53 protein-coding genes (2 of these 53 running past the window's edge) are annotated in these 56570 nt (G+C 62.9%); 44 read left to right on the top strand and 9 right to left on the bottom strand.

Annotated elements, in window-relative coordinates; translation table 11 throughout:
* The 32 genes from FSY59_RS19405 to FSY59_RS19250 form a co-directional block, all read left to right on the top strand.
* Window positions 1-626: the 3' portion of an SDR family NAD(P)-dependent oxidoreductase gene (locus tag FSY59_RS19405; protein WP_043375176.1), read on the top strand. 142 nt of this gene lie to the left of the window's left edge; only the last 626 of its 768 coding nucleotides appear in the window; its start codon lies off the left edge, out of view; the stop codon is at window positions 624-626.
* Window positions 627-722: 96 nt separating this feature from the next.
* The gene (locus FSY59_RS19400; protein ID WP_148729096.1) at window positions 723-1730 is read left to right on the top strand and encodes a Bug family tripartite tricarboxylate transporter substrate binding protein; all 1008 of its coding nucleotides are present in this window, start codon (window positions 723-725) and stop codon (window positions 1728-1730) included.
* An 89-nt stretch (window positions 1731-1819) separates the two neighbouring features.
* Window positions 1820-2827, top strand: a complete 1008-nt coding sequence (locus tag FSY59_RS19395; protein WP_003051215.1) for a Bug family tripartite tricarboxylate transporter substrate binding protein — start codon at window positions 1820-1822, stop codon at window positions 2825-2827.
* A gap of 168 nt (window positions 2828-2995) precedes the next feature.
* On the top strand, window positions 2996-4759 hold the full coding sequence (locus FSY59_RS19385) for an acyl-CoA dehydrogenase family protein (RefSeq protein ID WP_003051218.1): 1764 nt from the start codon (window positions 2996-2998) through the stop codon (window positions 4757-4759).
* Between the two features lie 96 nt (window positions 4760-4855).
* Window positions 4856-5416, top strand: a complete 561-nt coding sequence (locus FSY59_RS19380) for a MarR family winged helix-turn-helix transcriptional regulator (protein WP_148729095.1) — start codon at window positions 4856-4858, stop codon at window positions 5414-5416.
* 50 nt (window positions 5417-5466) lie between these two features.
* Window positions 5467-6345, top strand: coding sequence for a diaminopimelate epimerase (gene dapF / locus FSY59_RS19375; RefSeq protein WP_029158376.1), 879 nt, complete (start codon window positions 5467-5469; stop codon window positions 6343-6345).
* Window positions 6342-7055, top strand: coding sequence for a DUF484 family protein (locus FSY59_RS19370; protein WP_003051227.1), 714 nt, complete (start codon window positions 6342-6344; stop codon window positions 7053-7055). The genes dapF and FSY59_RS19370 overlap by 4 nt, the downstream gene beginning before the upstream one ends.
* Before the next feature lie 24 nt (window positions 7056-7079).
* Window positions 7080-8126: a tyrosine recombinase XerC gene (locus tag FSY59_RS19365; RefSeq protein WP_003051230.1), complete on the top strand. Its 1047-nt coding sequence runs from the start codon at window positions 7080-7082 to the stop codon at window positions 8124-8126.
* Window positions 8127-8338: 212 nt separating this feature from the next.
* Complete coding sequence (locus tag FSY59_RS19360; RefSeq protein ID WP_043375167.1) at window positions 8339-9460, top strand: GTP-binding protein; 1122 nt, start codon at window positions 8339-8341, stop codon at window positions 9458-9460.
* 254 nt (window positions 9461-9714) lie between these two features.
* The gene (gene dksA, locus FSY59_RS27415; RefSeq protein WP_003051237.1) at window positions 9715-10458 is read left to right on the top strand and encodes an RNA polymerase-binding protein DksA; all 744 of its coding nucleotides are present in this window, start codon (window positions 9715-9717) and stop codon (window positions 10456-10458) included.
* A 46-nt stretch (window positions 10459-10504) separates the two neighbouring features.
* Window positions 10505-12232, top strand: coding sequence for an STAS domain-containing protein (locus FSY59_RS19350; RefSeq protein WP_148729094.1), 1728 nt, complete (start codon window positions 10505-10507; stop codon window positions 12230-12232).
* Window positions 12233-12331: 99 nt separating this feature from the next.
* Window positions 12332-12877 carry an ATP-dependent protease subunit HslV gene (gene hslV / locus FSY59_RS19345; RefSeq protein WP_003051248.1) on the top strand — a complete coding sequence of 182 codons (546 nt, stop codon included), beginning with the start codon at window positions 12332-12334 and terminating at the stop codon, window positions 12875-12877.
* A gap of 77 nt (window positions 12878-12954) precedes the next feature.
* Window positions 12955-14274, top strand: a complete 1320-nt coding sequence (hslU, locus tag FSY59_RS19340) for an ATP-dependent protease ATPase subunit HslU (RefSeq protein ID WP_003051251.1) — start codon at window positions 12955-12957, stop codon at window positions 14272-14274.
* A gap of 354 nt (window positions 14275-14628) precedes the next feature.
* On the top strand, window positions 14629-15057 hold the full coding sequence (mraZ, locus tag FSY59_RS19335; RefSeq protein ID WP_003051254.1) for a division/cell wall cluster transcriptional repressor MraZ: 429 nt from the start codon (window positions 14629-14631) through the stop codon (window positions 15055-15057).
* 9 nt (window positions 15058-15066) lie between these two features.
* Window positions 15067-15996 carry a 16S rRNA (cytosine(1402)-N(4))-methyltransferase RsmH gene (gene rsmH, locus FSY59_RS19330; RefSeq protein ID WP_003051257.1) on the top strand — a complete coding sequence of 310 codons (930 nt, stop codon included), beginning with the start codon at window positions 15067-15069 and terminating at the stop codon, window positions 15994-15996.
* Window positions 15997-16039: 43 nt separating this feature from the next.
* Window positions 16040-16321: a cell division protein FtsL gene (gene ftsL, locus FSY59_RS19325; RefSeq protein WP_003051263.1), complete on the top strand. Its 282-nt coding sequence runs from the start codon at window positions 16040-16042 to the stop codon at window positions 16319-16321.
* Complete coding sequence (locus FSY59_RS19320; RefSeq protein ID WP_003051266.1) at window positions 16318-18066, top strand: penicillin-binding protein 2; 1749 nt, start codon at window positions 16318-16320, stop codon at window positions 18064-18066. Before ftsL ends, FSY59_RS19320 begins: the two co-directional genes overlap by 4 nt.
* A complete protein-coding gene (locus FSY59_RS19315) occupies window positions 18063-19568 on the top strand; it encodes a UDP-N-acetylmuramoyl-L-alanyl-D-glutamate--2,6-diaminopimelate ligase (RefSeq protein WP_148729093.1) in 1506 nt (501 codons plus the stop codon). Before FSY59_RS19320 ends, FSY59_RS19315 begins: the two co-directional genes overlap by 4 nt.
* The gene (gene murF / locus FSY59_RS19310) at window positions 19565-20992 is read left to right on the top strand and encodes a UDP-N-acetylmuramoyl-tripeptide--D-alanyl-D-alanine ligase (protein WP_050873880.1); all 1428 of its coding nucleotides are present in this window, start codon (window positions 19565-19567) and stop codon (window positions 20990-20992) included. Before FSY59_RS19315 ends, murF begins: the two co-directional genes overlap by 4 nt.
* A complete protein-coding gene (mraY, locus tag FSY59_RS19305) occupies window positions 20983-22161 on the top strand; it encodes a phospho-N-acetylmuramoyl-pentapeptide-transferase (protein WP_043006060.1) in 1179 nt (392 codons plus the stop codon). The genes murF and mraY overlap by 10 nt, the downstream gene beginning before the upstream one ends.
* 5 nt (window positions 22162-22166) lie before the next feature.
* Window positions 22167-24065: a UDP-N-acetylmuramoyl-L-alanine--D-glutamate ligase gene (gene murD / locus FSY59_RS19300; RefSeq protein ID WP_148729092.1), complete on the top strand. Its 1899-nt coding sequence runs from the start codon at window positions 22167-22169 to the stop codon at window positions 24063-24065.
* A complete protein-coding gene (gene ftsW / locus FSY59_RS19295) occupies window positions 24062-25333 on the top strand; it encodes a putative lipid II flippase FtsW (protein WP_003051279.1) in 1272 nt (423 codons plus the stop codon). Before murD ends, ftsW begins: the two co-directional genes overlap by 4 nt.
* Window positions 25330-26415, top strand: a complete 1086-nt coding sequence (murG, locus tag FSY59_RS19290) for an undecaprenyldiphospho-muramoylpentapeptide beta-N-acetylglucosaminyltransferase (RefSeq protein WP_148729091.1) — start codon at window positions 25330-25332, stop codon at window positions 26413-26415. Before ftsW ends, murG begins: the two co-directional genes overlap by 4 nt.
* Complete coding sequence (gene murC, locus FSY59_RS19285) at window positions 26412-27845, top strand: UDP-N-acetylmuramate--L-alanine ligase (protein ID WP_148729090.1); 1434 nt, start codon at window positions 26412-26414, stop codon at window positions 27843-27845. Before murG ends, murC begins: the two co-directional genes overlap by 4 nt.
* Window positions 27842-28813, top strand: coding sequence for a D-alanine--D-alanine ligase (locus FSY59_RS19280; RefSeq protein ID WP_003051287.1), 972 nt, complete (start codon window positions 27842-27844; stop codon window positions 28811-28813). The genes murC and FSY59_RS19280 overlap by 4 nt, the downstream gene beginning before the upstream one ends.
* Window positions 28810-29619, top strand: a complete 810-nt coding sequence (locus tag FSY59_RS19275; protein ID WP_003051290.1) for a cell division protein FtsQ/DivIB — start codon at window positions 28810-28812, stop codon at window positions 29617-29619. Before FSY59_RS19280 ends, FSY59_RS19275 begins: the two co-directional genes overlap by 4 nt.
* 72 nt (window positions 29620-29691) lie before the next feature.
* Window positions 29692-30921: a cell division protein FtsA gene (ftsA, locus tag FSY59_RS19270; RefSeq protein WP_003051293.1), complete on the top strand. Its 1230-nt coding sequence runs from the start codon at window positions 29692-29694 to the stop codon at window positions 30919-30921.
* A 146-nt stretch (window positions 30922-31067) separates the two neighbouring features.
* Window positions 31068-32261, top strand: coding sequence for a cell division protein FtsZ (ftsZ, locus tag FSY59_RS19265; RefSeq protein ID WP_003051295.1), 1194 nt, complete (start codon window positions 31068-31070; stop codon window positions 32259-32261).
* Window positions 32262-32522: 261 nt separating this feature from the next.
* A complete protein-coding gene (gene lpxC, locus FSY59_RS19260; protein WP_003051298.1) occupies window positions 32523-33446 on the top strand; it encodes a UDP-3-O-acyl-N-acetylglucosamine deacetylase in 924 nt (307 codons plus the stop codon).
* Between the two features lie 10 nt (window positions 33447-33456).
* Window positions 33457-33633 carry a hypothetical protein gene (locus FSY59_RS27410; protein ID WP_003051301.1) on the top strand — a complete coding sequence of 59 codons (177 nt, stop codon included), beginning with the start codon at window positions 33457-33459 and terminating at the stop codon, window positions 33631-33633.
* A 202-nt stretch (window positions 33634-33835) separates the two neighbouring features.
* Entirely contained in the window at window positions 33836-34264 is a 429-nt protein-coding gene (locus FSY59_RS19255; protein ID WP_003051303.1) for an RcnB family protein, read from the top strand.
* Between the two features lie 170 nt (window positions 34265-34434).
* The gene (locus FSY59_RS19250; protein WP_148729089.1) at window positions 34435-35286 is read left to right on the top strand and encodes an alpha/beta fold hydrolase; all 852 of its coding nucleotides are present in this window, start codon (window positions 34435-34437) and stop codon (window positions 35284-35286) included.
* Here FSY59_RS19250 and ruvC read toward each other — a convergent pair.
* The 6 genes from ruvC to FSY59_RS19220 form a co-directional block, all read right to left on the bottom strand.
* Entirely contained in the window at window positions 35280-35828 is a 549-nt protein-coding gene (gene ruvC, locus FSY59_RS19245; RefSeq protein WP_003051309.1) for a crossover junction endodeoxyribonuclease RuvC, read from the bottom strand. The two genes, FSY59_RS19250 and ruvC, sit on opposite strands and share 7 nt — an antisense overlap.
* A gap of 111 nt (window positions 35829-35939) precedes the next feature.
* Complete coding sequence (mtgA, locus tag FSY59_RS19240; RefSeq protein WP_148729088.1) at window positions 35940-36653, bottom strand: monofunctional biosynthetic peptidoglycan transglycosylase; 714 nt, start codon at window positions 36651-36653, stop codon at window positions 35940-35942.
* Window positions 36650-37519: a shikimate dehydrogenase gene (aroE, locus tag FSY59_RS19235; protein WP_148729087.1), complete on the bottom strand. Its 870-nt coding sequence runs from the start codon at window positions 37517-37519 to the stop codon at window positions 36650-36652. Before aroE ends, mtgA begins: the two co-directional genes overlap by 4 nt.
* A 165-nt stretch (window positions 37520-37684) precedes the next feature.
* Entirely contained in the window at window positions 37685-38545 is an 861-nt protein-coding gene (locus FSY59_RS19230) for an energy transducer TonB (protein ID WP_003051317.1), read from the bottom strand.
* 29 nt (window positions 38546-38574) lie between these two features.
* On the bottom strand, window positions 38575-40644 hold the full coding sequence (locus FSY59_RS19225) for a ribonuclease catalytic domain-containing protein (protein ID WP_043375147.1): 2070 nt from the start codon (window positions 40642-40644) through the stop codon (window positions 38575-38577).
* A gap of 159 nt (window positions 40645-40803) precedes the next feature.
* Window positions 40804-41388, bottom strand: coding sequence for a YqiA/YcfP family alpha/beta fold hydrolase (locus FSY59_RS19220; protein WP_003051324.1), 585 nt, complete (start codon window positions 41386-41388; stop codon window positions 40804-40806).
* A 178-nt stretch (window positions 41389-41566) separates the two neighbouring features.
* Here FSY59_RS19220 and rodA point away from each other — a divergent pair, with 178 nt between their 5' ends.
* From rodA to FSY59_RS19205, 3 genes are all read left to right on the top strand, one after another.
* Entirely contained in the window at window positions 41567-42748 is a 1182-nt protein-coding gene (rodA, locus tag FSY59_RS19215) for a rod shape-determining protein RodA (protein ID WP_003051327.1), read from the top strand.
* A 383-nt stretch (window positions 42749-43131) separates the two neighbouring features.
* Window positions 43132-44592, top strand: coding sequence for a metalloprotease TldD (tldD, locus tag FSY59_RS19210; RefSeq protein WP_003051333.1), 1461 nt, complete (start codon window positions 43132-43134; stop codon window positions 44590-44592).
* A 535-nt stretch (window positions 44593-45127) separates the two neighbouring features.
* On the top strand, window positions 45128-46288 hold the full coding sequence (locus FSY59_RS19205; protein WP_148729086.1) for a 3-deoxy-7-phosphoheptulonate synthase: 1161 nt from the start codon (window positions 45128-45130) through the stop codon (window positions 46286-46288).
* Window positions 46289-46382: 94 nt separating this feature from the next.
* Here the strand turns inward: FSY59_RS19205 and FSY59_RS19200 are convergent, their stop codons facing one another.
* Window positions 46383-46754, bottom strand: coding sequence for a YqcC family protein (locus FSY59_RS19200; protein WP_003051340.1), 372 nt, complete (start codon window positions 46752-46754; stop codon window positions 46383-46385).
* A 398-nt stretch (window positions 46755-47152) separates the two neighbouring features.
* On the opposite strand from FSY59_RS19200, the gene FSY59_RS19195 reads away from it, so the two are divergent.
* A complete protein-coding gene (locus FSY59_RS19195) occupies window positions 47153-47470 on the top strand; it encodes a hypothetical protein (RefSeq protein WP_003051343.1) in 318 nt (105 codons plus the stop codon).
* A 143-nt stretch (window positions 47471-47613) separates the two neighbouring features.
* On the opposite strand, the gene mpl is transcribed toward FSY59_RS19195, so the two are convergent.
* Window positions 47614-49032, bottom strand: coding sequence for a UDP-N-acetylmuramate:L-alanyl-gamma-D-glutamyl-meso-diaminopimelate ligase (gene mpl, locus FSY59_RS19190; protein WP_043376917.1), 1419 nt, complete (start codon window positions 49030-49032; stop codon window positions 47614-47616).
* A 43-nt stretch (window positions 49033-49075) separates the two neighbouring features.
* Between mpl and FSY59_RS19185 the strand changes: the two genes are divergently transcribed.
* The 8 genes from FSY59_RS19185 to FSY59_RS19150 all read left to right on the top strand — a co-directional run bounded on the left by FSY59_RS19185 (window position 49076) and on the right by FSY59_RS19150 (window position 55905).
* A complete protein-coding gene (locus FSY59_RS19185; protein WP_148729085.1) occupies window positions 49076-49261 on the top strand; it encodes a hypothetical protein in 186 nt (61 codons plus the stop codon).
* Window positions 49262-49305: 44 nt separating this feature from the next.
* On the top strand, window positions 49306-49908 hold the full coding sequence (locus tag FSY59_RS19180) for a hypothetical protein (protein WP_019043383.1): 603 nt from the start codon (window positions 49306-49308) through the stop codon (window positions 49906-49908).
* Window positions 49901-50452: a TlpA disulfide reductase family protein gene (locus FSY59_RS19175; RefSeq protein WP_003051354.1), complete on the top strand. Its 552-nt coding sequence runs from the start codon at window positions 49901-49903 to the stop codon at window positions 50450-50452. Before FSY59_RS19180 ends, FSY59_RS19175 begins: the two co-directional genes overlap by 8 nt.
* A gap of 147 nt (window positions 50453-50599) precedes the next feature.
* Window positions 50600-51049 carry an acetyl-CoA carboxylase biotin carboxyl carrier protein gene (gene accB, locus FSY59_RS19170; RefSeq protein WP_003051356.1) on the top strand — a complete coding sequence of 150 codons (450 nt, stop codon included), beginning with the start codon at window positions 50600-50602 and terminating at the stop codon, window positions 51047-51049.
* A 124-nt stretch (window positions 51050-51173) separates the two neighbouring features.
* A complete protein-coding gene (gene accC, locus FSY59_RS19165; RefSeq protein WP_003051359.1) occupies window positions 51174-52532 on the top strand; it encodes an acetyl-CoA carboxylase biotin carboxylase subunit in 1359 nt (452 codons plus the stop codon).
* 144 nt (window positions 52533-52676) lie between these two features.
* Window positions 52677-53567: a 50S ribosomal protein L11 methyltransferase gene (gene prmA / locus FSY59_RS19160; RefSeq protein ID WP_003051362.1), complete on the top strand. Its 891-nt coding sequence runs from the start codon at window positions 52677-52679 to the stop codon at window positions 53565-53567.
* Window positions 53568-53628: 61 nt separating this feature from the next.
* Window positions 53629-54894 (top strand): zinc-ribbon and DUF3426 domain-containing protein, encoded by a 1266-nt coding sequence (locus tag FSY59_RS19155; protein WP_148729084.1) that lies wholly within the window; start codon window positions 53629-53631, stop codon window positions 54892-54894.
* A 111-nt stretch (window positions 54895-55005) separates the two neighbouring features.
* On the top strand, window positions 55006-55905 hold the full coding sequence (locus tag FSY59_RS19150; protein ID WP_003051368.1) for a carbohydrate kinase family protein: 900 nt from the start codon (window positions 55006-55008) through the stop codon (window positions 55903-55905).
* A 104-nt stretch (window positions 55906-56009) separates the two neighbouring features.
* Here the strand turns inward: FSY59_RS19150 and FSY59_RS19145 are convergent, their stop codons facing one another.
* On the bottom strand, window positions 56010-56570 hold the 3' portion of the coding sequence (locus FSY59_RS19145; protein ID WP_148729485.1) for a hypothetical protein. 459 nt of this gene lie beyond the right edge of the window; only the last 561 of its 1020 coding nucleotides appear in the window; its start codon lies beyond the right edge, outside the window; its stop codon occupies window positions 56010-56012.

The following is a 56570-nucleotide window of genomic DNA, read 5'->3' as shown; positions in this document are numbered from 1 at the left end:
ATATCGGCGGACTGGCGCTGGAGTGCGATATCTGCGATGCGGCCAGCGTCACGGCTGCGCTGGATTCCGTTCGCGAGCAATGGGGCGGCGATGCACGCATTCTCATGAATGTGGCCGGCATCGGGACGGCCAAGCGCGTGATCGGCCGCGATGGCGAGCCCGCACCGCTGGAAGACTTTGAGCGCGTGATTCGCGTCAACCTCATTGGCAGCTACAACATGACGCGGCTGTTTGCCGCACGCTGCGCCAAGTTGGCGGCGCTGGAGGATGGCGCCCGTGGCGTGATTCTCTATACCGCCTCGGTGGCAGCCTTTGACGGTCAGGTGGGCCAGCAGGCCTACAGCGCATCCAAGGGCGGACTGGTCGGCATGACGCTGCCCATGGCGCGTGATCTGGCCCAGCATGGCATTCGCGTCTGTACCGTGGCGCCAGGCTTGTTCGCCACGCCGTTGATGAAGGAACTGCCCGAGCCGGTCCAGCAGTCGCTGGCGGCGTCCATTCCCTTTCCTTCGCGCCTGGGCAAGCCTTCGGAGTTTGCCGATCTGGCCGTGCATATCGTGCACAACGATCATCTCAATGGCGAGGTGATTCGCCTGGATGGTGCACTGCGCATGGCTCCGCGCTGAGACAGGGTGGGCTGGTGACAGCCCGTTTGTTTGCTATCGAGACGTGTATTGATTCCACAGGACCGAAGAGTCCGTATTTCAAGCAGGAGACAAGTCATGCAAGGTCGTCGCAATTTCGTCAAAGGCATGGGCGCTGGCGCAGCGCTGGCCGCATTCGGCGGCATCGCCAGCCGCGGCGCCTATGCCCAGGGCAGCGGGCCGCTGGAGCAGGTGCGCATTCTGTACGGTTTTCCCGCAGGCAGTGCTGGTGACTCGGTGGCCCGCCGTGTGGCCGAAAAAATGGGCGGCAGCAGCTACACCAGAAATATGGGCGTGGTGGAAAACAAGCCCGGTGCCGGTGGCCGCATCGCGCTGGAGAATCTGCGCAACTCCGTGGGCGATGGCTCGGTGATTGCGCTGTCCCAGGTCTCGGCTTTCTCCATCTACCCGCATATCTATAGCAAGCTGACCTATCAGGCCAAGGATTTCGAGCCGATCTCCATCGGAGCCATCATGCACCACGGTCTGGCCGTCGGCCCCGCCGTGCCGGCCGAGGTCAAGACGCTCAAGGATTTTCTGACCTGGTGCAAGAACAACCCCGACAAGGCCAGCTTCGGCAGCCCCGGTGCCGGCAGTCAGCCGCATCTGCTGGGGGCCCTGCTCAGCCTGCGCTCGGGCGTCAGGCTCAGCCATGCGCCTTATCGCGGCATGGCTCCCGGCGTCTCGGACGTCGTGGGCGGCCAGATTGCCGCCATCATGGGCACTTGCGGCGACTATCTGAGCTATTACAAGGCCGGCAAGCTGCGCGTGCTGGCCACCAGCGGGCCGCAGCGCAATCCCTATCTGCCCAATGTGCCCACGTTTGCCGAGCAGGGTTTTGCCGATCTGACGGCTGAAGAGTGGTTTGGCTTCTATGCCAATGCCAAGACGCCCGCCGATGTGCGCGCACGCGCCCATGCGGCCATCACGACAGCGCTCAAGAGCGATGCGCTCAAGGAAAGCCTGGGCGTGGTCGGCCTGATTGCCACCAGCTCCACGCCCGAGGAAATGGCCCGTTCGCAGCAGGCCGAGTTCGAGCGCTGGGGCCCCCTGGTCAAACAGATCGGTTTCACGGGGGACTCCTGATGGCTCGCAGTATCGAATAGCATTCGAGTCGAGATTTTTCAGACAGGCTCAAGCCTGCACATAGTGATCGAACAATAGAGGAGACAAACATGCAAGATCGTCGCAATTTCGTCAAAGGCCTGGGCGCTGGTGCCGCCCTCGCCGCATTCGGGGGCCTCACCAGTCGCAGCGCCTATGCCCAGGGCAGCGGCCCGCTGGAGCAGGTGCGCATTCTGTACGGCTTTCCCGCAGGCAGCGCCGGGGACTCGGTAGCCCGCCGCGTGGCGGAAAAGATCGGCGGCACCAGCTACTCCAAGAACATGGGCGTGGTGGAGAACAAGCCCGGTGCCGGTGGCCGCATCGCGCTGGAGAATCTGCGCAACTCCGTGGGTGATGGCTCGGTCATCGTGCTGTCCCAGGTCTCGGCCTTCTCCATCTACCCGCATATCTACAGCAAGCTGACCTATCAGGCCAAGGACTTCGAGCCGATTTCCATCGGCGCCATCATGCACCACGGTCTGGCGGTTGGCCCCGCCGTGCCGGCCGAGGTCAAGACGCTCAAGGACTTCCTGGCCTGGTGCAAGAACAACCCCGACAAGGCCAGCTTCGGCAGCCCCGGTGCGGGCACCCAGCCGCATCTGATCGGCTCCCTGCTCAGCCTGCGTTCGGGCATCAAGCTCAGCCATGTACCTTACCGCGGCACGGCCCCTGCCGTGTCCGATCTGGCCGGTGGCCAGATTGCTGCCGTGATGGGCCCCAGCGGCGACTTCCTGAGTTACTACAAGGCCGGCAAGCTGCGCGTACTGGCCACCAGCGGCCCGCAGCGCAACCCCTATCTGCCCAATGTGCCCACGTTTGCCGAGCAGGGTTTTGCCGATCTGACGGCCGAGGAATGGTTTGGCTTTTATGCCAATGCCAAGACGCCCGCCGATGTGCGTGCACGCGCCCATGCGGCCATCACGGCTGCGCTCAAGAGCGAGGCTCTCAAGGAAAGCGTGGGTGTGGTCGGCCTGATTGCCACCAGCTCCACGCCCGAGGAGATGGCCCGTTCGCAGCAGGCGGAGTTCGAGCGCTGGGGGCCGCTGGTCAAGCAGATCGGCTTTACTGCTGATACCTGATCACCCCCTGAGCCGCTTTGCGGCTTCCCCCTCTCTCGCTGCACGGGAGGGGGACGATGCCCTCGCTGCGGGGCGGCCCTTGCTTGGCATCCCTGGCTTGGGCCGCGCTCCGGCATGAATGGGGCAGCCTCTAGAGATTTTTATTTGCTGCTTGGCAGCCGGTTTTGTATGTCTTATTTGCCTGCCATTGCCGATAACGCGTTTCTTCTATTTGATGTGCTCAGGGCCGATGAGCAGTTGCAGCGCCTGCCGGCGCATGCGGCAACGGACCGGGGGCTGATGCAGCAAGTGCTGGAGGAGTCCGGCAAATGGGTGGGCGAGGTGGTGGCTCCGCTGTCACGTTCTGGCGACGAGACCGGAGCCAGGTTTGAGGGCGGTCAAGTCGCTACGCCACCCGGTTTTGCGGCGGCCTATCAGGACTTCTGGCAGGCGGGCTGGCCTGCGCTGGCCTGTGCCGAGGAGGACGGTGGTCAGGGGCTGCCCTGGGTGCTGGAAGGTGTGCTCTATGAATGGCTGAGTGCCGCCAACCATGGCTGGACCATGGCTCCGGGCTTGCTGCATGGCGCTTATGAGTGTCTCAAGCACCATGGCAGCGAGGCCTTGAAGAGTGCCTATCTGCCCAATGTGGCCAGCGGCGAATGGCTGGCAACCATGTGCCTGACGGAGGCCCATGCGGGCAGCGATCTGGGACAGGTTCGCACCCAGGCTGTGCCGGCTGGCGCGTCCGAACTGGGCGAGCGCTTCGAGATCAGTGGCAGCAAGATTTTCATTTCCGGCGGTGAGCATGACCTGAGCGCGAATATCGTGCACCTGGTGCTGGCGCGTCTGCCCGGAGCTCCGGCAGGGCCCAGGGGCCTGTCGCTGTTTCTCGTGCCCAAGCTGCTGCCGGGTGGCGAGCGCAACGGCGTGGTCTGCGAGCGTATCGAGGAGAAGATGGGCCTGCATGGCAGCCCCACCTGCGTGATGCGTTTTGAGGCGGCTCAGGGGTGGCTGATCGGTCAGCCCGGCGCGGGTCTGAACGCCATGTTCGTCATGATGAATGCCGCGCGTCTGCATGTGGCACTGCAGGGCATGGGTCTGCTGGATGCAGCATGGCAGAAGGCTCATGCCTATGCTCTGGAGCGCCGCCAGATGCGTGCTCCAGGGGCGGTGCCTGCCTCGCGTGGTGCTGGCGATGCAGCAGATTTGATCATCGAGCACCCGGCCATTCGCCGTACGCTCGATCTGCAGCGTGCCTGGGTGGATGGCGGGCGCGTGCTGGCCTACCAGACCGGTATCTATCTCGATGTGGCGCGACATGCCGAAAGCGCCCGTGAGCGCGAGCAGGCCCAGCAGTGGTGCAGCCTGATCACGCCCATACTCAAGTCCGCCTGGACCCAGCAGGCTTTCGAGGGGGCCAGCGCCTGTCTGCAGGTATTTGGCGGTCACGGCTACATCCGCGAGTGGGGCATAGAGCAGATCGTGCGCGATTCGCGCGTGGCCATGATTTACGAGGGCACCAACGAGATTCAGGCCATCGACCTGCTGGTGCGCAAGGTCTTGCCCGATGGCGGCCAGGCCATGGGGCAATGGCTGCTGGGCCTGCGCAAAAGCCTGGATGCAGGCCGGGCGCTGGATGCAGAGGTGCTGCGCTGCCTGGCCCAACTGCGCTACTTCACCACGGTGCTGGCGCAGGCTTGCAAGGAGGATGACACCCTGGCCTGGCGCGTGGCCGATGACTATCTGCGCAGTGTGGCCGTGGTGTTGCTGGGCTGGGCCTGGGCACGTATCGCGGCCACCGAGGGTGGCGACGGCGAGCGCTGGCAAGGTCCATGCAAGCAGGTGCAGCAGCGCATCCTGCCCGAGATGGACTGGCGTCTGGGTCTGATGAAGGCGCAGTGGGCGCAGGCTTCCGTCGTACACGGCAACCAGCTGTTCAGCCCTGCTCACTGACCAAAAAGGCTGCAAGATGCAGGCAAGACCGGCACAATTGCAGTCTTCTCATCGCGCTCCTGGATTGCTCTTTTGCCATCGAAGTTGACATCCCCAATGCTCGCTCACAAGACCGCCGAATCAGACTCCAAACCTGTGCGCCCTGCGCGTAGTTCTCGCTCCAGAGAGGCCGAGGCGGCGGGTTCGGTCCCGGAGAACGAGTCCAGCGGCGCTGCCGAGGTCTTTGCGGTCGATCGGGTCGACGCCAGCTTTCTGGAGTCGCTGCTGGGCTACAACGCCAGGCGTGCCTCGCTGTCGCTGGTGGGGGTCTTCATGCGCTGCATGGAGCGTTTTGACCTCAAGATCGTCGAGTTCTCCGTGCTGTCGCTGGTGGGCAGCAATCCGGGCATCACCTCGCGCCAGCTCTGCCAGCAACTGGCCGTGCTGCCGCCCAATATGGTGGGCATGATCGATGTGCTGGGCAAACGCGGTTTTCTGGAGCGGCGTCCGCATCCGCGTGACGGGCGTGCCACAGGGCTGTATCTGACCGCCGCAGGGGGCGAACTGGTGGACACCGCCGAGCCCGAACTCAAGAGCAGCGAGGCCCGCTCCATCGCGCATCTGAGTGCGACCGAGCAGGCGCAGCTCATGGAGTTGTTGCAAAAGCTGTACCGCTGATCTCGTGGCATGGCGCAGATCCTGCGCCCGGCGCGATAATGTGCGGCATCATGCAGATTCGCTTTACCAAGATGCAAGGCGCAGGCAACGACTTTGTCGTGCTCGACGAGACCCAGGCTCGTCTGGGCCTGAGTGCCGCCCAGTACCGCTACCTGGCCAACCGTCACTTTGGCGTAGGCGCCGACCAGATCCTGACCGTGCGCCCGGCGCCCTCGGAGGGCGTGGACTTTGAATATGTCATCCACAACGCCGATGGGGGAGAGGTCGAGCAATGCGGTAACGGCGCGCGCTGCTTTGCGCGCTATGTGCATGACAGGGGCCTGACCGACAAGAGCGTGATCCGCGTGCAGACGCTCTCAGGCGTCATCGCTCCAGAAATTCATGCCAATGGCCGCGTCACGGTCGATATGGGTGCGCCCCAGCTGGACCCGGTCAAGGTGCCTTTCTCGACCGAGGGTCTGCAGGCCGAAACTTTGGGTTCAGCGCAAAAATGGCCGCTCACGCTTGATACGCCTGTCCAGCCAGCTACAGTCTGGATAGCGCCTGTTTCCATGGGCAACCCGCACGCGGTGCAACTGGTGGACGACGTGAATGCCGCTGCGGTGGAGGTCCACGGACCGCTGATCGAGAGCCATGTCCGTTTCCCTCAGCGCGTGAACGCGGGCTTCATGCAGATCGTCAACCGCGGCGAAGTCAATTTGCGCGTCTATGAACGCGGTGCCGGCGAGACCCTGGCCTGCGGCACAGGGGCCTGCGCCGCTGTGGTGGCAGGCATTGGCTGGGGTCTGCTGGACCAGCGCGTGGATGTGCATACCCGAGGCGGTCTGCTGACCATTGAATGGGCCGGCGCAGCGCAGGATCGCGTGCGCATGACAGGCCCAGCCGAATTTGTTTTTGAAGGCCAGATCGACATACCTGATACCTTATGAACAGCTTGACCGACACCGCCATGACTGAAGAGTCGATTGCCGACTATCTTCAGGAAAATCCCGACTTCTTCGAGCGCCATGCCGAAATGTTGACGAGCGTGCGCTTGATCAGCGGCCACGGCCCGCGTGCCGTCAGCCTGCAGGAGCGTCAGGCAGAGATGCTGCGCGAAAAGATCAAGGGTCTGGAGCATCGCATCATGGACATGGTGCGCCATGGCAGCGAAAACGCCTCCATCGCCAACAAGATTCACCAGTGGACCCATGCCCTGGTCAAGGTGCAGGACCTGCGCGAGCTGCCCCATGCGCTCACCGCCAGCCTGCAGCACACCTTTGATGTGCCACAGGTCGCGCTGCGTCTGTGGAATGTGGCGGGCGCTCACAGCGGCACCGTCTACACCATGGGAGTGAGCGATGATGCCAAGGCCTTTGCCTCGTCGCTCACGATGCCGTTTTGCGGTCCCAATATGGGCTTCGAGCCCGTGACCTGGCTGCCCAATCCGAATGCGGTGCAGTCGGTGGCGCTGCTGACCCTGCATGACGGCGCCATGGACAGCACCTCCAATGCCTTCGGCATGCTGGTGCTGGGCTCGCCCGACCCGCTGCGCTTCGATGCCACCATGGGGCTGGAGTTTCTCTCGCGCATCTCCGAGCTGGCCAGTGCCTCGCTCTCGCGCATGCGCGCTCCGACGCTGACGCTGGCGCACGGCTGACGCGGCAAAAGGTTGCAGACATCGATGCCAGAGCGCGAGCAGCTCTCTTTTGAGGAGCAGTACGCGCAGCTGCCGGAAGTTGTCCACAGCTATCTGGAGCATGTGCGGGTGCAAAAGCGTCTGGCCGACCGCACGCATACGCTCTATGCGCTGGACCTGATCAAGCTGCAGAGCTTGGCGCAGGCCGCAGACCAGGAGCTCTTGACGCTGCAGCCGGCGCATATCCGCCGCTTTGCTGCGCAAATGCACAGTGCCGGCCGCAGCGCACGCGGCATCGCACTGATTCTTTCGGGCTGGCGCAGCTTTTTCCGCTGGGCGGCCCAGCGGGAGCTGGTGCCGTTCAATCCCGTGGAGGGGGTGCGCGGCCCCAAGGCTGCCAAGCCCCTGCCCAAGGCGCTGGCCGTGGACGACGCCGTGCAACTGGCCAGCTTTCAGATCCCCGATGCCGACCCGTGGATAGAGGCGCGCGACGTTGCCATGACCGAGCTGCTCTACAGCTGCGGGCTGCGTGTGGCCGAGCTGGTGGGGCTGGACCTGCGGCCGGACCAGCAAAGCCTGCAGCAAGGCAGAGGCTGGATCGACCTGGAGGCGGGCGACGCCCATGTGCAGGGCAAGGGCAGCAAGCGCCGCATCGTGCCCGTGGGGCGCATGGCGATCGAGGCCTTGCAGCGCTGGCTGGCGCTGCGCAGCAGCGCGCTGACGGGGGCGGCACAGTTCAAGGCGCAGGATGAGACGGCCTTGTTTATCGGTCGTCGCGGCGAGCGGCTCGGCGGCCATTCGGTCTGGTCACGGCTCAAGCAGCGCGGCCAGCGGGCGGGGCTGGCCTCGGGCGTACATCCGCATGTGCTGCGTCACTCCTTTGCCAGTCATATGCTGCAGTCCAGTGGCGATCTGCGTGCCGTGCAGGAGTTGCTCGGGCATGCCAGCATCGCCACCACGCAGATCTACACGCGCCTGGATTTTCAGCACCTGGCCCAGGCCTATGAAAAAGCCCACCCGCGTGCCCAGCGCAGCAGCGCAGCCGAGAAGCCCGGGGCGCGACGCAAGCCCGAGGACAAGGAGAAGGATTGAGTTGTCATTTTTTGATAGCTTGAAGCGGTTATTGGGGAAGCGTTTGAGTTGAATTTTTAATGAAATATATGCCGCCCCTGCTGACCGTGCGCGCTTGAAAGCGCCGCTACACTCCCCAGCTGTTATCACCGGAGCGCGCATAGGGATGCGCCGCCCAGGTGTTTTTTGGACAGCCGCATGTGGCGGCTGGCCGCAGCAAGAGGTTTCAACGCATGGCTCTCATTCCAGTCACCATCCTCACGGGCTTTCTGGGCTCGGGCAAGACCACGCTGCTCAAGCGCGTGCTGCACGAATCCCACGGCATGAAGATTGCCGTGATCGAGAACGAATTCGGTGAGGAGAACATCGACACCGATATTCTCAAGACCGAGTCGAAAGAACAGATTCTGCAGATGAGCAACGGCTGCATCTGCTGCACCATCCGTGAAGATCTGCGCGAGGCCTTGCAACTGCTGGCCGCCAAGCGCCGCAAGGGACAGGTGGACTTCGACCGCATCGTGATCGAGACCACCGGTCTGGCCGATCCCGGTCCCGTGGCCCAGACCTTCTTCATGGATGACGAGATCGCCGAGACCTATCTGATCGACTCCATCATCACTCTGGTGGATGCCAAGCATTCCAACCAGCAGCTCGACGATCGTCAGGAAGCGCGCCGCCAGGTGGGCTTTGCCGACCAGATGTTCCTGTCCAAGACCGATCTGGTGACGGACGCGGAAAAAGAGGCTCTGATCCATCGCCTCAAGCACATGAACCCGCGTGCGCCTATTCGCGCCGTACATTTTGGCGATGTGCCCCTGAGCGAAGTGTTCGACCTGCGTGGCTTCAACCTGAACGCCAAGCTGGATATCGACCCCGACTTTCTCAAGGAAGAGGGTCACGAGCACGATCATCATGACCACAGTGCCTGCGACCATGACCATGGCCAATGCGAGCACGATCACGACCATGGACACCAGCATGACGAGCATTGCGGCCACGACCACCATGACCACGAACATGGCGAACACTGCAATCACCCGCACCACCATCACCACGACGATGATGTGAAGAGCTTCGTCTACCGCGCCGATCGCGCGTTCGACCCCGCCAAGCTGGAAGACTTCCTGGGCGCCATCGTCAATATCTACGGCCCCAAGATGCTGCGCTACAAGGGCGTGCTTGACATGAAGGGCACCAGCCGCAAGGTCATCTTCCAGGGCGTGCACCAGCTCATGGGCAGCGATCTGGGCCCGGAGTGGGAAGCCGACGAAAAGCGTGTAAGCAAAATGGTCTTCATCGGTATCGATCTACCCCAGGACATCCTCCGCCAGGGACTGGACCAATGTCTGGTGTAAACCCTGAGTTTGCCTGCCGTTTTGGCGAAAGCTAACGGTTTGCTGACAATCACTGACGGCCTGCCAAGCAGGCCGTTTTTTTTGTCTGTTATTTCTCGCAAACTGCTCGAAACAGGCGCAGGCTTTGTTGCAAATTGTGGGGTATGTGCAACGGAGACGGGCAGGGGTGACTTGCGTGGCTACAATGCCGCCCCTAAAGAGGGTGTTGGAGCAATCCGGCCCGGCAAGGGCTCTGTACTGTAAGGAGACAGGACGTGACCGCTGTGAAAAGTAAACCGCCCAAGGCTGCAGTCAGGACTGCGGCAGAGGCTGTGCACACCCGCAGCGTCGAGACCTCTTTGGTGGACGCCGCGTTGGACAACCCGGTGCTGGCACCTGCAGCAACGGAAAACTCTTCCAAATCGTCCAGATCCAAGCGTTCTGCATCGCCTCCTGCGCGGCAGCCTGAAACAGATGTTCCGCTCGTGGCCGCTTCGGCAGCCAAGGCAGCGGCAACCATGAGAGATACGAAAGCAATGACCAACACAAAGCAAGCTGTGCCCAAGAAAGACCCCAAGCTGGCCAACGCCTGGAAGACCAAGTCGGTAGAGGAGCTGACCGATGCTGAAGTGCTGGCCATGTCCGATGACGATTACATGAACGACGCACAGCTGGCGTACTTCCGTCGCAAGCTGGTCGCGCTCAAGAACGACATGCATGTGAATGCCGGTGAAACCGCAGAAAACCTGCGTGAAGACACCGTGGTGGTGCCCGATCCCGCCGATCGCGCCACCATCGAGGAAGAGCATGCTCTCGAGCTGCGCACCCGCGACCGCGAGCGCAAGCTGCTCAAGAAGATCGACCAGTCCATCGCCCGCATTGATGCCGGCGACTACGGCTACTGCGATGAAACCGGCGAGCCCATCGGCGTCGGTCGACTGCTGGCGCGTCCCACGGCTACACTGTCGCTGGAAGCCCAGCAGCGCCGTGAGCTCAAGCAGAAGATGTACGGCGATTGATCTGCGTCAGGTGTTGGTGGGGCAGCAGGCAGCAAACTAGAGGACCATGGTGAAAGAAGAAAACAAATCGGGAGGGCTGCTGTCCAAGGTGGCGCGTTTTGTGCGTCACCCGACCGTGAACTGGTCCGATTTGGAGAATCTCAACCAGGACAGCGAGGAAAGCCAGTACAGCAAGCAGGCGCTCAAGGAAATGCTGGAGCGCAAGCGCCAGAACGACTTTGTGCGCAAGCGCGAGTTTGAGCAGCTGCGCAAGCTGCGTCAGGCCCAGTTGTCCAAGGCGGCGCTGAGCGCCAGGGCTCCCCTCGATACGCCCACGCCGCTGGCGGCGTCCTCTTTTTTGCATACTGCCCAAAGCTCCGTCCCCGGCGAGCGCGCGGAGACCATCAAGAAGATCGACGAGATCGAAGCGCAGATGGCCCAGCAATGGTGGCGCGGCAAGCAGGCTGCCGATGCCGCGACCATGCCGTTGCAGCTGCCCGAGGAGGGGAACACCATGCCTTCGGTGTTCAAAACCCAGCCGCCTTCGATCAGCACCCTGCCTTTGCTGCAGGATGTGTTGCCCAGCGACATCAAGCTGCCGCCGTCGGGCGGGCAGGGCCATCCGGTGGGCATGCCTGGCCTGCGTGGCGAGACGGATTTTTCCCCGGGGTTTGCGACGACCGAGGTTTCAGCCCCGACCGATATCAATATGGTGCCGCCATCCTTTGCGCGCTTCGAGCACGACGCCGCGCTGGAGGATGCCGCGATTGTGTTTGCCAGCGGTGATAACGCTGCGGCAGAGGCCTGTCTCAAGGCCTTGATTGCCGAGCGCGCCCAGGATACGCCAGCGCAGTTGCAGGTCTGGCTGGCCTTGCTGGATATGTACCGTGCGGCTGGCATGCAGGCCCATTTCGAAGACGCGGCCATGGACTTCGTGGCGCGCTTCGGGCGCTCGGCCCCGCAGTGGTTTGTGATGCCGCAGCAGGCCGGCCGACTCAGCGAAACCCCGTCGGATGCCGCTGCAGCGTCGACAGGCCTGCGCTGGCAGGCGCCGGTGCAGCTGGATGAATCCGGCTTCAAGGCCTTGCTGGCCAACAAGGCGCGCAGCGTCGGCGGTGCAGTCATGGACTGGAGCGCTCTGGAAGGCTTTGGCTCCGGCGTCCAGAAACCGCTGCTGGATGCGGCGCAGCGCTGGGCTGGCGAAAAAGGATCTCTGGTTTTTGCCGGTCACGAGAGATTGCTGGCGGTGCTCAGCAAGCACACCCCGTCCGGTGACCGCTCTGTCGATCAGGACTGGTGGTATTTGCGTCTGGCCATGCAGCGCCTGATGCATCTGCAGGACGAATTTGAGCTGACGGCGCTTGACTACTGCGTGACCTACGAGTTGTCGCCCCCCTCATGGGAAGATCCGCTGTGCGCGTATGCGAATGAAGGGCAGGCGCAGAACCAGCGCCCGCAGGACAGCCGGCTTCTGGGGCCGGATACGCTTCAGCCCGGCATGCTGTGGAAAGAGCACAAGCCACGTTTTGCGCTGCAGGGCGTGATCGACGGCGACGCCTTGCCCTGGCTGGCCGAAGTGCAGGAGAAGGCCAAGCTTGGCGAAGCCATCGCGATTGACTGTATGCGTCTGGTGCGCATGGACTTTGCGGCAGCCGGCTCGGTGCTGAACTGGTCGGCTCAGATGCAGGAGCTGGGTCATGTGCTGCAGTTCAGCCAGCTGCATCAGCTGCTGGCGGTGTTCTTCAATGTCGTGGGCATTCAGGAGCACGCCCAGGTACTTCCAAGGCGGGATTAGTCGGCTTGAGCCGCCTTGCAGCGCTCCGTGCTTGCGCGCCCTGCAATTTCTTTTGCTGACGCTCTTGAGGTTGCCGCAGGCAGCCCCCAACTGCGGCGGATGGAACAGTTTCACGGCACCACCATTTTGAGCGTGCGCCGCCAGACTCCCGAGGGCGTGCAAGTCGCCATCGGCGGTGATGGTCAGGTCACATTGGGCAACATCGTCATCAAGGGCACGGCGCGCAAGGTGCGCAAGCTCTATCACGGCAAGGTGCTGGCGGGTTTTGCGGGGGCCACCGCAGATGCCTTCACGCTGTTCGAGCGCTTCGAGGCCAAGCTGGAAAAGCACCAGGGCAATCTGACCCGCGCCGCGATCGAGCTGACCAAGGAGTGGCGTACCGACCGTGTGCTGCGCAAGCTAGAAGCCATGCTGGCAGTGGCCGATGCAACGACCTCGCTCATCATCACCGGCAATGGCGACGTTCTGGAGCCCGAGCAGGGCATCGTGGCCATCGGCTCCGGCGGTGCCTATGCGCATTCCGCCGCCAAGGCCTTGCTGAACAATACCGAGCTGTCGGCTGAGGATGTGGTGCGCAAATCCCTGGCGATTGCCGGCGAGCTGTGCATCTACACCAATATGAATCACACGATCGAGACGCTGTAAGCACCTCGACTATCCGAATTGATAGCTGCTGGCGCTTTATGGATGGGCGCTAGAGGCATATTTGACTGAGAATTCACATGTCTTCTGCCATGACTCCCCAGGAGATCGTCTCCGAGCTGGACAAGCACATCGTCGGCCAGCACGGTGCCAAGCGCGCGGTGTCGATTGCCTTGCGCAATCGCTGGCGCCGCCAGCAGGTGCCCGAGGGCCTGCGCCAGGAAATCACGCCCAAGAACATTCTGATGATCGGCCCCACGGGCGTCGGCAAGACGGAGATCGCCCGCCGCCTTGCAAAGCTCGCCGATGCGCCCTTCATCAAGGTCGAAGCAACCAAGTTCACCGAGGTGGGCTATGTGGGCAAGGATGTGGACGCGATCATCCGTGATCTGGCCGAGGTTGCCGTCAAGCAGACGCGCGAGTCGGACATGAAGAAGATGCGTGCCCGCGCTGAGGATGCCGCCGAGGAGCGCATTCTCGATGTGCTGATCCCGCAGGCCCGCACCGGCGAAGTGCCGGCCGACAACACGGCGCGCCAGGTTTTCCGCAAGAAGCTGCGCGAAGGTCAGCTTGACGACAAGGAAATCGAGATCGACATCGCCGAGCAGATGCCCCAGGTTCAGATCATGGGACCCCAGGGCATGGAGGAGATGGCCGAGCAGTTGCGCGGCATGTTCAGCCATATGGGCCAGGAAAAGCGCAAGACGCGCAAGCTCAAGATCGCCGAGGCCTTGAAGCTGCTGACCGATGAGGAGGCGGCCAAGATGGTCAACGAGGAAGACGTCAAGACCCGTGCCATCGCCAATGCCGAGCAAAACGGCATCGTCTTCATCGATGAAATCGACAAGGTGGCGACGCGCCAGGAAACCAGCGGCTCCGACGTCTCGCGCCAGGGCGTGCAGCGCGACCTGCTGCCGCTGGTCGAGGGCACCAGCGTCTCGACCAAGTACGGGGTGGTCAAGACAGACCACATTCTGTTCATCGCTTCGGGCGCTTTCCATCTGTCCAAGCCCAGCGACCTGATTCCCGAGCTGCAGGGACGCTTTCCCATTCGCGTGGAACTGGAATCTCTGTCGGTTCAGGACTTCGAGGCGATTCTCATGCAGACTCACGCCTCCCTGGTCAAGCAATACCAGGCGCTGCTGGCGACCGAAGGCGTGACCCTGGAGTTCAAGCCCGAGGGCATTACGCGTCTGGCGACGATTGCCTTTGACGTCAACGAGAGTACCGAGAACATCGGTGCGCGGCGCCTGTCGACCGTGATGGAGCGTCTGCTTGACGAAGTCAGCTTCGATGCGGCCAAGCTTTCGGGCCAGACCGTGGTCATCGATGCGGCCTATGTCGATCAGCGCCTGCAGGTGCTGAGCAAGGATGAGGATCTGTCGCGCTTCATTCTTTGAGGAGCGCAGCGCTTGAAACCAGCTGCCCGCCTGTGCGGGCAGTTTGCATTTGTAGGAGAAGGTCGAGACTTCAATCAGTTCTTTCCATTGAATTGAATGGTTGCAATTGACGCCACCTAATGAGAGTCCACTTGCATTGACTTTGCTAAGTGCTTGTAAAGGAAAGGTATTTTCGGAATAAGGCTTTTCTTTTTCTCTCTAAGTGCTTGATTTCATTGCAAATAATTGTTCCTCCGGGTTTGGAATCACCTGAAATTGCTGCTACAGTGCAAAAAAGTGCAATTAAGTGGTGAAAGCTGCCCTCGCGCCCTATTTTGGGGAGTGAGTGGCTCCAGATGACCGGAGTAACCAGCCGTGTTTCAAGGGGCGTCTTCGCTGAATCTCGATGGAAAGGGGCGGCTTTCAGTGCCGACCCGGCATCGTGACGCCCTTTTGTCCTTGGCTGAGGGGCAGGTCACTTTCACCAAGCATCCCGATGGCTGTCTGTTGCTGTTTCCGCGCCCCGAGTGGCTGCAGTTTCGCGAGCGTGTCGCGCAACTGCCCATTACGGCTCAGTGGTGGAAGCGGATTTTTCTGGGCAATGCCATGGATGCGGAGATGGATGCAACCGGTCGGCTGCTGATTTCGCCCGAGTTGCGTGAGGCCACAGGTCTGACCAAAGAGGTCTTGATGCTGGGCATGGGGGCGCATTTCGAGGTCTGGGACAAGGCCACTTATGAAATGCGCGAAGCGGAAGCGCGCCAGCAACCGATGCCGGCGGCTTTCCAGGATTTTGTTTTGTAGGAAGTGCTTGTGAATCAGCCGTTGCAACATATCACCGTCTTGCTGGACGAGGCCGTGGACGCCCTGCTGGGTGGTGCCGCTGAGCCGCCTGCCGGCCAGTGGGTCGATGCGACGTTCGGTCGGGGCGGTCATTCTCGGCTCATTTTGCGAAGGCTGGGGCCGGACGGGCGTCTGATTGCGTTCGACAAAGACCCGGACGCAATTGCTGAGGCGGCGCGCATCACCGATGCGCGTTTTTCGATTCGGCATGAAGGATTTCGCCATCTGAGCGAGCTGCCCGAAGGCAGTGTGCAAGGGGTGTTGATGGACCTGGGCGTGAGCTCGCCCCAGATCGACAACCCGGACCGGGGCTTCAGCTTCCGCTTTGATGGCCCCCTCGACATGCGCATGGACACCACGCGTGGTCAAAGCGTTGCCGAGTGGCTTGAAGACGCGGAAGTGCAGCAGATTGCGGAGGTGATACGTGACTACGGCGAAGAACGGTTTGCTGGCCCCATTGCAAAGGCGATTGTTGCTAGGCGCGAAAGCCAGGGCCCATTACGCACCACTGCCGAGCTGGCCCAACTCGTGGCTGGCGCGGTCAAGACCCGCGAGGCTGGGCAGAACCCGGCAACACGGACCTTCCAGGCTCTTCGGATTTTCATCAATGCCGAACTTCAGGAGCTTGAGCAGGCGCTAGAAGCCAGTCTGCGCGTGCTGGCGCCAGGCGGACGCTTGGCCGTGATCAGCTTCCACTCGCTGGAAGATCGCATCGTCAAGCAGTTCATTGCCAAGCATTCCAAGGAAGTCTACGACCGCCGTGCGCCGTTTGCTCCCCCTACACCGATGCGGCTGAAGGCGCTGGAGCGCATCAAGCCCAGTGCTGCCGAGGTGGCTGCCAATCCGCGCTCGCGCTCTGCTGTGATGCGCGTTGCCGAGCGCACCGAGGTGCCTGCATGATGCATCGCCATGCCGCCTCGAGCATGGCTGCGGGAGGGCTGCCATGCTGCGCATAAACCTGCTGCTGCTGCTGGCGGTCATGACCAGCGCCATTTTTCTGGTGCATACCCAGTATGAGTCGCGTCGCCTGTTCACCGAGCTGGACCGCGCCGAGGCAGAGGCGCGTCGTCTGGCGACCGACCAACTGCGCCTGCAGGTGGAAAAGCGTGCTCAGGCCACGCCTCAGCGCATCGAGACCTTGGCGCGCGAAAAGCTGCAGATGAAGCCCGCTTCGCCCGCGATCACCCAGTATGTGCAGGAATCTGCTGCGGGAGCGGCGCGATGACACGCAGCGTGCTCTACACCACCAGTCCACTGCTGGCCTCCAAGACGCCGCTGTGGCGCAGCAAGTTCATCGTGGCTGCGCTGGCGCTGGGCTTTGTGGGCCTGGGCGCGCGTGCCGCCTATGTGCAGGTGTTCGGCAACGACTTCTTCAAGCGCCAGGGTCTGGTGCGCTTTGCGCGTACCCTGGAGCTGCCGGCCAACCGTGGCCGTTTGCTGGATCGCAACGGCCTGATCCTGGCATCCAGCGTGCCGGCGGCCAGCATCTGGGCCATTCCGGAAGATGTGGATCTGAAGGATCCCGACGTGCAGCAAAAGCTCAAGGAGGTGGCGCGTCTCATGGACATGCCGCTGCGCTCCCTGATGGAGAAGCTGGATGTCGAGGACAAGACCTTCGTCTGGGTCAAGCGTCAGCTGGACTGGGACGTGGGCCAGAAGATCGTGGCGCTCAATATCAAGGGCATCTACAACCGCAAGGAATACAAGCGCCAGTATCCCGAAGGAGAGTCGGCTGCGCATATCGTGGGCTTCACCAATGTGGAAGACCATGGTCAGGAAGGCATGGAGCTGGCCTTTGACAAGGAACTGGCGGGGCGGCCCGGTTCGCGTCGCGTGATCAAGGACCGCCTGGGCCGTGTGGTCGAAGGCGTGGGCGAGGAGGTGCCGCCCCAGGATGGCCAGGACATTCAGCTGTCCATCGACAGCAAGGTGCAGTACTACGCCTACCAGAAGCTCAAGCAGCAGGTGGAGTCGCAAAAAGCCAAGGCTGGCAGCGTCGTGGTGATGGATGCGCACACCGGCGAGCTGCTGGCCCTGGCGAACTATCCCAGCTATGACCCCGGCCACCGCAAGAACCTGACGGGCGAGCAGCTGCGCAATCGCGCGCTGACCGACACCTTCGAGCCTGGCTCGACCATGAAGCCCATCACCATTGCCACGGCACTGGAGCTCAGGCGCGTCAAGCCGTCCACCATCATCGATACCTCACCCGGCCGCTATACGGTGACGGGTTCCACCATCACCGACACGCACAACTACGGCGCGCTGACGGTGGAGGGCGTGATCCAGAAGTCCAGCAACGTGGGTGCAACCAAGGTCGCGCAAAGGCTGTCGCCCCAGGAGATGTGGGAGTACTTCAGCGCTCTGGGCTTTGGCCAGAAGCCGCAGATTCAGTTTCCGGGCGCGGTCTCGGGGCGTCTGCGTGCCTGGAAGACCTGGAAGCCCATCGAGCAGGCCACCATGTCCTATGGCTATGGCCTGTCGGCCTCGCTGTTCCAGATGGCGCGCTCCTATACCGTGTTCTCCAACGAGGGCAATGTCATTCCCTCGACGATTCTGAAAACGACCGAGCCTCCCGTGGGCGTGCGCGTGATCTCCAAGGAAAACGCCGAGGCGGTGCTGCACATGCTGCGCATGGCTGCAGGCCCTGGCGGTACCGGCCAGAAGGCCCAGGCCGAGGGCTACACCATCGGCGGCAAATCGGGCACTGCCCGCAAGCAGGTCGGCAAGAGCTATGCCGCGGGCAAGTACCGCGCCTGGTTCACGGGCATCGCCCCCATCGACAAGCCGCGCATCATCGTGGCCGTGATGGTGGACGAGCCTACGGCCGGTTCCTACTACGGCGGCACGGTGGCCGGTCCCGTGTTTGCGGACGTAGTCCAGCAGACATTGCGTTTCATGGGCGTTCAGCCCGACAAGGAAGTCAAGCCTCAGATCGTGGCTGCACCCGCTGAGGAGCCTGTGCTATGAGCACCCCCATTCAAATCCTGAACAATGCAGCCGAGGCCGTCGCCTGGCTGCGCAGCCGCGTGCAGGGTGAGCTGCAGACCGATAGCCGCAAGGTCAAGGCCGGCGATGCCTTTGTCGCCTGGCCCGGTGCTGCCACCGATGGCCGGGCCTATGTGGGCCAGGCCCTGGCCCAGGGCGCCGCTGCCGTGCTGGTGGAGGCCGATGGCCTGCAGGCCTTTGATCTGAGTGGCGACCGCATTGCCTCGCTCAAGGGGCTGAAGGCCGCCACGGGCCTGATTGCCGACCAATGGTTTGCGCATCCCAGTGGCGAGCTCGACGTGCTGGCCGTGACCGGCACCAATGGCAAGACCACCACTGCCTGGTGGCTGGCACATGCGCTCTCGAAAGTGACGTTGAACACGCGCACCGGTTGTGCGTTGGTCGGCACCCTGGGTGTGGGCGTGCCGCCTGCATTGGAGTCGACGGGCATGACCACGCCGGATCCGGTGCTGCTGCAGCGCGTGTTCCGCAGCTACGCCGACCAGGGCCTCGCGGCCTGCGCCATCGAGGCTTCGTCCATCGGCATCGTCGAGCACCGCCTGGACGGCAGCAAGATTCGCGTGGCGCTGTTCACCAATTTCACGCAGGACCACCTGGACTACCACGGCAGCATGGATGCCTACTGGCAGGCCAAGGCCCAGCTGTTCGACTGGCCCGGCCTGCCGACGGCCGTGGTCAACATCGATGACGCACACGGTGCCAGGCTCTGGGCCAGGCTGCAAGGCCGCGCAATGGATGTGTGGAGTGTCTCCATCCAGGGGCCGGCGCGCCTGCAGGCCAAGGACATCGGTCTGGGCGACGAGGGTCTGAGCTTTACCGTGCTGGAAGCCGGGCACAGCCTGCGCATGAATACGCGTCTGGTCGGCCAGTACAACGTCTCCAACCTGCTCGGGGTACTGGCCGCCCTGCGTTGCCTGGGCCTGACGCTGGAAGAGGCTGTGGCTGCCTGCGCCCATCTGGAGCCCGTGCCCGGTCGCATGCAGCAGATCGTCAAGCCCGGCCAGCCTCTGGTGGCCGTGGACTATGCCCATACTCCCGATGCACTGGAGAAGGCCTTGCGCGCCCTGCAGCCCGCCGCCCGGCAGCGCCAGGGCAAGCTGTGGTGCGTGTTCGGCTGCGGCGGTGACAGGGACAACAGCAAGCGCCCGTTGATGGGACAAGCCGCCCAGGCGAATGCCGACGGCGTTTTCGTCACCAGCGACAACCCGCGCAGTGAAGTGCCCGAAAGCATCATCGACCAGATTCTGGCCGGCATGCAGGCGGGCGAGACATTGCATGTTCAGGCCGACCGCGCGGCGGCCATTGCCCAAGCCATTGCCCATGCCGATGCGCGCGATGTGGTGCTGATTGCCGGCAAGGGACATGAGGACTATCAGGAGACGAAGGGCGTGCGCCATCCGTTCTCCGACATGGCTGAGGCGCACAAGGCGCTCGCAGCCCGCGAAGGAAAGATTCGGTCATGATGACCCTGGCAAAAGCGCTGGAGCTGATCCAGACGCATATCCCCCAAGCCCGCCTGGTCGGCAACGGCCAGCTGGAGCTGGCACGCGTGCACACCGATACGCGCACGCTGCAGGACGGGGACTTGTTCGTGGCACTGAAGGGCGAGCGTTTTGACGCCCATGATTTTTTGTCCCAGGCGCAGGCCGCAGGTGCCGTGGCTGCTGTTGCCAGCCACGGACTGGAGACCGCAGGCATGGCCGGCATCGAAGTGCCGGACACCCTGCTGGCGCTGGGTGCGCTGGCGCGGGCCTGGCGTGCGCAGTTCGATCTGCCGCTGATTGCCGTGACCGGCAGCAATGGCAAGACCACGGTCACGCAGATGATTGCCTCCGTCCTGCGCGCGCACGTGGGCGCGCAGGGCGAGGCAGCGCTGGCCACGCGCGGCAATTTCAACAACTCCATCGGCATGCCGCTGAACCTGCTGCGCATGACGGGCGCGCATCGTATTGCGGTGCTGGAGATGGGCATGAACCACCCCGGTGAGATTGCCGAGCTGGCCGCCATCGGCCAGCCCACGGTGGCCCTGGTCAACAATGCCCAGCGCGAACACCAGGAGTTCATGGGTACGGTGGAAGCCGTGGCGCGTGAAAACGGCTCGGTGCTGGGCTTTCTGCCCCGGGACGGCGTGGCCATCTTTCCCGCTGGCGATACGTACACCCCGCTGTGGACGGAGCTGGCCGCCGGCCGCTCCTGCCTGATGTTTGGCGAGGCCGTTGCCGGTGCCCAGGTTTTTGCCAGCGATGTGGTCTGGGCCGACGGCGCCTGGAGCTTTGCACTGAACACGCCGCAAGGCGTGGCAGCCGTGCAGCTGCATATTGCCGGCCGCCACAACGTGCGCAACGCACTGGCCGCGGCTGCCTGCGCCCATGCCGCCGGTGTGTCTCTGGCGGCCATTGCGAAGGGACTGTCCGGCTTCGAGCCCGTGACCGGCCGTTCGCGCGCGCTGGCCGTGCAGGTCAATGGCCAAGGCGTCACGGTGGTTGATGACAGCTACAACGCCAACCCCGATTCGGTGGCCGCCGCCATTGCCGTGCTCGCCGAGCTGCCTGCGCCGCAGTTGCTGGTGCTGGGCGATATGGGCGAGGTCGGCGACAACGGCCCGCAGTTCCATGCCGAAGCCGGTGCACTGGCGCGGCAGTCCGGGATTGCCCAGGTCTTTGCTCTGGGCGAGCAAAGCGCGTTTGCGGCCTCTGCCTTCGGCAGTGGTGCTAGGCATTTTGATAGCATGGCCGCCCTTGAGCAGGCGGTGTGCGCAGTTTTACCCAAGGTAGGTAGCGTTTTGGTCAAGGGTTCGCGGTTCATGAAGATGGAGCAAGTGGTGCAGAGCATTGAAGCCTGCGCAGACAACAAGCAGGGCAACTGCGGGGAGGCCGCATGCTGCTGATGCTGGCTCAATGGCTGCAAGGGCTTTCGCCGGATTTCGGCTTTCTGCGCGTCTTTCAATACCTGACGCTGCGTGCCGTGCTGGCCGCCGTCACCGCCTTGCTGATCGGCCTGATCGTCGGCCCCAGGGCGATTCGCATGCTGACCGCACTCAAGATCGGTCAGCCCGTGCGCGGCTACGGCATGGAGACCCATCTGGTCAAAAGCGGCACGCCCACCATGGGCGGCGTGCTGATTCTGTTCTCGATTGCCGTTTCCACCCTGCTGTGGTTTGACCTGTCCAACCGCTTTGTCTGGATCGTGCTGCTGGTCACGCTGGGCTTCGGTGCGATTGGCTGGGTGGACGACTGGCGCAAGGTCGTCAACAAGGACCCCGAGGGCATGCGCTCGGGCGAGAAGTATTTCTGGCAGTCCGTCATCGGCCTGCTGGCCGCTCTGTATCTGGTGTTCTGCATTTCCGAGAACAACAACGCCGAGGTTTTCGGCCTGTTCATCTCCTGGGTGCAGTCTGGCTTTTCCATGGACCTGCCGCCCAAGGCCGGCCTGATGGTGCCCTTCTTCAAGGAGGTCAGCTACCCGCTGGGCGTGCTGGGCTTCATCGTCATGACCTATCTGGTCATCGTGGGCGCCAGCAATGCCGTGAACCTGACCGACGGCCTCGATGGCCTGGCCATCATGCCCGTCATCATGGTCGGCACGGCCCTGGGCATCTTTGCCTATGTGACCGGCAATGCCACCTATGCGCGCTATCTGCTGTTTCCCAGTATCCCCGGAACGGGCGAGCTGATGGTGTTCTGCGGCGCCATGGCGGGCGCCGGTCTGGCTTTTCTCTGGTTCAACGCACACCCTGCCCAGGTCTTCATGGGCGACGTGGGCGCGCTGGCGCTGGGCGCCGCACTGGGCACGATTGCCGTGATCGTGCGCCAGGAAATCGTGCTGGCCGTGATGGGCGGCATCTTTGTGGCGGAAGCCATCTCGGTGATGCTGCAGGTGACTTACTTCAAGTACACGAAGAAGCGCTATGGTGAGGGCCGTCGCCTGCTGAAGATGGCTCCGCTGCACCACCACTTTGAAAAGAGCGGCTGGAAGGAGACCCAGGTCGTGATCCGTTTCTGGATCATCACCATGCTGCTGTGCCTGCTGGGCCTGTCCACCCTGAAGCTGAGGTAGTCGCCATGCAAGACGAAGACCTCAAGCTCGACGATCAGGCTCTGCAGCCGGATGTGGATGCTATGCAAACGCAAGCGCCTATCGTTGATCTGCAAAGCATTTCAGATGAAAATATGTCTGAAATGATTCAGGAGCAAGCGCAAGAAGCTCCTGAAATAGAAGCGCCTGCCATCATCGCCAAGACGCTGGATGCCGAGCCGGTGCCCGATATCTCCACCTTGACGGCCGCCAGGGATGCGGCCGCCTTTGTGGCACAGATCTTTGCCGATCCCAGCATCTCCGACGCGGCCGACGCCGAAGTGACTGCCGCCGAGCCGCAGCCCGAAGCCGAGCAGCAGGAGGCGGTGGAACTGCCGCCTGTCCCCGTGCATTGGCCGCAAGGCGCGGCCCAGCATCTGCAGGGTCAGCGCGTGCTGATTCTGGGTCTGGGCATCTCGGGTATTGCGATGGCCCGCTGGTGCGTGCGTGCCGGTGCCGACGTCACGGTGGCAGACACGCGCGAAGTCCCGCCTTATCTGTCTGCGCTGCAGACCGAGCTGCCCGGCGTGCGCTTTGTCGCCGGCGCATTCACGGCGGCCCTGGTCGATGGCCAGAGCCTGAGCTCCGTCTATCGTTCGCCGGGCCTGAGCCCGGCCAGCGTGGCGCCGGTCTTCAATGCCGCGCGCAGCATCGGCCTGCCCACGGGCGGCGAACTCGATCTGTTTGCCTTTGCGCTCAAGGGCCTGCGCGAAGCCCATGGCTATGCGCCCAAGTTGCTGGGCATTACCGGCACCAACGGCAAGACCACGGTCACCTCGCTGACCGGTCAGCTGCTGGAGCATGGCGGATTGAGCGTGGGCGTGGCCGGAAATATCGGTCCCACGCTGCTCGACACCCTGTCCGGGCGCATCGATGCCGAGACGCTGCCCCAGGCCTGGGTGCTGGAGCTGTCCAGCTTCCAGCTCGATGACTGCCGCGGCTTCGAGCCCACGGCGGCCACGGTGCTCAATATCACCCAGGACCATCTCGACTGGCATGGAGGCATGCAGGCCTATGCCGACGCCAAGGCCCATGTCTTTGGCGAGCAGGCTCTGATGGTCCTCAACCGTGAAGATCCCGTCGTCATGGCCATGCTGCCCGCGCCTGTGGCGGTGCCCGGCAAGCGCGGCAAGACTTTCCAGCGCGCCCATGTCACCTTTGGCGGCGACATGCCGCGCCGCCCTGGCGACTTCGGTCTGGAGGTGGTCAACGGCATGACCTGGCTGGTGCGCGCCCACGAGGCCGACGAAACCAGCAAGGGCAAGAACGTCGACGATCTGCACATCGTGCGCCTGATGCCCGCCGATGCGCTGCGCATCCGCGGCCGCCACAACGCCATCAATGCGCTGTCGGCCCTGGCGCTGGCGACCGGCGCGGGATGCACGCTGGCACCGCTGCTCTACGGCCTGCGCGAATACCGGGGCGAGCCGCACCGCGTACAGCCCGTGGGCCGGGTGGGCGATGTCGAATACTTTGACGACAGCAAGGGCACGAATGTGGGTGCCACCGTGGCCGCCCTCATGGGCCTGGGGCCGGACCACCGCATCGTGGTGATTCTGGGCGGTCTGGGCAAGGGCCAGGACTTCACGCCGCTGGCTGCTCCCGTTTCGCGCTATGTGCGCGCGGCCGTGCTGATCGGCCAGGACGCGCCGCAGATTCGCGAGGCCCTGGGCGACACCGGCGTGACCCTGGTCGATGCCGCCACCATGCAGGACGCAGTGCAGCAGGCCGCGCGTCTGGCCCATGCGGGCGATGCAGTGCTGCTCTCGCCGGCCTGCGCAAGCATGGACATGTTCAAGGACTACGCGGACCGCGCCCACCAGTTTGTGGAAGCGGTGCGCGAGCTGGCGCTGGAAGCCGGCCAGCAACTGGAGGACGGCGCATGACAGCCGCCTTCATGACCAGCCTCTCCGGCCGCATGCGTTCGTGGTTTCGTACGGTCGGGGACAAGCCCATCGACGTGCTGCCGGTGCGCGTGGGCGGGCCCGTGTACGACCGTCCGACCCGCACGCCCGCCAGCGTCCTGGGGCTGGACCAGGCTCTGATCTGGGTCGTCATCGCCTTGCTGTCCTGGAGTCTGGTCATGGTGTATTCGGCATCGATTGCGATGCCCGACAACCCGCGCTTCGGCAAGATCGAGCCCTATCACTTCCTGCTGCGCCACACCATGTCGATAGGCATGGCCTTTGTGGCCGCGCTGCTGGCCTTCCAGGTACCCATGAATGTCTGGGAGAAGGTGGCACGCAAGCTGTTCCTGATCTCCATCGTGCTGCTGGTGGCGGTGCTGATTCCGCATGTGGGCACGGTGGTCAACGGCGCGCGGCGCTGGTTGTCGCTGGGCATCATGAACTTCCAGCCTTCGGAGCTCGCCAAGTTCTCCATCCTGATCTATGCGGCCGACTACATGGTGCGCAAGATGGAGGTCAAGGAGCGCTTCTTCCGCGCCGTGCTGCCCATGGGGCTGGCCGTGGTCGTGGTGGGTGTGCTGCTGCTGGCCGAGCCCGACATGGGGGCCTTCATGGTGATCGTCGTGATCTCCATGGGCATTCTGTTCCTGGGCGGCGTGAATGCGCGCATGTTCTTCATCATCGCGCTGCTGGTGGTGCTGGCCTTCGGCATGATCATCGCCACCTCGGAGTGGCGACGCGAACGTATTTTTGCCTACCTTGATCCCTGGGATGAAAAGCATGCGCTGGGCAAGGGCTATCAGCTCTCGCATGCGCTGATCGCCATCGGGCGGGGCGAGATCTTTGGCGTGGGCCTGGGCCGCAGCGTGGAAAAGCTGCACTGGCTGCCCGAAGCGCATACCGACTTCCTGCTGGCCGTGATCGGCGAGGAATTCGGTCTGGTCGGTCTGCTGCTGATTGCGGCAGTCTTCTTCTGGCTCACCCGCCGCATCATGCTGATCGGCCGTCAGGCCATCGCGCTGGACCGTGTCTTTGCCGGCCTTGTGGCGGAGGGCGTGGCGATCTGGATGGGCTTCCAGGCCTTTATCAACATGGGTGTGAATCTGGGCGCCCTGCCAACCAAAGGCCTGACTCTGCCGTTGATGAGTTTTGGCGGTTCGGCCATTTTGATGAATTTGATTGCGATAGCTGTGGTGCTCCGAGTCGATTACGAAAACAAGCTGCTGATGAAGGGAGGTCACGCATGACGCTTCCCGTTCAGCAAAACAGGCAGCGCACCGCGCTGGTGATCGCCGGTGGAACCGGCGGCCATATCTTCCCCGGGCTGGCCGTGGCGCAGGAACTGCGCGCACGCGGCTGGAATGTGCACTGGCTGGGCGCGCCGGGCTCCATGGAGTCGCGCATCGTGCCGCCGCAGGGCTTTGCACTCGAGACCATCGAGTTCGGCGGCGTGCGCGGCAAGGGCGTCAAGACTTTGCTGCAGCTGCCCTTCAAGCTGAGCAAGGCCTTTGCACAGGCGCGCAGCGTCATCAGGCGCGTGCAGCCCGATGTGGTCATCGGCCTGGGCGGTTATCTCACCGTGCCCGCAGGCCTGATGGCCGCGCTGTCCGGCGTGCCCGTGGTGCTGCACGAGCAGAACTCCGTGGCCGGCATGGCCAACAAGGTCGTGGCCAAGGTGGCCAGGCGCGTGTTCACGGCTTTCCCCAAGGTGTTTGCCAAGGGCGAATGGGTGGGCAACCCGCTGCGTCAGGCTTTTCTGGAGCAGGCCGAGCCGGCCCAGCGCTTTGCCGGTCGCAGCGGCCCGCTGAAGCTGCTCGTCGTGGGCGGCAGCCTGGGAGCCAGGGCGCTCAATGAGATCGTGCCCCAGGCTCTGGCCCTGATGCCTGCCGATCAGCGCCCCGTGGTGCTGCACCAAAGCGGTACGGCCCAGATCGATGCGCTGCGTGCCAACTATCAGGCTGCCGGCGTGCAGGCCGAGCTGACTCCTTTCATCGACGACACGGCCAAGGCTTTTGCCGATGCCGATCTCGTGGTCTGCCGTGCCGGTGCCAGCACCGTGACCGAGATCGCTGCCGTAGGGGCTGCAGCGGTCTATGTGCCCTTCCCGGCGGCGGTGGATGACCACCAGACCAGCAATGCCCGCTTCCTGGTGGATGCCGGTGGCGGTTGGTTACAGCCTCAAAGTACTTTGAGCGCCCAAGGGTTGGCGGAAATGCTACAAAATATGCAGCGTGCGACGCTGTTGGAGCGCGCTGAACTCGCGAAGAAAATGCAAAAGACTGATGCCACCGCGAAGGTGGTCGCCGCTTGTGAGGAGTTGGCAGCATGAAACACGCCATTCATCACATTCACTTTGTCGGTATTGGCGGCGCCGGCATGAGCGGTATTGCAGAGGTTCTGCACAACCTGGGTTACGCCATTTCAGGTTCCGACCTGGCTGACAGCGCCACGCTGCGCCGCCTGGCCGGCCTGGGCATCAAGACCTTTGTCGGTCATGCGGCCGAGAACGTCGCCGGCACCGATGCCGTGGTGACCTCCACGGCCGTGCAGGGCGACAACCCCGAGGTTCTGGCGGCCCGCGAGAAAAAGATTCCGGTGGTTCCCCGTGCCCTGATGCTGGCCGAGCTGATGCGCTTCAAGCAGGGCATCGCCATTGCCGGCGCGCATGGCAAGACCACCACCACCAGCCTGGTGACCAGCGTGCTGGCCGAGGCCGGCCTGGACCCTACTTTCGTGATTGGCGGCAAGCTCAACAGCGCTGGCGCGAATGCCAAGCTGGGTCACGGCGACTACATCGTGGTCGAGGCCGACGAGTCCGATGCTTCCTTCCTGAACCTGCTGCCCGTGATGGCCGTCGTCACCAATATCGACGCCGACCACATGGAAACCTACGGCCATGACTTTGGCCGTCTCAAGCAGGCCTTTGTCGACTTTCTGCACCGCATGCCGTTTTACGGCCGTGCCATTCTCTGCGTCGACAGTCCTGCCGTGCGCGAGATATTGCCCAGGCTGGCCCGCCCGGTCACGACCTACGGCTTTGCCGAAGATGCCCAGGTGCGTGCCGTGAACGTGCGTGCCGAAGCCGGTCGCATGCGCTTTACCGTGCGACGCCAGAACGGACAGAGCTACCCCGACCTCGAAGTCGTTCTGAGTCTGCCCGGCGAGCACAACGTGCTCAACGCCCTGTCTGCCGTGGCGGTCGCCATGGAGCTCGAGATTTCCGATGAAGCGCTGCTGCGTGCCCTGGAAGGCTTCAAGGGCGTGGGACGGCGCTTCCAGCGCTATGGCGAGCTGCCGGCTGCCGATGGCGGCATGTTCACCGTCATCGACGACTACGGTCACCACCCTGTGGAAATGGCCGCCACGCTGGCTGCAGCACGCGGCGCCTTCCCGGGCCAGCGCCTGGTGCTGGCCTTTCAGCCGCATCGCTACAGCCGCACACGCGACTGTTTCGAGGACTTCGTGAAAGTCATAGGCAGCGCCGATTCCGTGCTGCTGGCCGAGGTCTATGCCGCAGGCGAGGCTCCCATCGTGGCCGCCGACGGTCGCTCCCTGGCCCGCGCTTTGCGCGTGGCCGGCAAAGTCGAGCCTGTATTTGTGGAAAACATTGCCGATATGCCGGCAGCCATCGCCGCCAATGCGCAAGCAGGTGATGTATTGCTGTGCATGGGAGCGGGATCGATTGGTGCCGTGCCCGGGAAACTGGTTGAAATGCTTCAGAAACAAGAGCTGGCTGCGCCCGCAGGGAGCGCGCAATGAGCATGTTTGGTACCAATATCGACGTGAAGGCACTGGGCAAGGTCGCAGTGCTGATGGGGGGGCGCTCGTCCGAGCGCGAGGTCTCGCTGATGTCCGGCACCGGCGTGCTGGCAGCGCTGCAGTCCAAGGGCGTCGATGCCCACAAGTTCGACCCCGCCGAGCAGGGCCTGGACCAGCTCAAGGCGCAAGGCTTTGACCGCTGCTTCATCGCGCTGCATGGCCGCTATGGCGAGGACGGCACGGTGCAGGGCGCGCTGGAGTTGCTGGACATCCCCTACACGGGTTCGGGTGTGATGGCTTCCAGCATAGCCATGGACAAGATCATGACCAAGCGCATCTGGCGCTTTGAAGGTCTGCCCACGCCGGACTGGCGTATGGTCGATTCGGCCGAAGCTACCCGCGCCGCATTGCAGGCCCTGGGTGCTCCCATGATCGTCAAGCCTGCACGCGACGGCTCCAGCATCGGCCTGACCAAGGTGATGGATGCCGACGAATGCGCCAGGGCCTACGAGCTGGCGGCCCAGTACGACGCAGAAGTGCTGTGCGAGCAGTTCATTGCCGGCGACGAGACCACCTGCCCCGTGCTGGGCACGGGAGCGAAGGCCGCTGCGCTGCCGGTGATCCGCATCGTGGCGCCCGAAGGCAACTACGACTATCAGAACAAGTACTTCACCGATACGACGCAGTACCACTGCCCGAGCGGCCTGCCGGCTGCCGAGGAAGCCGAGATCCAGCGCATCGTGGAGAAAGCCTTCCGCACCCTGGGCTGCCGCGGCTGGGCGCGTGCCGACATCATGATCCGCGCCAGCGACCGCAAGCCTTTCTTGCTGGAGATCAACACCTCGCCTGGCATGACCGGGCATTCTCTGGTCCCCATGGCGGCGCGCGCCTCCGGCGTGAGCTACGAAAACCTGTGCCTTGGCATCCTGGCCATGAGCACGCTGGATGGAGAAGCGGAGCAGCCATGAACCGCAGCCAGCCCACAGCCGTCGTCCCGTTCGACGTCAAGCTCATGAACATCACTGCCACGGTGATGTTCATGGGGTGCTTGACGGCGTGCGTGATGGCCGTGGGATGGTGGTTGATGCGAACTCCGGCCTTCAATATCGGCCGCATCGTGGTGGAAGGCGAGCTGGTGCATAACAACGCCGTGACGCTGCGTGCCAATGTGGCACCGGTGCTCAAGGGCAATTTCTTCACGGTGGACCTGAAGGCGGCGCAGCACGCATTCGAGCAGGTGCCCTGGGTACAGGAGGCGCAGGTGCGCCGCGAGTATCCGAACGGCTTGCGCGTGGCGCTCAAGGAGCATGTGGCCGAGGCCTTCTGGGGCCCCGAGACCGGCACCGGCCTGGTCAACAAGGCCGGCGAAGTGTTCGAAGCCAATCTGGGCGAGCTGGACCGCGAAGGACTGCCGCGTCTGCAAGGCCCCGAGGGCTCGGCTCCGCGTGTGCTGCGGATGTATCACGCACTGGCGCCGGCGCTGAAGCCACTCGATGTGGAGCTGGACAGCCTGACCCTGGATGCGCGTGGCAGCTGGGAACTCGTGCTGGACAACGATGCACTGCTGACACTGGGCGGTGGCACCACCGAAGACATATTGCAGCGTGTGCAGCGCTTTGTGCGCACGCTGCCTCAGATCACCTCTCAATACAAGCGCTCGGCTGCAGCAGTGGAGTCTGCAGACCTGCGTTACGAAGACGGCTATGCCTTGCGACTCAAGGGCGTGACCACTGGAACCTCCGCGCCGGCAGCTGCTGCCAGGGCCAGACGATGAGCGGGAGCAGGGGAACAGACATGCAAGGCGCACACAAAGACAAGACAGAACCTACCGGGGGCGGAAGCTGATATGGCAAGAGAATACAAGGATGTGATTGTTGGGCTGGATATCGGCACGGCCAAGGTCATGGCGGTGGTGGCCGAGGTCATGTCCAATGGCGAGCTGAAGCTGGCGGGCCTGGGCGTTGCCCCCAGCAACGGCTTGAAGCGTGGCGTGGTCGTGAACATCGATGCGACCGTGCAGAGCATCCAGCAGGCGCTCAAGGAGGCCGAGCTGATGGCCGACTGCAAGATTCAGCGCGTGTGCACCGGCATTACCGGCAGCCATATCCGCGGCCTGAATTCCAGCGGCATGGTGGCCATCAAGGACAAGGAGGTCTCGTCCACCGATATGGCGCGCGTGATGGAAACCGCCAAGGCCATCAATATCTCGTCGGACCAGCGCCTGCTGCTGGTCGAGGCGCAGGAGTTCGTCATCGACGGCCACGAGGTGCGCGAGCCCATCGGCATGAGCGGCATTCGCCTTGAAGCCAAGATCCATATCGTCACCGGTGCCCAGAGCGCGGCCGAGAACATCATCAAATGCGTGCGCCGCTGCGGCCTGGAGGTCGAGCAGCTGCTGCTCAACCCGCTGGCATCGGCCCAGGCCGTGCTGACCGACGACGAGCGCGAGCTGGGCGTGGCCGTGGTGGATATCGGCGCGGGCGCGACCGATGTGGCCATCTTCACCGGCGGTGCGATTCGCCACACGGCCGTGATCCCGATTGCCGGCGACCTGATCACCAGCGACATCGCGATGGCCCTGCGCACTCCCACCAAGGATGCCGAGGACATCAAGGTCGAGAGCGGCTACGCCAAGCAGCTGCTGGCCGACCCCGATGCCCAGGTCGAAGTGCCGGGCCTGGGTGACCGCAGCCCGCGCATGATCAGCAAGCAGGCCCTGGCCGGCGTGATCGAGCCCCGCGTGGAAGAGATCTTCTCGCTGGTGCAGCAGGTCATCCGCGAGTCGGGCTACGAAGAAGTGCTGTCCTCGGGCATCGTGCTCACGGGCGGCAGCGCCGTCATGCCCGGAATGATCGAGCTGGGCGAGGACATCTTCCTCAAGCCCGTGCGCCGCGGTCTTCCCAAATATTCCGGTGCGCTGGCCGACATGGTCGCCCAGCCCCGTGCCGCCACCGTGATGGGCCTGCTCGATGAAGCGCGCCTGGCACGTCTGCGTGGCTACAAGGTGGCCCAGAAGAGCGGTTCCATGAAGACCGCCTTCGGCCGGTTCAAGGACTTCATCGTGGGGAACTTCTGATATGAGCACCTATCGCATGTTCATCACCGGACCACCAACGATGGATTTTTCGCGGCATCGACGACGAAGACCGCGAAGACCTCAAGAGTTCGAAATTTCTTTTCCACAGCAGCGACAAACCACCACTAGAGAACAGGAGCACCACCATGCCTATCGACATGATTGAAACCGAAGAATTCAACCAAGGCACGCAGATCAAGGTGATCGGCGTCGGCGGTGGCGGCGGCAATGCCGTCGACCACATGATCGAACGCAGCGTGCAGGGCGTCGAATTCATTACGGCCAATACCGATGCTCAAGCTCTGTTGCGCAGCCGTGCTCACCGCACCATCCATCTGGGTGGCAGCGGCCTGGGTGCCGGCAGCAAGCCCGACAAGGGTCGCGACGCTGCGGAAGCTGCTGTGGAAGATATTCGCGCTGCCATCGAAGGCGCGCACATGCTCTTCATTACGGCAGGCATGGGTGGTGGTACGGGTACCGGTGCATCGCCTGTGATCGCACGAGTGGCCAAGGAAATGGGCATTCTGACGGTGGGTGTGGTGACCAAGCCTTTCGAGTGGGAAGGCGGTCGCCGCATGCAGAACGCTGACGCCGGCCTGGCCGAGCTGGAAGCGAATGTGGACTCGCTGATCGTTGTGCTCAACGAAAAGCTGCTCGATGTGCTGGGTGACGATATCTCCCAGGACGAGGCTTTTGCCCATGCCAACGATGTTCTGAAGAACGCCGTGGGCGGCATTGCTGAAATCATCAACGAGTACGGCCATGTGAACGTCGACTTCGAAGACGTGCGCACCGTGATGGGCGAGCCCGGCAAGGCCATGATGGGCACGGCCAAGGCAGCCGGTCCCGACCGTGCCCGCATCGCAGCCGAGCAGGCCGTGGCCTGCCCGCTGCTGGAAGGCATCGACCTGTCCGGCGCCAAGGGCGTGCTGGTGCTGGTGACGGCCGCCAAGGGCAGTCTGAAGCTGTCCGAGTCGCGTCTGGCCATGTCCACCATCAACGCCTACGCGTCTCCCGATGCGCATGTGATCTATGGCGCCGCCTATGACGACTCGCTGGGCGACGAGATCCGTGTGACCGTGGTGGCCACCGGCCTGTCGCGTCCCAATGTGCGTCGCCAGAACATCCAGGTGGTGCAAGGCGGCCTGCGTACCGGTACCGACAACGTGGCCGTGGGCCTGCCTCCCCTGGGCGGCATGGAATACGGCACGGCCAACACCAATGTGCCCAGCGTCTGGCGCACCAACCGCACCCAGGCTTCCGAGCGTGTGAGCGCGCTGGCCTCTGGCGGCATGGACGATGTGGAGATCCCGGCCTTCCTGCGCAAGCAGGCTGATTGAGCTCCCCCTGAGCGGCTTTGCCGCGTCCCTCTCTCTGGCGCTTTGCGCCGGAGGGGGACGACCCCTCGGTGCGGGGCGGCGGGGCCGCCCAGGCCCTTCCTCGGTGTCGCTGCTTCCGAGTACGCCAGGGCTTGATCGTCAGCCGCAAAGGCCTTTGGTTCGTTAAGGACTGAAGGCCCATCAGTTCGCTGTATCGCAGCGATTAAGACAACCCTGGGTTGGTGTAAGCCGGCTCGGGGTTGTCCCATTTAAAATACAGAGATGCTTCAGCAACGTACCATCAAGACCATTTCCCGTGCCGTAGGCGTGGGCCTGCACAGCGGCCAGCGTGTCGAGTTGACGCTGCGCCCTGCCCAGCCTGATACCGGCATCGTGTTCCGTCGCGTGGACTTGCCCGAGCCTGTGGATATCCCCATTTCCGCCGAGGCCGTGACCGATACGCGCATGGCCTCCACCATCGGCAGCGGCGGTGCCAAGGTGCATACGGTCGAGCACCTGATGTCGGCCATCGCCGGCCTGGGAATCGACAACCTCTATGTGGACATCACGGCCGAAGAGGTGCCGATCCTCGATGGCTCCTCGTCCTCGTTCGTGTTCCTGCTGCAAAGCGCCGGAATCGAGCTGCAAAAGGCCCCCAAGCGCTTCATCCGTATCAAGAGCCCGATCGAGGTGCGTGAAGGCGAAGGCCATAACCTCAAATGGGCGCGCTTTGATCCCTACCATGGCTTCAAGCTGCGCTTCGAGATCGACTTCGCTCACCCCGCCGTGGACTCCACGGGGCAGTGCGTGGAGTTCGACATGGGTCTGGACAACTACACACGCGATATCGCCCGCGCGCGCACCTTCGGCTTCACCAAGGATGTGGAAATGCTGCGCAACAACGGCCTGGCACTGGGCGGCGGGCTGGACAACGCCATCGTCATGGATGACTACAAGGTCCTGAACAGCGACGGTCTGCGCTATGACGACGAGTTTGCCAAGCACAAGATCCTCGATGCGATCGGCGATCTGTATCTGATCGGCAGGCCCATTCTCGGAGCCTACAGTGCCTTTCGTTCGGGCCACGGCCTCAACAACAAGCTGCTGCGCGCCATGGTGGCGCAGCCCGAGACCTGGGAGATGGTGACCTTCGAGAGCGAGCGCCAGGCTCCTCAGGGCTTTGCCATGCCTGCCCAGGCCTGGTGAGCGGAGCTCCATGCTGATCTTTCGCTGGCTGGCCAGCCTGCTGATTCTGGCTTCGGCGCTGAGCTTTGCCTTCTATCTGGGAACCGGCAAGGCCCAGTACAAGCGTCTGGGTTTCCTGCTGTTCAAGTGGACGGTGATCGCCGGTCTGGCCTTTTTTGCCGTGATGCTGGTGGGGCGCATTGTCTGAGAAGCTAGTCATATTGATAGCTGCTTGCGCAAGCCGGACAGGCGTTTCATTGGTTTCTGCTTTGTAAATGTCCGGCAAAAAGTGGTAAATCGGCATTTGCTCACGTCAGGCACTGCCGAAATGGGGCGAAGATGGAATGCCTGCGGTCGCCATGGCGTGCCGCACCGCTTGCTGACCGAAACGATTCGACAAAGGAGTATCCATGTCCCGTTTGACTACCCGCATTCTTTCCGCCTCGGTTGCCGCCTGTCTGGGTCTGGGCAGTCTGGCCGTACAGGCGCAGCCCGGCCCACCTCCGGGCCGTGGCAACGGTCATGGGCCGCAGGACATGCGCCATGGCGGTCGTCATGATGACCGTGGCCGGCATGAGCAGCGTTATGACCGGCGCGATGACCGACGTGCCGAGCGCCACGACAACGGCCGCCGTGGCGGCGGTCCCGACCATAACTGGTACAAGGGCAGCCGCGTGCCGCCCCAATACCGCAGCCAGCACTATGTGGTGAATGACTGGCGCGGCCACCGCCTGTCGGCCCCGCCGCGCGGCTATCACTGGATCCAGAACGGCGGCGACTATCTGCTGGTCGCCATTGCCACCGGTGTGATCGCTTCCATGGTGCTGGGCAATTACTAAGCCCTGACACCCCTCGAAAAGCCGTGGCCTGCCGCGGCTGTTTTGTATGGAAGTCCTGTAAAGCAGGCTCAGTTTGGGTCATGCAATTGACCATCTCCAGAATCTGGCCGAACATTCTGCGGACGCACTGCAATGCAGACCGGGAGCGGATCACGGAGGGTTGACTTTATATGCGAAGAGTCGAGGTGCCGACCAGGGATGGGCATTCCATCGTGCTGACACGCATCGGCCCCGCGGGGGGGGCTGTGGTGGTCTTGACGCACGGCACGTTTTCCAGCGCCTCTTCATGCCAGAGGCTGGGTCGATTTCTCGCCGCGCAGGGTTTTGGCGTCTGGCTTTTCGATTGGCGAGGACATGGACTGAATCAGTCAGTCAGCCACGATTACGACCTTGAAACCGTGGCCGAGCAGGATGTTGACAGCGCTCTTCAAGAGATTCTCCGCCAGGAGCAAGGTCGGTCCATGGTATTCATCGGGCATAGTAGTGGAGGCATTGCCGCGGCCATCTGGGCAGCGCGCCAGCCCGAGCGTGCGCAGGCGCATCTGGCCGGTCTCGTGTTGCTGGCCGCCCAGACGACCCATGCAGCTGCCACCTTTTCAGCGCGGATCGCAATCCACGGGTACAGGGCCTGGATAGGTCGTAGGCAATGGCTGGCCGCAAGCTCCATGGTGGGGCCCGAGAGGGAAAGCGCCCGCCTGATGCGACAGTGGTGCCATTGGAACCTGCGCCGCAGCTTTGTCGGCAAGGACGGCATGGATTACCCGAGCAGCCTGGCCCAGGTTCGGATTCCCGTTCTGGCACTTGCAGGATCTGCGGACCGTGTGATCGCTCCCTGGCGGGGCTGCGAAGCCCTGGCCAGGACCTTCGGTGGGGCAGATGTGGAGTTTGTGCTGTGTGGCAGGGCTGCTGGCTTTGCGGAGGACTATAGCCACAGTCGGTTGCTGATGTCCGGCAATGCGCAATCCGATGTGTTTCCCAGGATCGCGCAGTGGATCAGGCTCAGGTCCGCACTGGCTCAATAAACCCGTCCACCCCGGTACATGGCATGTTGCTTGCGGCGCAGATCGGTGGACTTGGCCATCAGTCCCATGGCGGCCGCCGCATGGGCATGGGTGATGGCCAGTCCCAGCGCATCGGCGGCATCGGTGCCGGGCAGGCCGGGCAGCTGCAGCAGGCGCTTGACCATTTCCTGAATCTGATTCTTGGCCGCGCGACCATGGCCGGTCACGGCTTTTTTCATCTGCAGTGCGGTGTACTCGGAAACCGCGAGATTGGCGTTGACCAGGGCCGTCAGCGCCGCGCCTCGGGCCTGGCCCAGCAGCAGCGTGGACTGTGGGTTGACGTTGACGAAGACGATTTCCACGGCAGCCACCTCGGGCTGGTAGCGCGAGGCGACTTCGGAGATGCCGTCAAACAGCACCTTGAGACGGCCCGGCAGGTCGCCGAGTTCCATCTTGTTGGTGCGTATGGTGCCGCTGGCCACATAGGACAGCCGTTGACCGTCCATGTCGATGACGCCAAAACCCGTGGTCTGCAGACCGGGGTCGATTCCGAGAATTCGCATGGCTGTCGATTATCCACGTACAAAACCCTCACGCTCCATGCGGGTGGCATCAAGCAAGAGCCGCCTCGTGGCGATGCTGCCGAAGGCGCGGGGCCGCCCAGGCGAAGCGCCTCAGGGGGCTGTCACCATCGGTATATAGCGTGCAATTGTGCGGCTGCGCTGCGCCAGATAACGCGATTGCGGCATTTTCTCGAAGCGCTTGGGCGCCGGAAGCATGGCGGCCAGTCTGGCCGCCTCAGCTGCATTGAGCTGGGCCGCACTCTTGCGGAAGTAGTGCCGGGCGGCGGCTTCGGCACCGAACACGCCCTGGCCCCATTCCACATTGTTGAGGTAGATCTCAAGAATGCGCTGCTTGCTCAGCATCAGCTCCAGCAATTGCGCCAGCACCAGCTCCTGGCCCTTGCGCAGAAAGTTGCGCTCGCCCGACAGCAGCAGGTTCTTGGCCAACTGCTGGGTGATGGTGGAGCCGCCATAGATCTTGGCGGGCTTGCTGTGGCTTCCGGCGGCTCTGGACTCGGCTTTGGCATTGCGCTGCCAGGCCTTCTGAACAGCATCCCATTCCACGCCATGATGCTCCATGAAGCCGGCGTCTTCGGAAGCAATCACCGCACGCTTGAGGTTGCCGGAGATCTGGTCGTAGTTCACCCATTGCTGGCGCCAGCGCAGGCCCTCGCTGCTGTGCGCAAGCTGCCAGGCTTCGGAGCGCTGATAGCTGGTGGAGTCAGGATCCAGCCAGGCCATGACTGCGATGCGTGCCACAAAAAACAATTGCAGCAGCAAGGTGGCGCAAAGCACCAGCAATAGCAGTCGGCCGAGAGCTTTCATGGTGGCGTGGCTTCGGCGTGCAGCAGAGCGCGCAGCTCGGCCAAGACTTGTGCCGACGGCGGACGCACGCCGCGCCAGAGCGTAAAGGACTCGGCGGCCTGCTCCACCAGCATGCCCAGGCCATCACGCGCCAGCGCGCCATGGCTGCCGGCCCAGTTCAGAAAATTCTGGGCGGCGGGGCCGTACATCATGTCGTAGGCCAGACTGCGTGCGTGCAGAACGCTGGCGGGGGCGGGCACATCAGCCCCGGCCAGGCTGCTGGCCGTGGCGTTGATGACGATGTCGAAATTCTGGGTCAAATCGGTTTCAAGCACTTGTCTTTCAAGTGCTGCCAGCTCTACTTTATGTAGTGCGGCAATGGCCGCGTGCTGCTCAATCAGCGCCACGGCCTTGGCCTGTGTGCGGTTGGTGACGACGATGCGCTGCGGCTGTTGCTCGATCAGCGAACCGAGTGCCCCGGCTGCTGCGCCACCCGCACCCAGCAGCAGCACATTGCGCCCGGTGATGGGCACGCCGGCATTGCGGGTGATGTCGGCCACGATGCCCAGACCGTCGGTGTTGTCGGCATGAATGCCGTTGCTGCCGAATACCAGGGTATTGGCGGCACCGGCCAGACGCACGCGTTCGCTGGCGCTGGTGGCCAGCTCGGCTGCCTGCAGCTTGAAGGGAACGGTCACATTGCAGCCCTTGCCGCCGCGCGCGGCAAACTCGCGCACAAAATCGGCAAAGCCATCCAGCGGCACCAGAGCGCGCTCGTAGCTGACGGGCTGGCCGGTCAGCTCGGCAAAGCGGGCATGGATCCAGGGGGAGCGGCTATGGGCAACGGGGTTGCCCATGACGCAGTAGGCATCAAGCGTATTTGTCATACAAAGGCTGAAAGAAATCGCTCAACAGAGTGGGGTGCGCTTGGGGGCAGTGGCCTGCGAAACCGACGCAGTCTAAGCCAAGGCAGCCGTGCAAGAGCCGTCCCGGCGCACTGGCTGCGCTCCCCGCGCGAGAGCGGGGAAAGACGTCGAAGGGGGTACAGGGGGTCACCTTATGTCTGTTTCCAGTGTCTGCTCGCGTGTGAACCTGAAGCGCGAGACGACGGCGATCTGATCGGCCTTGGTGCGCATGGCCGGGCCGAAGTGGCCGTAGGGGCCGGCGGCCCGGGCGATGGCCTCGGCACGGGTATCGAGCATGCGGTTGCCCGAACCCTGCACGACCTCGGTGGAGAGCACGCGGCCGTCATGGTTCACGGTCAGGATCATGACCAGCTCGCCATACAGCTTCTTGCCCTTGTTTTCGGGAAAGTTTTCCGTGCCTTTGTCTTCCACCTTGCGGCGCAGCGCGTCGTAGTAGACGGCGTAGACGGCCTCCTTGGTGGCTGGGCTGATATAGCGCTTCTTGGGCCGCGCGTTTTCTTCGTTGATGCGCTTTTCAATCTCGGCCAGCAGCTTGATGAGCTGCAGGCGCTTTTCTTCCTGGGCTTCCAGGGCCTTGTTGTCGGCGCTCAGGCGAGGATCGATGGGTGGCAGCGCGGCCACCTGCTGGCGCAGCTGCGTCAGCAGCTGGTGCTGCTGCTCCTGCATGGCATCGAGCTGGCGCTGCTTTTCCTCGAAGTCGTCGCCCACGGCCGTCAGGGCCGAGTAGGGCATGGGGCTGGTGGCCCGGCCCTGGTCCGCATCGCCGCCTCCGGCCAGCGAGGTCTGGGCGATGGCCTGCGCCTTGTCCGGCACCTCGTTGGCGCGGGCGTTGACCAGAATCACTTCCAGCGGTGTGTCCTGAAACACGCGCTCGAAGCTTTCCGGATCCACGAACCGGATGGTCAGCAACACGGCATGGACGGCGATGGACACGCCCAGCGCCAGCTGCAGCGTGCTCAGTCGTTGAAGAGAGGTGGGCAGTTTCACGGCAGCGTCAGGGCGATGAGGTGTGGAGATCAGGACTTTGGCTGGTCTGCAGCGGGATCGGCGTCGTTCATGTCCACCGCAATGGAGATGGGGCCGGCCACGGTGTCGTCATCGTCCTCGCCGCTGTCCTCGCTGTCGTTCCCGGCCTCGGCATCTGCATCCAGGCGCTCGATCAGCGTGCCCGAGATGTCCAGCGAGATCTCGTCGATCTCGCCGAGCCTGACGCGTACATGGGCTGCGCGCGGGAGATTCTGCGCACCCAGCACGGGCAGCACCAGCGGCAGATTGTCGGCGCGCACCAGGAAGGAGCCGTTGGGGCCTTCCTTGAAGACGCTGGCCGTGAGCTCGGTAATGCCGTTTTGCTCCAGATACTTGAGCGTCCAGAAGCGCTCCATGCCGGCCTGATAGCCGTTGTAGGCGCTGTAGGCGCCGTCAAAGCTGCTGATGATGCCGAACAGCTCGGCATCCTTGGGCTTGAACGGGGCGGCCAGGGCCGCCGTCTTGCCGTGGCGGGCACAGGCAATGATCTGCCACTGATTGACCAGATCCACATAGCGGCGCAGCGGGGAGGTGGCCCAGGAGTAGGCCTTCACGCCTATGCCTGCATGCGGCAAGGCCTTGGTGCTCATGCGCACCTTGACGCCGGGTGCCAGGCTGGCCTGGCTGCGGTAGATGCCGGGCACACCGTGCTCGGCCAGCATCAGGCCCCAGGTGCTGTTGGCCACGATGGCGGCCTCGGCCACGATCAGGTCCAGCGGTGCGCCGCGCTTGCGCACGGTGATCTGCACCTGCTCGCTGCCGTTGGGCTCGGCGCCGTCGTTGCCGACGAGGCGGAAGTTGTAGTCCGGGCGGTTGAAGTTCTCGGGCTTGCCGCGCACCACTTCGCGATTGGCCTTGAGGAATTTGGACCAGCGCTGCAAAAAGGTGAGCTCCTTGCGCTTTCCCTGCAAGGAGTCAGGCGTGTTTTCAACCTGGATTGAGGAGTCGGTCAGCCATTCCTCGGTGACGATGTGATCGAGTTTGTCGTAGCGGAAGTTGACTTCCACGGGCACGCGCTCGAGACGGGTTTCGCTGGAGACGGTCTCCAGCGTTTCCTCGTTGATCTGCACATAGAGCGAGACCGCTGGGTTGGAGCGGCCCTCGTCCAGCGTGTAGATATGCACCACGTCGTCGGGCAGCATGGTGATCTTGTAGCCGGGCATGTAGACCGTGGACAGGCGGGCGCGGCCCAGCTTGTCGAGCTCGCCGCCGGGCGTGATGGCCAGACCGGGAGCGGCAATGTGGATGCCCACGGTGACGGTGCCCGTGCCCAGGCCCGTGACGGACAGCGCATCGTCGATTTCGGTGGTGGCCGAGTCGTCGATGGAGAAAGCCTGCACATTGGCCACGGGCAGATCGGCCGGCGGCTGGGGAGCCTGCACGGCGGGGAAGCCCGTGCCCTTGGGGAAGTTGTCGAACAGGAAGCGCTTCCAGTGGAACTGGTAGGAAGAGTCGATGGCGCCTGCGCGGTGCAGCAGCTCCAGCGGGGCCAGCTTGGTGGCGCGGCTGGCGTCGACCACGGCCTTGTATTCGGGAGCGTTCTTGTCGGGCTTGAACAGAATCTTGTAGAGCTGCTCGCGAATCGCCTGCGGGCACTCGCAGCGGCCCAGCTCCTCGGCCCAGGTATCGATCTGCGCCTGGATCTGCTTTTTCTTCTCGATGGCAGCCAGGGCTTGCTGCAGGATTTCCGCAGGGGCCTTCTTGAAGCGGCCCTTGCCTGCACGACGGAAATAATGCGGTGCGTCGTACAGCCGGAACAGCGCGCCGGCCTGCTGGGCCAGCGTCGCGGATTCGGAAAAATAATCACGCGCCAGGTCGGCGAAGCCGAACTCTTCCTCGGGCGCAAATTCCCAGGCCAGATCCAGATCGATCTCGGCGGCCTGGGCCTGGCCCTGAGCGATCAGCTCGGCAGGCGCCGGCTTCTCGAATTTGAGCAGGATATTGGCGGCCTTGACCTTGACCCGCTTGCCCGAGTCCAGTTCGACTTGGGCCGAGGATTCGGCTTCGGAGAGGATGCGCCCGGCCAGAAATTTGCCGGCTTCTTCAAACAGTGCGTGCATAACCGCGCATTTTCCCACGAGCCGAACATTTGGCGCTCGGAAGTGATTCAGTTCATGCTTGAGATCGGTCAATATCCAAGGCGGGCGCTGCGAACAAAGCGGCGATCTGCAGTGTGGCAGCTGCTGCCGGGAGGGCGGCGCATGGCGGCCAGAAGGGGATCAGGCCAGGGCCAGAAACTCGTCGATCCGGTCCAGATACTCGGCAAAGTTGCTCAGGGCATGGTCGCCGCCTTCCTGCACCAGTTGCAGCGCGTGAGGGTAGCGCTCGCTCATTTCGTTCCAGTCCAGCACCTCGTCGCCCTGGGCGATCAACACCATCTCGGGCGCTGCCGGCGTCATGGCGCGGGTGTCGAGCTGGCGCAGTTCCTCTATGTATTCGGGGCGAAAGAAGAAGGTTTCCTCGGGGTCATGCCAGCTGGACTGCTCGCCGATGTATTTTTCCAGGTCGCGGGCCGGGTTTACGGCGGGATTGATCATCACGCTCTTGCAGCGCGCCAGCTGGGCCACCCAGCTGGCGTAGTAGCCGCCTAGCGACGAGCCCATGACGGCCATGTTCTGGCGCGGCCAGTTGGCGATGCCCTCGACGATCACGGCTGCCGCTTCGCGCGGCGAGGGCGGTAGCTGCGGGCACCACCAGCGTACCTTGGAATGCCTGGCGCCCACATAGTCCGCCATGATGCGTGCCTTGTTGGACTGGGGGGAGGAGCGAAAGCCGTGCAGGTACAGCAGGTGGGTGGTTGTCATGGTGGCAATCTCCTCTTGTGAATGCGCTTTGGTCCCGGCCATTGTGGACTGTCTGCCTCAAGACTATCAGGGGGGCAAGGCCTATGACAGGGTGAATGGGGTCAGGCAGTGCTGAGCCGTCAGCAAAGCTCAACCCTGCAGACTGCACGGCAGCCGGCTCCCCCGATAATTGCGGCCCATGTCCGCCATCGAATTCGATAAGCCCTCGCTGCTGCAACGCATTGTTCCGCTGTTTCGCGGCTTTGACTTCCTGTTGCTTCTCTTCATCGCCATGCTGGCGGGTGCGGGGCTGCTGGCCATGTATTCGGCGGGTTTCGATCACGGCACGCGCTTTGTGGATCATGGACGCAATATGCTGATTGCGGCGGGTCTGCTGTTCGTGCTGGCCCAGATATCCCCCCAGCAATTGATGAAGGTGGCCGTGCCGCTGTACACCCTGGGCGTGGTGCTGCTGGTGGCGGTGGCCTTGTTCGGCATCACCAAGAAGGGGGCCACACGCTGGGTGAACGTGGGGGTGGTGATTCAGCCCTCGGAGCTTTTGAAGATCGCCACGCCGCTGATGCTGGCCTGGTGGTTCCAGCGCCGCGAGGGCAATCTGCGCGCCTCGGACTTTGTCATCGCCTTTGTGCTGCTGATGGTGCCCGTGGGCCTGATCATGAAGCAGCCCGATCTGGGCACCTCGCTGCTGGTGATGGCTGCCGGCCTGTCCGTGATCTTTTTTGCCGGCCTGCCCTGGAAGCTCATCGTGCCGCCCGTGCTGCTGGCCGTGGTCGGCATTTTCCTCATCGTCTGGTTCGAGCCCCAGCTCTGCGCCGATGGCGTGAGCTGGTATTTTCTGCATGACTATCAGCGCACGCGCGTGTGCACCCTGCTGGATCCCACGCGCGATCCCCTGGGCAAGGGATTCCACATCATTCAGGGCATGATCGCCATCGGTTCGGGCGGCGTCTGGGGAAAGGGCTTCATGGCCGGCACGCAGACCCACCTGGAATTCATTCCCGAGCGCACCACCGACTTCATCTTTGCTGCCTATTCCGAAGAGTTCGGCCTGATAGGCAATCTGTTCATCATCGTCGGCTTCTTGCTGCTGGTCTGGCGAGGGCTGGCCATTTCCATGAACGCCAACTCGCTGTTCGGCCGACTGATGGCGGCTGCCGTGGCCATGATCTTTTTCACCTATGCGTTCGTGAACATGGGCATGGTCAGCGGCATCCTGCCGGTGGTGGGCGTGCCCCTGCCTTTCATCAGCTATGGCGGCACGGCCATGGTCACGCTGGGGCTGGCGCTGGGCGTTTTGATGTCGGTGTCGCGGGCACAGCGGCAACTGCCCGGTGGTGATGGGCATATTCCCCATGCGTGAAGACCCGTGATCGGGCTGCTGTGCTCTTAAAAAAAGAGCTGCTATCTCATGTTTTGCAAGCTTTGAGTAATGGTTTTATAGGAAAGTGCGCGGCGGGGTGGCAGGCTTAGATCGTTGAAAAATGTCAGTAGTTCCGTCCAAGGCCTTGCCTGGACTGTAAACAGCGTTTACAAACGGTTCTGGGGGTCAAAAGACCGATCAAGCGGGAGCGGCAAAGACCCAGGTGGGGTTCTGCCATGCAAAGCGGGCAGGGCGGAACCCGGCAAGTGTGAAGCTAAGTGAATGGAGCGGAATGTTGTTCAGCCTGGTGGGGCAGCATTCCGCTCTTTTTTATGCGCAGCCCGAGACAAGTCAGGACTTGCAGCTGTCTCTACAATGCTCTCATGATTTCCCGCGAACCCACCATCGAACGCTTGGCCACGGCCCGTCAGTTGCTGCTTGAGCCCTTCGGCCTGGACGAAACCCATCTTGCGCGCGCGCTTGCCGAAATTCGCTCGCACCAGGTGGATGATGCCGATCTCTACTTCCAGTACACCCGCGCCGAAGGCTGGAGTCTGGAAGAAGGCATCGTCAAGACCGGCTCCTTCTCAATCGATCAGGGCGTCGGTGTTCGCGCGGTCAGCGGCGAGAAGACGGCGTTTGCCTATTCCGACGACATTTCCGAAGCCTCGCTGCTGGATGCTGCACGCACCGTGCGCTCCATCTCCAGCGCGACCCAGACGCGCCGCGTCAAGGCAGGGGCTCAGAAGATTGCGCAAAGCCGCTCCCTGTATCCTGAGCTGGACCCTATCAGCACGCTGGACAGCACGGCCAAGGTCGAACTGCTGGGCAAGGTGGAAAAGCTGGCCCGCGCCAAGGATCCGCGCGTGGTGCAGGTCATGGCCGGCCTTGCGAGTGAATACGATGTGGTGCTGGTGGCCCGCGCAGACGGCACGCTGGCGGCCGACGTGCGTCCGCTGGTGCGCCTGTCGGTGACGGTGATCGCCGAGCAGAAGGGCCGCCGCGAGGTGGGCTCCTCCGGCGGTGGCGGTCGCTTCGGTCTGGCCTATTTCAGCGACGAACAGATCAGCCAGTATGTGGACGAGGCCGTGCACGCGGCCCTGGTCAACCTCGAATCGCGTCCCGCACCGGCAGGCGTGATGACGGTGGTGCTGGGCTCGGGCTGGCCCGGCGTGCTGTTCCACGAGGCCGTGGGCCACGGCCTGGAAGGCGACTTCAACCGCAAGGGCTCCAGCGCCTTCAGCGGTCGCATCGGTCAGCGCGTGGCCGCCAAGGGCGTGACCGTGCTGGACGACGGCACGATTGCCGATCGCCGCGGCTCCTTGAACGTGGACGACGAAGGCCATGTCAGCCAGAGCAATGTGCTGATCGAGGACGGTATTCTCAAGGGCTATATCCAGGACTCGATGAATGCGCGCCTGATGGGCGTCAAGCCCACGGGCAATGGCCGTCGCGAAAGCTACGCCCACATCCCCATGCCACGCATGACCAACACCTATATGCTGGGTGGCGACAAGGATCCGCAGGAGATCATCGGCTCCATCAAGAAGGGCTTGTACGCCACCAACTTCGGCGGCGGTCAGGTGGACATCACCAGCGGCAAGTTCGTGTTCTCCGCCAGCGAAGCCTACTGGGTGGAAAACGGCAAGATCCAGTACCCCGTCAAGGGAGCGACCATCATCGGCAGCGGCCCGGAGTCACTCAAGCACATCAGCATGATAGGCAACGACATGCGCCTGGACTCGGGCGTGGGCACCTGCGGCAAGGAAGGTCAGAGCGTGCCTGTGGGCGTGGGCCAGCCCACGCTGCGCATCGACGGCCTGACGGTCGGCGGCACGGCCTGACGGAGATTCCCCCCGGCGGGTCTTCCCGCCGAAAGCAAGACCCCGCTCTGCATGGCAGACCGGGGTCTTGTCGTTTCCGAGAGCGGCAATCGCCTGCCAGCAGGGTCTTTCAAGGGTGTTTTGATGTCTGAGCGCGAATATTGTCGATTCGCTGAAAAATTGCATTCAATATGGGTATATGGAAATTTATATCAATAAAATTCTGAAAATATAGAAAAAACACAAAAAACCTGCATGAAAGAAAATTGTGAAAAATGCGCCATGTCAGAGGGGAAACCTGTTTTTGACAGAACTGCCGCGCCGGCCGCGGATGTTGCAATGCAAAAGAGCTGTGCTACATTGAAAGACATGCAAACGCAACGCGCTTATTTCTTTTACTTTTGGTTCTCGCCCCCGGCGGCTGAGAGGTAAACGCGCGCACCCTGCAAACACCTCCCAAAGAACCGCCGAAGCTGCAAAGCCCGGCGGTTTTTTTTCACCCCTACGTTTCAGCACCCCCGGTTTTCAACGATCAAACACCTCACGAAAGATAGCCATGACTGCTCTGAACACTTCATCCACCGATTCCTGGTATCGCGCCGGCTCTCCCAAGACAGGCCAGACCGACGACGCACGTATCAAGGAAATCACAGTGTTACCTCCTCCAGAGCACCTCATCCGCTTCTTCCCCATTCGCGGCACCGCCGTGGAAACGCTGATCAGCGACACCCGCCGCAGCATCCACAACATCATGCGTGCGCAGGATGACCGTCTGCTGGTCATCGTCGGTCCTTGCTCGATTCACGATCCGGCCGCTGCCCTGGACTACGCCCGCCGCCTGGCCGTCGTGCGCGAGCAGTACAAGGACACGCTGGAAGTGGTGATGCGCGTCTACTTCGAGAAGCCCCGCACCACCGTGGGCTGGAAGGGACTGATCAACGACCCCTACCTGGATCAGAGCTACCGCATCGACGAAGGCCTGCGCATCGCGCGCCAGTTGCTGATCGACATCAACCGCCTGGGTGTGCCTGCGGCCAGCGAGTTCCTGGACGTGATCTCGCCCCAGTACATCGGCGATCTGATCAGCTGGGGTGCCATCGGTGCCCGCACCACGGAAAGCCAGGTGCACCGTGAACTGGCCTCGGGCATCTCGGCGCCGATCGGCTTCAAGAACGGCACTGACGGCAATATCCGCATTGCCACCGATGCGATTCAGTCGGCCAGCCGCGGTCACCACTTCCTGTCGGTGCACAAGAACGGCCAGGTCGCCATCGTGCACACGGGAGGCAACCAGGACTGCCACGTGATTCTGCGCGGCGGCAAGACCCCCAACTACGATGCCGAGCATGTGGCGGCGGCCTGCCGGGATCTGGAGGCAGCAGGCCTCACGCCTTCGCTGATGGTGGACTGCAGCCATGCCAACAGCAACAAGCAGCATGAGCGCCAGAAGGATGTGGCCCGCGATATCGCGGCGCAGATCGCCGGTGGCTCCAGCAGCGTGTTCGGCGTGATGGTCGAAGGTCATCTGGTCGGCGGTGCCCAGAAGTTCACTCCCGGCAAGGACGAGGTCTGCGATCTGACCTACGGCCAGAGCATTACCGATGCCTGCCTGGGCTGGGACGATTCCCTGGCAACGCTGCAGGAGCTGTCGCAGGCCGTGAGCCAGCGCCGAGCGGCGGCTGCAGCCTGCAAGCAGGAAGCTGAAGTACCGGCCTGATCGACAGAACGGGCATAAACGACACAGGCCACAGGGAGTGTTCCCTGTGGCCTGTTTGCCTTTCGAGATGGAATGGAGCGGACTGTCTGGAGGCTCAGTGCTTGGTGTCCGGTCCCGGCTCAGGTGTCATATCGCAGCCGTTGAGCGTGGCATCGATGCGGTTGAGAAGGCGCAGCAGATGCTGCTTGTCAAAGTCGGTGCGCTGCTGCCACTCGTGATCGGCCAGCGGATAGACATGGCTTTGGTGGGGCAGGCTGCCCTTGGCATCGATCACGGCGCGCAGTCGCGGGATGAACACCCACTGCAGCCATTCGTGCAGCTTGAGCGTGTCGTACATGAAGGGCGTGGTGGATTCCAGTGCCTTGGGGTCCGGGGCAACGGCAGACCAGAGCTTCTGGACTTGAAGTTCGGCCTCCAGCTGTAGCAGATGCTCGCGTATTTCTTGATGGATGTTTTCAGCGGTCATGGTGAGGGTTCCTGAAGGCATTGCAACGGCCTTGCAAACTGGCATTCGTCAAAGAGCTGCCCAATATCTGAGTCCTCTCATCGTGTTTTCAAGATAGCGAACGGCCTGGAGATAACCAGCGAGTTACGAGGTCGCAAGAGCACTTGAAAAAGATAGTTTTGCCCTTATATTGATGCCAAGTATGTGAGTAATGCTATGAAATTTACTGTGTTTTGCATTGCTTTGCACACCATGTTCCCGTAACCGCTGTGATGCTTGAGGCACGCTTTCAGGCCTTGCATGGGTTGCCGCAGCTGTTTGCAAGCCGTCAGCTTGCAGCGTCTTCAGCACCGCGGCCACACATTAAGCTGTGGCCACGACAACGAATGGTGCAAGAGTCACCAGGTCAGAGGAGATTTATGCGTAGTGAAGTAATCGTGGTTTTGGATGGCGACCGTGAATACCGGGTCGATACCCAGTCGCTGTCCCCTGTGAGTTCGGACGAAGGCCGACGCTGGCTGGACCAGCAGTTTGTCTCGCTCGAATGCGAGCCTTTGCGGGCTACCGGCAAGGTGTTGCTGGCCGACAAGCTGGTGGTGGTGGCGCGTGAGGCGCGCAACCGTCCCGAGCTGTTTGACAACCAGGACTGGCGCAACAGCTATGCCCTGGCTGCCCATGCCGTGCTGGCCAAGCCCCTGATCCGGGTGGATGTGCCGGCGATGTCGATTAGTTACTGATCCCCCTGAGCCGCTTTGCGGCTTCCCCCCCCGGGGGACGACGCCTTTGCTGCAGGGCGGCACTTACTTGGCGTCTCTGGCCTGGTCTGTGCCCGAGCAATGAAAAATGCCCGCGTAGAGCGGGCATTGGCTTTTATCCGGGCTTATTTCAGCGCTTGCAGCAGCTTGGCGTGGATGCCGCCAAAGCCGCCGTTGCTCATGCAGACGATATGGTCGCCGGGGCGTGCGACCGCGGTGATCTGCGCTATCAGGGTCTCGATATCTCCGGCGACCTGAGCGCGCTGGCTGGGGCCTACGCCCATGGATTCCAGCGCTTCGGCGGCATCCCAGTCCAGGCCCGCCGTGTGGCAGAAGACCAGATCGGCGCTTTCCAGCGACCAGGGCAGCTGGCTTTTCATGGTGCCCAGCTTCATGGTGTTGCTGCGTGGCTCGAACACCGCCAGGATGCGGGCCTGTGCACCCAGCTTGCGGCGCAGGCCGTCCAGGGTGGTGCGGATGGCTGTGGGGTGGTGCGCGAAGTCGTCATAGACATCGATGCCGTTGACGGTGCCGCGCAGCTCCATGCGGCGCTTGACGTTCTGAAAGCGCGACAGGGCTTCGCAGGCCAGCTCGGCGCTGACGCCCAGATGGTCGGCGGCGGCGATGGCGGCCAGCGCATTGAGCTGGTTGTGCACGCCGGTCAGGCTCCAGCGCAGCTGCGCCACTTTTTGGCCACGCTGCAGCACGGCAAAGTCGCCGGGATCGCCATCGGCACTGAAATCGCTGACAGTTGCGCCAAAGCTGCGCACTTCGCTCCAGCAGCCCTGGGCCAGCACGCGGCTCAGGCTTTCTTCCAGACCATTGCTCACCACGCGCCCGGTCGATGGCACGGTGCGCACCAGATGGTGGAACTGGCGCTCGATGGCAGCCAGATCGTCGAAGATGTCGGCGTGATCGAACTCCAGGTTGTTGAGCACGGCCGTACGAGGGCGGTAGTGCACGAACTTGCTGCGCTTGTCGAAGAATGCGGTGTCGTATTCATCGGCCTCGATCACGAACACGGGCTGATCGCCCACGGGGCCGGGGCCGGTGACGGGGCGTCTGGCAGCGCCGAGGCGGGCGGAGACGCCGAAGTCCAGCGGCACGCCGCCGACCAGAAAACCGGGCTGCAGACCCGCGCACTCCAGCACCCAGGTCAGCATGGAGGTGGTGGTGGTCTTGCCGTGGGTGCCGGCCACGGCCAGCACATGGCGACCGTGCAGCACATGCTCGGCCAGCCATTGCGGACCGCTGGTATAGGCGGCGCCGGTGTCCAGAATCGCTTCCATCAGCGCAAACTTGGGCGAGCCATCGGCCAGGCGCTTGCGGCTGACCACGTTGCCGACCACATACATATCGGGCTTGAGCGCGATCTGGTCGGCGCCATAGCCCTCGATCAGCTCGATGCCCAGCTGGCGCAGCTGATCGCTCATCGGCGGGTAAACGCCGGAATCGCAGCCCGTCACCTTGTGACCGGCTTCTCGTGCCAAGGCGGCCAGGCCTCCCATGAAGGTGCCGCAAATGCCCAGAATATGTATGTGCATGGCCGGGGATTCTACGTTTGCCGACATGACCTGGCGGCGAGCCATGACCCGCCTGGGTACTGGCGGTAACCTTTCTTATCAAATTGATAGCTTGTTGCGCATGATCTATATAGATCTAAATGTGTTTTTACTTTCAGTTCCATACAAAGAGGGTGCCAGCAGCTATCAAAACATTGGCCTCTACGGGCCAGGTCAAAGTGCGGTCATTCATCTGGGTCACAATGCGTAAATGACCTGCTGCGCTTGCTGCGGTGGGCGTGATGAAATGGCGCTATGAGTTTGGATAACGTGACTGCTGAAATCGCTCAGGCAGCGGCTCGTCTGGTGGTGGAGGAAGGCCTGGAATGGGGTCCTGCCAAGCAGCGGGCCGTGCGCCAGCTCGGTCTGCCCGGCCGCTCGGCGTTGCCCGATAACGACCAGCTTGAAGAGGCCGTGCGCGAATATATAGAGCTGTTCTGCGGCGACACGCAGCCGCAGGAGCTTCAGGCGCTGCGCGAGCTGGCCCTGGTCTGGATGGACAGGCTGCAGGAGTTTCGCCCGCATCTGGCTGGAGCCGTCTGGCGCGGTACGGCCACGCGGCTGTCGGACATCTATCTGCAGCTGTTCTGCGATGATCCCAAGTCGGCCGAAATAGCGCTCATCAATAATCATGTGCAGTACGAGCCGAGCACGGTCACCGGCTTTCAGGGCAAGCCGGTCGAGGCGCTTTCGGTTCACGCACTGTGCAAGCCGATCAACGAAACCGTGGGCGTGCACCTGTTGGTCTACGACCATGACGATATGCGCGGCGCCATGAAGCCCGACAGCCATGGCCGCAGCCCGCGTGGCGATGCCAAGGCCTTGCGCAAGCTGCTGCAGGAGAGCCGCGATGAGTGAAAACACCCCTGAGAACAAGTCGACCAATGGCTCGCGCCGTCTGTGGCTGACCGGCGCGGTGGCCGCAGTGGCGGCCGGGGGGGGCGCCGGTGTGGCCTGGTGGCGCAGCCAGCCGCAGGCCATGGGCCCTGGCGTCGAGGCACAGCTATGGAGTCAGACGTTTGAAACTCCCGATGGCAAGCCTTTTGCCATGGCTGGTTTACAGGGCCGTCCCCTGCTGGTGAACTTCTGGGCCACCTGGTGTCCCCCCTGTGTCAAGGAGCTGCCCATGCTCAGCGAGTTTGCGGCGCAGCAGGGCGCAAAAGGCATTCAGGTCGTGGGGTTAGCGGTCGACAAATCCGAAGCAGTGATGCGTTTTTTGCAGCGCCAACCCGTGCAATTTCCGGTAGCCATTGCCATGCAAGGGGGATTGGGGCTGACCCGTAGCCTCGGTAACTTGCAGGGTGGCCTGCCATTCACGGTTCTTTTTGACGCCAAGGGGCAAGTGCGACAACGTAAAATAGGCGAGCTTTCCCGCGAAGATCTGACAGATTGGAGCAAATAGAGCGAACGAACATTGCTCTTGTCGTCAGAAAAGTGTAGGTAACTAAATTCCATGGCGACGTTAGTGAAAAATATCTGCCAATGCACGCAGAAGGCCGAATTTGAGGTAAATTCGCGCCCTGTTTAGAATTACGTCGCTGGAGCTCCCATGGATTTGCGAAAACTCAAGACCCTTATTGATCTGGTGTCCGAATCGAATGTGTCGGAACTGGAGATCACCGAAGCAGAGGGCAAGGTCCGTATCGTCAAGAGCGAAGGTGTGGTCCACCAATACGTCGCTGCCCCCGTGCAAGCTGCTCCCATGATGGCCGCCCCCGTGGCTGCCGCAGCCGCCACGCCGGTGGCCGCCCCGGCCGTTGCAGAAGGTCACGTGGTCAAGTCGCCCATGGTCGGTACTTTCTACCGTGCCTCCAGCCCTGGCGCCAAGGCCTTTGTGGATGTGGGCAGCCAGGTCAAGGAAGGCGACACGATCTGCATCGTTGAAGCCATGAAGATCCTCAACGAAATCGAAGCCGACAAGACCGGCACCATCGTTCGCGTTCTGGGTGAAAACGGCCAGGCTGTGGAATACGGCCAGCCTCTGTTCGTGATCGAGTGATAGATCATGAGGCGTTGCATGCAGTTCGCATTGCAGCGCCGAGGTGCGCTAGCCACTGGCTGCGCGACTGAGTCATTGGCAGTGGTCTGTGCTGCGGCACAGGCACCAAGCTGCGAGGAACTTCATGTTTAAGAAAATTTTGGTTGCCAACCGGGGCGAGATCGCCCTGCGCATCCAGCGCGCTTGCCGTGAGCTGGGTATCAAGGCGGTGATGGTGTATTCCGAAGCCGACCGTGATGCCAAGTACGTCAAGCTGGCCGATGAGGCCGTGTGTATCGGTCCGGCTCCTTCCCCGCTGTCCTACCTCAACATGCCGGCCATCATTTCGGCTGCCGAGGTGACCGATGCGGAAGCCATCCACCCCGGCTACGGCTTCCTGTCCGAGAACGCCGACTTTGCCGAGCGCGTGGAAAAGAGCGGTTTCACCTTTATCGGCCCGACGCCCGAGAACATCCGCACCATGGGTGACAAGGTGTCGGCCAAGCAAGCCATGATCAAGGCCGGCGTGCCTTGCGTGCCCGGCTCGGACGGCGAACTGCCCGACGATCCCGCACTCATCAAGCGCATTGCCAAGACCATCGGTTATCCCGTGATCATCAAGGCCTCGGGCGGCGGCGGCGGTCGCGGCATGCGTGTGGTGCACACCGAAGCTGCACTGATCAATGCCGTGCAGATGACCAAGGCCGAGGCCGGCGCTGCTTTCGGCAATCCTGCCGTCTACATGGAAAAGTACCTGCAGAACCCACGTCACGTGGAAATCCAGGTGCTGGCCGATACGCACAAGAACGCCGTGTATCTGGGCGAGCGCGATTGCTCCATGCAGCGTCGCCACCAGAAGGTGATCGAGGAAGCTCCGGCTCCCGGCATTCCCCGCCGTCTGATCGAGAAGATCGGCGAGCGCTGCGCCGCGGCCTGCAAGAAGATCGGCTATCGCGGTGCGGGTACCTTCGAGTTCCTGTACGAGAACGGCGAGTTCTACTTCATCGAGATGAACACCCGCGTGCAGGTGGAGCATCCCATCACCGAGCTGATCACGGGCATCGACATCGTGCGCACCCAGATCATGATCGCGGCCGGCGAGAAGATGCCTTTCACGCAGCGCCAGATCGAGTTCAAGGGCCACGCCATCGAGTGCCGCGTGAACGCGGAAGATCCGTACAAGTTCATCCCCTCGCCCGGTCGCATCTCCATGTGGCATGCTCCCGGCGGCCCTGGCGTGCGTGTGGACACCCATGTGTACAACAACTACTTCGTGCCGCCCAACTACGACTCCATGATCGGCAAGATCATTACCTATGGCGATACCCGCGAGCAGGCCATGGCCCGCATGCGTACCGCCTTGCTGGAGACCGTGGTGGAAGGCATCAACACCAATATCCCGCTGCACCAGGATTTGATGGTCGACTCCAAGTTCATGGAAGGCGGCACCAACATCCACTACCTGGAAGAGTGGCTGACGCATCGCACGCCCAACAAGCGATGAGATCAGGAGCCTTGCAGCTCTGAGTTCCCATGCTGGCCTCTGGCAACGGAGGCCAGCATTTTCGTTTTTCAGGAAAGTACAACTTGCGTTCTCGTCTTCGGCCCCGGCCTGACATGAATGACGCGGTTGCTAGAAAGGATGGCCATGTTCGAGCTGAGCCTGCTGTGCCCCGAAGATCGGGTCGAAACCATTAGCGAAGCGCTGGATGCACTCGATGCATTGAGCGTGTCCGTCGAAGATGCCGATGCGCAGACCGAGGCCGAGCAGGCGCTGTTCGGCGAGCCCGGCATGCCCGCGCCCAAGGAGGGCTGGAACCGCAGCCGCGTGATCGCCCTCTATCCCAGCGAAGCTGCGGCTACCGAGGCGCGTGATCTGCTGCTGCCGCAGGACTTTTTCGAAGGCTGCAAGATTCTGGCCGTCAAGCCCGTGCCCGAGCAGGACTGGGTGCGCCTGACGCAGTCGCAGTTCGAGCCCGTGGACATCACGCCCGAGTTCTGGATCGTGCCCACCTGGCATGAGCTGCCCGAGCAGGCCAAGGTCAGCATCCGTCTGGACCCCGGTCTGGCTTTCGGTACCGGCACCCATCCCACCACCCGCATGTGCCTGCGCTGGATTGCGCGCCAGCCCCAGGCGACGCTGGGACGCACGCTGGACTACGGCTGCGGCTCGGGCATCCTGGCCATTGGTGCCGCCAAGTTCGGCGCGACCGATGTGGATGCGGTGGACATCGATCCCGCTGCCGTGGAGTCGACCAACTACAACAGCAGCGCCAACCATGTGGAGGTCAAGGCCGGTCTGCCCGATGCGGCCGACGGCGAGTACCAGACCGTGCTGGCCAATATTCTGGCCACTCCGCTCAAGGTGCTGGCTCCGCTGCTGTGCGGCCGTGTGCAGGCCGGTGGCCATCTGGTGCTGGCCGGCATTCTGGAGCGCCAGGCCGACGAGCTGAAAGAGGCTTATGCGCCTTATCTCAAGCTCGAGGTGGCCGATAGCGAGGACGGCTGGATTCTCATGACCGCCCGGCGCGCGGCCTGATCGCGAGACAGACCCGCCGCCAGCAGGTGTGCGGGTGGTTGCTGCCTACAATGACATCTTGATGAGCCAAGTCACCCGTTGCCCTTCCTGTGGAACCCGCTTCAAAGTGGTTGCCGACCAGCTGCGTATCTCGCAGGGCTGGGTGCGCTGCGGGATGTGCCAAAGCGTCTTTGATGCCTCGCAGGATTTGCAGTCCGTGCCCGACGAGCTGCTGCAGCCGGAAGCTGCTGATGCGCCGCAGAAGCCGGCCGAGCAGGAGGTGCGGCAGACGGAAGCCGGCGAACAGCAGATGCCGGCTTGGCCGCAGCAGGATGTCGCGGATGTTCCCGGCTTCGATGTGCAGAAGGCCGAGGCTCTGCAGGATTCGGCTTCGGATTCGGTAGACGCGGCAGCGACTGCTGCTCAGACCGCAGAAGCCGCGCCGGCAGCGGAGTCTGCCGATGCGGTTTCCGAACCAGAGCCTTGCGGGTCCATGCCCGGGATGGCGGATGGGCAGCCCTCGTTTGTCGATCAGGCGCGTCCTCTGACTGAAGAGGATGCAGAGGCTGCCCTGCATGAGCCTCATCCCGAGGTGAGGGAGCCGCAAGACAGGCTGGAAACCAGTGATATTCCCGCTCCCGCCGAGCCGGAGCCGGAGCTGCTGGTGCCGCCAAGCGAAGTCCTGATGCCCGAGGCCGAGCATGGCCTCGAGGATAAAGCCCGGAGCGAGGCGCCGCCGCACGCCGATATCGGCGCTATACAACCCGCCAGGGACCGGGCGCAGGGCGTCACGGATGCGGATCAGGATGAGGTTGGTGCCATCGCTGGCAATGAGCCTGGCTTTGTGCGCCAGGCCCGTCGGCAGGCCTTCTGGCACTCGGCAGGAATGCGCGTGGCGCTGGTGCTGGGTTCGCTGCTGGCTGCTGCCGGTGTCGTCGGACAGCATGCCTGGCAGCAGCGCGATGTGCTGGCAGCGCAGTATCCGGCACTGGCTCCCGTGCTGGCCAAGGCCTGCAGTCTGGCAGGCTGCGAGCTGCAGGCCCGCCGCGCGATTGCCGATGTGGTGATCAGTGGCTCGGGCTTCAAGCAGCTTGCCGATGCCCGTCAGTACCAGTGGAGCCTGACCCTGGAGAATCGCTCCGATGTGCCGGTGGCCATGCCCATGGCCGAGCTGACCCTGACCGATGCACAGGACAGACCTTTGCTGCGCCGAGTCATCGACCTGAAGCCTCTTGGTGCCCCGGAGCAGCTGCAAGCCCGCCAGGAGTGGAGCGTCAACTTGCCTGTGCAAGTGCAGGATCTTGGCGCTGCCGTGGCGGGTTACCGGGCGCTGGTTTTTTACCCCTAATACGGCTTGTGCCAATTCGGATCAGGCAGGGTGTCTCGTCAATAGAAATGCCCGTTGTACATCCTTGTTGGCGCAAGCCCCCCTTCATTCATTTCTGAAAGAGAACGCACCATGGCCGCTTTGATCTGCGGGTCGCTGGCATTCGACAACATCATGACCTTTGAAGGTCGTTTTGCCGACCAGATTCTTCCCGACCAGCTCCACATCCTCAATGTGTCGTTTCTGGTGCCCACGCTGCGCCGCGATTTTGGCGGTTGCGCCGGCAATATTGCCTATAGCCTGAGGCTGCTCGGTGGTGATGCTCACCCCATGGCCATGGTGGGTAGCGACGGCGTGGACTATGTGCAGCGCTTCAGGGACCTGGGCATCGAAACCCGCCATGTGGGCCAGCTGCAGAGCACCCACACGGCGCAGTGCATGATCATGACCGATCGTGACAACAACCAGATCACGGCCTTCCATCCCGGAGCCATGATGCAGGCGCACGAGAACCGGATCACGGCCGATATGGCCGCCGAGGTCAAGGTCGGCATCATTGCTCCCGATGGCCGCCAGGCCATGATCGACCACGCCGCCCAGTTCAAGGCTGCAGGCATTCCTTTCGTGTTCGATCCGGGTCAGGGCCTGCCCATGTTCAACGGCGATGAACTCAAGGCCTTTATCGAGCAGGCCGACTGGGTGGCAGTGAACGACTATGAAGGCAAGATGCTCAGCGAGCGCACGGGCCTGAGCTTTGACGAGATCTCGCGCAAGGTGCGCGGTCTGGTCGTGACCCTGGGTGCCGAAGGCTGCGAAGTCTGGCAGCAGGGTGAGAAGACCCTGGTGGCGCCGGTGAAGCCCGCCGCTGTGGTCGACCCCACGGGTTGTGGCGATGCCTGGCGCGGTGCTTTCCTGTTTGGTCTGGAGCGTGGCTGGGATCTGCTGCGCTGCGCCGAACTGGGCAACCGCTTGGGGGCGCTGAAGATTGCGCAACGCGGCCCGCAGAACTATCAGCTGGACTTCCAGCCCTGATGCGATGTCAGTGCCCTGAGGGTACTGATCGCGGCGCATGTAAAAAAGCCCGGCTCTCGCAAGAGAGCTCGGGCTTTTTTATGGCGTGCAGGTCAGCGAACCGATCAGGGCTTGTTGCCTGTGGGGAAGGGCCAGGCGGCTTGAGGTGCCAGGCGGGTCTGCGCCACGGGTGCGGTGGTTTCGGTCACGGCGGCAGGTGCAGGTGTGGCAGCCTTCTTGGGAGCAGCCTTGGCACCATTTGCAGCCTTCTTGGAGGCAGCCTTCGCTGGTGCAGCGGCCTTGGAAGCAGTTGCAGCCTTCTTGGGGGCGGCTGCCTTGGCAGCTACAGCCTTCTTGGGAGCGGCAGCCTTGGCGGGAGCAGCAGCCTTGGCAGTTGCAGCCTTCTTGGGGGCGGCAGCCTTGGCAGGAGCAGCGGCCTTGGCAGCAGTTGCAGCCTTCTTGGAGGCAGCCTTCGCCGGAGCAGCGGCCTTGGCAGCAGTTGCAGCCTTCTTGGGGGCAGCCTTCGCTGGAGCAGCGGCCTTGGCAGTTGTTGCAGCCTTCTTTGGTGCAGCAGCCTTGGCAGCAGTTGCAGCCTTCTTGGGGGCAGCCTTCGCTGGAGCAGCAGCCTTGGCAGCAGTTGCAGCCTTCTTGGCGGCAGCCTTCGCTGGAGCAGCGGCCTTGGCAGC

Origin of the sequence: Comamonas sp. Z3, from assembly GCF_008121565.1 — a bacterium.
Classification (GTDB): Bacteria; Pseudomonadota; Gammaproteobacteria; order Burkholderiales; family Burkholderiaceae_C; genus Comamonas; species Comamonas brasiliensis.
Note: the sequence above shows the minus strand (reverse complement) of the source record. Positions and strands in the feature narration are given on the sequence as shown.

Excerpts from the sequence above, each read along its gene's own strand:
- FSY59_RS19400 (WP_148729096.1), top strand. The coding sequence starts at position 723 with ATGCAAGGTCGTCGCAATTTCGTCAAAGGCATGGGCGCTGGCGCAGCG.
- FSY59_RS19395 (WP_003051215.1), top strand. The coding sequence starts at position 1,820 with ATGCAAGATCGTCGCAATTTCGTCAAAGGCCTGGGCGCTGGTGCCGCC.
- FSY59_RS19385 (WP_003051218.1), top strand. The coding sequence starts at position 2,996 with ATGTCTTATTTGCCTGCCATTGCCGATAACGCGTTTCTTCTATTTGAT.
- FSY59_RS19380 (WP_148729095.1), top strand. The coding sequence starts at position 4,856 with ATGCTCGCTCACAAGACCGCCGAATCAGACTCCAAACCTGTGCGCCCT.
- dapF (WP_029158376.1), top strand. The coding sequence starts at position 5,467 with ATGCAGATTCGCTTTACCAAGATGCAAGGCGCAGGCAACGACTTTGTC.
- FSY59_RS19370 (WP_003051227.1), top strand. The coding sequence starts at position 6,342 with ATGAACAGCTTGACCGACACCGCCATGACTGAAGAGTCGATTGCCGAC.
- FSY59_RS19365 (WP_003051230.1), top strand. The coding sequence starts at position 7,080 with ATGCCAGAGCGCGAGCAGCTCTCTTTTGAGGAGCAGTACGCGCAGCTG.
- FSY59_RS19360 (WP_043375167.1), top strand. The coding sequence starts at position 8,339 with ATGGCTCTCATTCCAGTCACCATCCTCACGGGCTTTCTGGGCTCGGGC.
- FSY59_RS19350 (WP_148729094.1), top strand. The coding sequence starts at position 10,505 with ATGGTGAAAGAAGAAAACAAATCGGGAGGGCTGCTGTCCAAGGTGGCG.
- hslV (WP_003051248.1), top strand. The coding sequence starts at position 12,332 with ATGGAACAGTTTCACGGCACCACCATTTTGAGCGTGCGCCGCCAGACT.
- hslU (WP_003051251.1), top strand. The coding sequence starts at position 12,955 with ATGTCTTCTGCCATGACTCCCCAGGAGATCGTCTCCGAGCTGGACAAG.
- ftsL (WP_003051263.1), top strand. The coding sequence starts at position 16,040 with ATGCTGCGCATAAACCTGCTGCTGCTGCTGGCGGTCATGACCAGCGCC.
- FSY59_RS19320 (WP_003051266.1), top strand. The coding sequence starts at position 16,318 with ATGACACGCAGCGTGCTCTACACCACCAGTCCACTGCTGGCCTCCAAG.
- FSY59_RS19315 (WP_148729093.1), top strand. The coding sequence starts at position 18,063 with ATGAGCACCCCCATTCAAATCCTGAACAATGCAGCCGAGGCCGTCGCC.
- murF (WP_050873880.1), top strand. The coding sequence starts at position 19,565 with ATGATGACCCTGGCAAAAGCGCTGGAGCTGATCCAGACGCATATCCCC.
- mraY (WP_043006060.1), top strand. The coding sequence starts at position 20,983 with ATGCTGCTGATGCTGGCTCAATGGCTGCAAGGGCTTTCGCCGGATTTC.
- murD (WP_148729092.1), top strand. The coding sequence starts at position 22,167 with ATGCAAGACGAAGACCTCAAGCTCGACGATCAGGCTCTGCAGCCGGAT.
- ftsW (WP_003051279.1), top strand. The coding sequence starts at position 24,062 with ATGACAGCCGCCTTCATGACCAGCCTCTCCGGCCGCATGCGTTCGTGG.
- murG (WP_148729091.1), top strand. The coding sequence starts at position 25,330 with ATGACGCTTCCCGTTCAGCAAAACAGGCAGCGCACCGCGCTGGTGATC.
- murC (WP_148729090.1), top strand. The coding sequence starts at position 26,412 with ATGAAACACGCCATTCATCACATTCACTTTGTCGGTATTGGCGGCGCC.
- FSY59_RS19280 (WP_003051287.1), top strand. The coding sequence starts at position 27,842 with ATGAGCATGTTTGGTACCAATATCGACGTGAAGGCACTGGGCAAGGTC.
- FSY59_RS19275 (WP_003051290.1), top strand. The coding sequence starts at position 28,810 with ATGAACCGCAGCCAGCCCACAGCCGTCGTCCCGTTCGACGTCAAGCTC.
- ftsA (WP_003051293.1), top strand. The coding sequence starts at position 29,692 with ATGGCAAGAGAATACAAGGATGTGATTGTTGGGCTGGATATCGGCACG.
- ftsZ (WP_003051295.1), top strand. The coding sequence starts at position 31,068 with ATGCCTATCGACATGATTGAAACCGAAGAATTCAACCAAGGCACGCAG.
- lpxC (WP_003051298.1), top strand. The coding sequence starts at position 32,523 with ATGCTTCAGCAACGTACCATCAAGACCATTTCCCGTGCCGTAGGCGTG.
- FSY59_RS27410 (WP_003051301.1), top strand. The coding sequence starts at position 33,457 with ATGCTGATCTTTCGCTGGCTGGCCAGCCTGCTGATTCTGGCTTCGGCG.
- FSY59_RS19255 (WP_003051303.1), top strand. The coding sequence starts at position 33,836 with ATGTCCCGTTTGACTACCCGCATTCTTTCCGCCTCGGTTGCCGCCTGT.
- FSY59_RS19250 (WP_148729089.1), top strand. The coding sequence starts at position 34,435 with ATGCGAAGAGTCGAGGTGCCGACCAGGGATGGGCATTCCATCGTGCTG.
- ruvC (WP_003051309.1), bottom strand. The coding sequence starts at position 35,828 with ATGCGAATTCTCGGAATCGACCCCGGTCTGCAGACCACGGGTTTTGGC.
- mtgA (WP_148729088.1), bottom strand. The coding sequence starts at position 36,653 with ATGAAAGCTCTCGGCCGACTGCTATTGCTGGTGCTTTGCGCCACCTTG.
- aroE (WP_148729087.1), bottom strand. The coding sequence starts at position 37,519 with ATGACAAATACGCTTGATGCCTACTGCGTCATGGGCAACCCCGTTGCC.
- FSY59_RS19225 (WP_043375147.1), bottom strand. The coding sequence starts at position 40,644 with ATGCACGCACTGTTTGAAGAAGCCGGCAAATTTCTGGCCGGGCGCATC.
- FSY59_RS19220 (WP_003051324.1), bottom strand. The coding sequence starts at position 41,388 with ATGACAACCACCCACCTGCTGTACCTGCACGGCTTTCGCTCCTCCCCC.
- rodA (WP_003051327.1), top strand. The coding sequence starts at position 41,567 with ATGTCCGCCATCGAATTCGATAAGCCCTCGCTGCTGCAACGCATTGTT.
- tldD (WP_003051333.1), top strand. The coding sequence starts at position 43,132 with ATGATTTCCCGCGAACCCACCATCGAACGCTTGGCCACGGCCCGTCAG.
- FSY59_RS19205 (WP_148729086.1), top strand. The coding sequence starts at position 45,128 with ATGACTGCTCTGAACACTTCATCCACCGATTCCTGGTATCGCGCCGGC.
- FSY59_RS19200 (WP_003051340.1), bottom strand. The coding sequence starts at position 46,754 with ATGACCGCTGAAAACATCCATCAAGAAATACGCGAGCATCTGCTACAG.
- FSY59_RS19195 (WP_003051343.1), top strand. The coding sequence starts at position 47,153 with ATGCGTAGTGAAGTAATCGTGGTTTTGGATGGCGACCGTGAATACCGG.
- mpl (WP_043376917.1), bottom strand. The coding sequence starts at position 49,032 with ATGCACATACATATTCTGGGCATTTGCGGCACCTTCATGGGAGGCCTG.
- FSY59_RS19185 (WP_148729085.1), top strand. The coding sequence starts at position 49,076 with ATGACCCGCCTGGGTACTGGCGGTAACCTTTCTTATCAAATTGATAGC.
- FSY59_RS19180 (WP_019043383.1), top strand. The coding sequence starts at position 49,306 with ATGAGTTTGGATAACGTGACTGCTGAAATCGCTCAGGCAGCGGCTCGT.
- FSY59_RS19175 (WP_003051354.1), top strand. The coding sequence starts at position 49,901 with ATGAGTGAAAACACCCCTGAGAACAAGTCGACCAATGGCTCGCGCCGT.
- accB (WP_003051356.1), top strand. The coding sequence starts at position 50,600 with ATGGATTTGCGAAAACTCAAGACCCTTATTGATCTGGTGTCCGAATCG.
- accC (WP_003051359.1), top strand. The coding sequence starts at position 51,174 with ATGTTTAAGAAAATTTTGGTTGCCAACCGGGGCGAGATCGCCCTGCGC.
- prmA (WP_003051362.1), top strand. The coding sequence starts at position 52,677 with ATGTTCGAGCTGAGCCTGCTGTGCCCCGAAGATCGGGTCGAAACCATT.
- FSY59_RS19155 (WP_148729084.1), top strand. The coding sequence starts at position 53,629 with ATGAGCCAAGTCACCCGTTGCCCTTCCTGTGGAACCCGCTTCAAAGTG.
- FSY59_RS19150 (WP_003051368.1), top strand. The coding sequence starts at position 55,006 with ATGGCCGCTTTGATCTGCGGGTCGCTGGCATTCGACAACATCATGACC.